The sequence below is a fragment of the Rodentibacter sp. genome (assembly GCF_057314195.1).
In genome coordinates, this window is sequence record NZ_DBHLAM010000026.1 from 6,394 (window position 1) to 47,882 (window position 41,489).

34 protein-coding genes, 2 tRNA genes and 1 pseudogene are annotated in these 41,489 nt (G+C 43.5%); 27 read left to right on the plus strand and 10 right to left on the minus strand.

Going from position 1 to position 41,489, the window contains the following annotated elements; all coding sequences use genetic code 11:
* Nucleotides 1-252: 252 nt before the first annotated feature.
* Nucleotides 253-897, minus strand: a complete 645-nt coding sequence (gene radC, locus ACO59Y_RS03955; RefSeq protein WP_373604307.1) for a RadC family protein — start codon at nucleotides 895-897, stop codon at nucleotides 253-255.
* 221 nt (nucleotides 898-1,118) lie between these two features.
* On the opposite strand from radC, the gene coaBC reads away from it, so the two are divergent.
* The 5 genes from coaBC to crp all read left to right on the plus strand — a co-directional run bounded on the left by coaBC (nucleotide 1,119) and on the right by crp (nucleotide 4,455).
* Nucleotides 1,119-2,321, plus strand: a complete 1,203-nt coding sequence (gene coaBC / locus ACO59Y_RS03960) for a bifunctional phosphopantothenoylcysteine decarboxylase/phosphopantothenate--cysteine ligase CoaBC (RefSeq protein WP_486130840.1) — start codon at nucleotides 1,119-1,121, stop codon at nucleotides 2,319-2,321.
* A 66-nt stretch (nucleotides 2,322-2,387) separates the two neighbouring features.
* Nucleotides 2,388-2,843: a dUTP diphosphatase gene (gene dut, locus ACO59Y_RS03965; RefSeq protein ID WP_486130842.1), complete on the plus strand. Its 456-nt coding sequence runs from the start codon at nucleotides 2,388-2,390 to the stop codon at nucleotides 2,841-2,843.
* A 3-nt stretch (nucleotides 2,844-2,846) separates the two neighbouring features.
* Nucleotides 2,847-3,503, plus strand: a complete 657-nt coding sequence (gene slmA / locus ACO59Y_RS03970; RefSeq protein ID WP_373603873.1) for a nucleoid occlusion factor SlmA — start codon at nucleotides 2,847-2,849, stop codon at nucleotides 3,501-3,503.
* Nucleotides 3,504-3,540: 37 nt separating this feature from the next.
* A complete protein-coding gene (locus ACO59Y_RS03975; RefSeq protein ID WP_373603874.1) occupies nucleotides 3,541-3,765 on the plus strand; it encodes a YheU family protein in 225 nt (74 codons plus the stop codon).
* 12 nt (nucleotides 3,766-3,777) lie between these two features.
* Nucleotides 3,778-4,455, plus strand: coding sequence for a cAMP-activated global transcriptional regulator CRP (gene crp / locus ACO59Y_RS03980; RefSeq protein ID WP_373603875.1), 678 nt, complete (start codon nucleotides 3,778-3,780; stop codon nucleotides 4,453-4,455).
* Between the two features lie 249 nt (nucleotides 4,456-4,704).
* On the opposite strand, the gene ACO59Y_RS03985 is transcribed toward crp, so the two are convergent.
* The 3 genes from ACO59Y_RS03985 to ACO59Y_RS03995 all read right to left on the minus strand — a co-directional run bounded on the left by ACO59Y_RS03985 (nucleotide 4,705) and on the right by ACO59Y_RS03995 (nucleotide 8,863).
* On the minus strand, nucleotides 4,705-5,838 hold the full coding sequence (locus ACO59Y_RS03985; protein ID WP_486130845.1) for an N-acetylneuraminate epimerase: 1,134 nt from the start codon (nucleotides 5,836-5,838) through the stop codon (nucleotides 4,705-4,707).
* A gap of 118 nt (nucleotides 5,839-5,956) precedes the next feature.
* Nucleotides 5,957-7,807 (minus strand): TRAP transporter large permease subunit, encoded by a 1,851-nt coding sequence (locus ACO59Y_RS03990; protein WP_486130847.1) that lies wholly within the window; start codon nucleotides 7,805-7,807, stop codon nucleotides 5,957-5,959.
* 69 nt (nucleotides 7,808-7,876) lie between these two features.
* A complete protein-coding gene (locus tag ACO59Y_RS03995; RefSeq protein ID WP_486130849.1) occupies nucleotides 7,877-8,863 on the minus strand; it encodes a sialic acid TRAP transporter substrate-binding protein SiaP in 987 nt (328 codons plus the stop codon).
* Nucleotides 8,864-9,166: 303 nt separating this feature from the next.
* On the opposite strand from ACO59Y_RS03995, the gene ACO59Y_RS04000 reads away from it, so the two are divergent.
* The 7 genes from ACO59Y_RS04000 (at nucleotide 9,167) to ACO59Y_RS04030 (ending at nucleotide 15,641) form a co-directional block, all read left to right on the plus strand.
* The gene (locus ACO59Y_RS04000; protein ID WP_486130851.1) at nucleotides 9,167-9,853 is read left to right on the plus strand and encodes an N-acetylmannosamine-6-phosphate 2-epimerase; all 687 of its coding nucleotides are present in this window, start codon (nucleotides 9,167-9,169) and stop codon (nucleotides 9,851-9,853) included.
* A gap of 32 nt (nucleotides 9,854-9,885) precedes the next feature.
* Entirely contained in the window at nucleotides 9,886-10,791 is a 906-nt protein-coding gene (locus ACO59Y_RS04005) for an N-acetylmannosamine kinase (RefSeq protein WP_486130853.1), read from the plus strand.
* Entirely contained in the window at nucleotides 10,784-11,650 is an 867-nt protein-coding gene (locus ACO59Y_RS04010; protein ID WP_373603881.1) for a MurR/RpiR family transcriptional regulator, read from the plus strand. Before ACO59Y_RS04005 ends, ACO59Y_RS04010 begins: the two co-directional genes overlap by 8 nt.
* A 9-nt stretch (nucleotides 11,651-11,659) precedes the next feature.
* The gene (nanA, locus tag ACO59Y_RS04015; RefSeq protein ID WP_373603882.1) at nucleotides 11,660-12,538 is read left to right on the plus strand and encodes an N-acetylneuraminate lyase; all 879 of its coding nucleotides are present in this window, start codon (nucleotides 11,660-11,662) and stop codon (nucleotides 12,536-12,538) included.
* 170 nt (nucleotides 12,539-12,708) lie between these two features.
* The gene (gene nagB, locus ACO59Y_RS04020) at nucleotides 12,709-13,515 is read left to right on the plus strand and encodes a glucosamine-6-phosphate deaminase (RefSeq protein WP_373603883.1); all 807 of its coding nucleotides are present in this window, start codon (nucleotides 12,709-12,711) and stop codon (nucleotides 13,513-13,515) included.
* Between the two features lie 57 nt (nucleotides 13,516-13,572).
* A complete protein-coding gene (nagA, locus tag ACO59Y_RS04025; RefSeq protein ID WP_486130856.1) occupies nucleotides 13,573-14,718 on the plus strand; it encodes an N-acetylglucosamine-6-phosphate deacetylase in 1,146 nt (381 codons plus the stop codon).
* Between the two features lie 167 nt (nucleotides 14,719-14,885).
* Complete coding sequence (locus tag ACO59Y_RS04030) at nucleotides 14,886-15,641, plus strand: class I SAM-dependent methyltransferase (protein WP_486130858.1); 756 nt, start codon at nucleotides 14,886-14,888, stop codon at nucleotides 15,639-15,641.
* Between the two features lie 115 nt (nucleotides 15,642-15,756).
* Here the strand turns inward: ACO59Y_RS04030 and ACO59Y_RS04035 are convergent, their stop codons facing one another.
* Together ACO59Y_RS04035 and rnhA are read right to left on the minus strand one after the other, a co-directional pair.
* A complete protein-coding gene (locus ACO59Y_RS04035; protein ID WP_486130860.1) occupies nucleotides 15,757-16,809 on the minus strand; it encodes a porin in 1,053 nt (350 codons plus the stop codon).
* A 287-nt stretch (nucleotides 16,810-17,096) separates the two neighbouring features.
* Nucleotides 17,097-17,561, minus strand: coding sequence for a ribonuclease HI (gene rnhA, locus ACO59Y_RS04040; protein ID WP_486130862.1), 465 nt, complete (start codon nucleotides 17,559-17,561; stop codon nucleotides 17,097-17,099).
* Between the two features lie 60 nt (nucleotides 17,562-17,621).
* On the opposite strand from rnhA, the gene dnaQ reads away from it, so the two are divergent.
* The 4 genes from dnaQ to der all read left to right on the plus strand — a co-directional run bounded on the left by dnaQ (nucleotide 17,622) and on the right by der (nucleotide 20,318).
* Nucleotides 17,622-18,392, plus strand: a complete 771-nt coding sequence (dnaQ, locus tag ACO59Y_RS04045; RefSeq protein ID WP_486130864.1) for a DNA polymerase III subunit epsilon — start codon at nucleotides 17,622-17,624, stop codon at nucleotides 18,390-18,392.
* Nucleotides 18,393-18,469: 77 nt separating this feature from the next.
* Nucleotides 18,470-18,546 (plus strand) — tRNA-Asp (locus tag ACO59Y_RS04050).
* Nucleotides 18,547-18,604: 58 nt separating this feature from the next.
* Nucleotides 18,605-18,681, plus strand: a tRNA-Asp gene (locus ACO59Y_RS04055).
* Nucleotides 18,682-18,806: 125 nt separating this feature from the next.
* Nucleotides 18,807-20,318, plus strand: a complete 1,512-nt coding sequence (gene der / locus ACO59Y_RS04060) for a ribosome biogenesis GTPase Der (protein ID WP_486130866.1) — start codon at nucleotides 18,807-18,809, stop codon at nucleotides 20,316-20,318.
* Between the two features lie 90 nt (nucleotides 20,319-20,408).
* On the opposite strand, the gene hda is transcribed toward der, so the two are convergent.
* The 3 genes from hda to upp form a co-directional block, all read right to left on the minus strand.
* Nucleotides 20,409-21,104 carry a DnaA inactivator Hda gene (gene hda, locus ACO59Y_RS04065; RefSeq protein ID WP_486130868.1) on the minus strand — a complete coding sequence of 232 codons (696 nt, stop codon included), beginning with the start codon at nucleotides 21,102-21,104 and terminating at the stop codon, nucleotides 20,409-20,411.
* A 70-nt stretch (nucleotides 21,105-21,174) separates the two neighbouring features.
* Nucleotides 21,175-22,431 carry a nucleobase:cation symporter-2 family protein gene (locus ACO59Y_RS04070; protein WP_486130870.1) on the minus strand — a complete coding sequence of 419 codons (1,257 nt, stop codon included), beginning with the start codon at nucleotides 22,429-22,431 and terminating at the stop codon, nucleotides 21,175-21,177.
* Between the two features lie 129 nt (nucleotides 22,432-22,560).
* Entirely contained in the window at nucleotides 22,561-23,187 is a 627-nt protein-coding gene (gene upp, locus ACO59Y_RS04075) for a uracil phosphoribosyltransferase (protein WP_486130872.1), read from the minus strand.
* Nucleotides 23,188-23,589: 402 nt separating this feature from the next.
* Between upp and ACO59Y_RS04080 the strand changes: the two are divergent.
* The 6 genes and pseudogenes from ACO59Y_RS04080 to ACO59Y_RS04105 form a co-directional block, all read left to right on the plus strand.
* Nucleotides 23,590-23,863 (plus strand): annotated as a pseudogene (locus tag ACO59Y_RS04080) (4-alpha-glucanotransferase); the annotation flags it as partial.
* A 33-nt stretch (nucleotides 23,864-23,896) separates the two neighbouring features.
* Nucleotides 23,897-26,089, plus strand: coding sequence for a 1,4-alpha-glucan branching protein GlgB (gene glgB / locus ACO59Y_RS04085; protein WP_486130874.1), 2,193 nt, complete (start codon nucleotides 23,897-23,899; stop codon nucleotides 26,087-26,089).
* Between the two features lie 234 nt (nucleotides 26,090-26,323).
* Nucleotides 26,324-28,318, plus strand: coding sequence for a glycogen debranching protein GlgX (glgX, locus tag ACO59Y_RS04090; protein WP_486130876.1), 1,995 nt, complete (start codon nucleotides 26,324-26,326; stop codon nucleotides 28,316-28,318).
* An 18-nt stretch (nucleotides 28,319-28,336) separates the two neighbouring features.
* Nucleotides 28,337-29,632, plus strand: a complete 1,296-nt coding sequence (gene glgC / locus ACO59Y_RS04095; RefSeq protein ID WP_486130878.1) for a glucose-1-phosphate adenylyltransferase — start codon at nucleotides 28,337-28,339, stop codon at nucleotides 29,630-29,632.
* A gap of 112 nt (nucleotides 29,633-29,744) precedes the next feature.
* On the plus strand, nucleotides 29,745-31,175 hold the full coding sequence (gene glgA, locus ACO59Y_RS04100; protein ID WP_486130880.1) for a glycogen synthase GlgA: 1,431 nt from the start codon (nucleotides 29,745-29,747) through the stop codon (nucleotides 31,173-31,175).
* A 266-nt stretch (nucleotides 31,176-31,441) separates the two neighbouring features.
* The gene (locus ACO59Y_RS04105; RefSeq protein ID WP_486130882.1) at nucleotides 31,442-33,904 is read left to right on the plus strand and encodes a glycogen/starch/alpha-glucan phosphorylase; all 2,463 of its coding nucleotides are present in this window, start codon (nucleotides 31,442-31,444) and stop codon (nucleotides 33,902-33,904) included.
* A 105-nt stretch (nucleotides 33,905-34,009) separates the two neighbouring features.
* Here the strand turns inward: ACO59Y_RS04105 and gap are convergent, their stop codons facing one another.
* A complete protein-coding gene (gene gap / locus ACO59Y_RS04110; protein ID WP_486130884.1) occupies nucleotides 34,010-35,029 on the minus strand; it encodes a type I glyceraldehyde-3-phosphate dehydrogenase in 1,020 nt (339 codons plus the stop codon).
* Nucleotides 35,030-35,279: 250 nt separating this feature from the next.
* Here gap and gmk point away from each other — a divergent pair, with 250 nt between their 5' ends.
* The 5 genes from gmk to murI all read left to right on the plus strand — a co-directional run bounded on the left by gmk (nucleotide 35,280) and on the right by murI (nucleotide 41,357).
* Nucleotides 35,280-35,906 (plus strand): guanylate kinase, encoded by a 627-nt coding sequence (gene gmk / locus ACO59Y_RS04115; protein WP_486130886.1) that lies wholly within the window; start codon nucleotides 35,280-35,282, stop codon nucleotides 35,904-35,906.
* Between the two features lie 61 nt (nucleotides 35,907-35,967).
* Nucleotides 35,968-36,234, plus strand: a complete 267-nt coding sequence (gene rpoZ / locus ACO59Y_RS04120) for a DNA-directed RNA polymerase subunit omega (protein WP_373603900.1) — start codon at nucleotides 35,968-35,970, stop codon at nucleotides 36,232-36,234.
* 96 nt (nucleotides 36,235-36,330) lie between these two features.
* Entirely contained in the window at nucleotides 36,331-38,442 is a 2,112-nt protein-coding gene (spoT, locus tag ACO59Y_RS04125) for a bifunctional GTP diphosphokinase/guanosine-3',5'-bis pyrophosphate 3'-pyrophosphohydrolase (protein WP_486130889.1), read from the plus strand.
* Nucleotides 38,439-40,520, plus strand: coding sequence for an ATP-dependent DNA helicase RecG (gene recG, locus ACO59Y_RS04130; protein ID WP_486130891.1), 2,082 nt, complete (start codon nucleotides 38,439-38,441; stop codon nucleotides 40,518-40,520). Before spoT ends, recG begins: the two co-directional genes overlap by 4 nt.
* Before the next feature lie 27 nt (nucleotides 40,521-40,547).
* Entirely contained in the window at nucleotides 40,548-41,357 is an 810-nt protein-coding gene (gene murI, locus ACO59Y_RS04135; protein ID WP_486130893.1) for a glutamate racemase, read from the plus strand.
* Nucleotides 41,358-41,489: the final 132 nt, after the last annotated feature.

Here is a 41,489-nt window from a genome sequence, read left to right on the forward strand (position 1 = left end):
AGCTGGACGCTTGCCTGTTACTTGACAAACTCTAGACATAATAATCTCCAATAACTAAATATAAGCTCGAGCTTACGGTTCGGACTGTTTAAACCGGGGTAAACCGGCCTGCTACCTCGTCAGGTCGCGCTAATCCGACCCGCTTACTATATTAAAGGCCGCAAATTATACTGACTTTATTTTTATTTCTCAAGTAGAAATGCGTTTTTCCGAAATGCGAATGATAAAAAAATATGCAGTTTGATGGTAACGTTATAGTAAATTGTGTTCCGCAAAAGAATAACAATCGCTTTTTCCGACAATTATGTGATCTAAAATCCTAATTTCCATTAAATCTGCGGCTTCAATAATTTTTCGTGTAATGGTTTGGTCGGCATAACTGGGTTCACAAACGCCAGAAGGATGATTATGCGCTAAGATCATTGCCGCCGCATTACAATAAAGCGCTTCTTTAATAATTTCGCGCGGATAAACCGTAGAAACATTAATTGTGCCTAGAAATAACCGTTCCTTTTTAATTAATCGATGCTGATTATCTAAAAATAACACCATAAATACTTCACGTTCTTCATGTTGTAATTCTGTGTGCAAATAGAGTTTGACAATTTCGGACTCTTGAAAAATTTGTGAAGCAAATATTTCTTGTTGAAGATAACGTTTTGTCATTTCAGTCGTGGCTTGCAGTTGAATAAATTGCGTAATGCCTAAACCTTTCATATCGCAAAAGGATTTCTGATTTGCTGAAAGTAAGGCGCGAAGCGAACCGAAATGTTTTAACACTTGTTCGGAAAGTTGCATAACGGGACAACCTTTTATACCGGTACGCAGGAAAATGGCTAAAAGTTCGCGATCTGAAAGGGCGGATGCGCCGAATTGCAATAATTTTTCGCGAGGCATTAATTCGTGAGATTGCATTTTTCCTTTTATTATTGTCGAGCTAAAAATATCGCGGATTTTGTTCGATGCCTTGTTTTAATGCGAATTAAAGCGACAAGATTTGCGAAACGGATCGCAAAAATAAAAGTTTTTATTTGAGTAAATTCAAGTAAAATAGGCTCCATTGTGGTTAACTACTAACAAACAATGGTTAAGCAGCGATAAATTATGACGGAGAGCAAATGAAACTAACTGGAAAACGTTTTGTTATTGGTATTACAGGCGGTATTGCAGCATATAAAACGATTGAATTAATTCGTTTATTACGTAAAGCAGGGGCCGAAGTGCGCGTAGTGTTAACGCCTGCCGCCGCAGAATTTGTCACTCCGCTGACGTTACAGGCGATTTCCGGTAATTTGGTATCTCAATCGTTGCTTGATCCGCACGCGGAATTTGCCATGGGGCATATCGAATTGGCAAAGTGGGCGAATGCGGTGCTGATCGCGCCTGCCAGCGCAGATTTTATTGCACGTTTTAGCGTGGGCATGGCGAACGATTTACTTTCAACAATTTGTTTAGCCACTTGTGCGCCGATTTTTCTTGCGCCGGCGATGAATCAGCAAATGTTTCATCAATCGATTACACAGCAAAATCTAACCGCATTGAAAGCCCGAGGGGTGCGACTTATCGGCCCGAATAGCGGTGTTCAAGCTTGCGGTGACATAGGCGCGGGGCGAATGTCCGAACCGACGGAAATTTTTACCGCACTTTCCGATTTCTTCGTGCAAAGCCAAGATTTACGCGATTTAAGTGTTGCGATTACGGCTGGTCCAACGCGTGAAGCGATTGATCCTGTGCGTTATATTTCCAATCATAGTTCGGGCAAAATGGGCTTTGCGCTGGCTACGGCTTTTGCCGAAAGAGGCGCGAATGTCACCTTAATTAGCGGGCCGGTGAATTTGTTGACACCGCAAAATGTAACTCGGGTGGATGTGACTTCTGCGCAAGAAATGTGCCAAGCCGCCCTTAAAAGCGCGGTCGAAAATCAGATTTTTATCGGTTGTGCAGCCGTCGCAGATTATCGCTTAGCAGAAGTATCCGCTCAGAAAATCAAAAAATCGGGCGAGGAACTTTCGTTAAAATTAATTAGAAATCCTGACATTATTGCGGAGGTGGCACATTTATCCGAAAATCGTCCGTTTACTGTCGGTTTTGCGGCCGAAACGCAAAATTTGACAGATTACGCACAAGACAAATTACAACGGAAAAATTTGGATATGATTTGTGCTAACGATGTATCAGGCGGGCAAGCGTTCAATACGGATGAAAATATGTTGCAGCTTTTTTGGAAAACTGGCGGTAAGACTCTTTCATTAAAATCAAAAACAGATTTAGCACGGGAGTTGGCGACTGAAATTGTCGCACGTTATCGGCAAATAAATTAAAACTTAATTATTTTGAAAGCGTTTTTTAGCCGCACTTTTTTAGCCGCACTTTGAAGGAGAATTAAAATGAAGAAAATCGATGTGAAAATTTTGGATAATCGTATTGGAGAGCAGTTTCCCTTGCCCAGTTATGCGACCGCCGGATCGGCCGGCTTGGATTTACGCGCATTGACGGATGAATACGTTGAAATTCAACCGGGCGAAACAAAGCTAATTCCGACCGGGTTATCCATTTATATTGCGGATCCGAATCTTGCTGCGGTAATTCTGCCACGTTCTGGTTTGGGACATAAACATGGCATTGTATTAGGTAATTTGGTTGGGCTCATTGATTCTGATTACCAAGGTCCGTTAATGGTCTCGATGTGGAATCGCGGAAGCGTCCCCTTCCGCATTGAAATTGGGGACCGCATTGCGCAGTTGGTTTTCTTGCCGATTGTACAAGCAGAATTTAATATTGTGCAGGATTTTGAACGAACCGAACGCGGAGAGGGTGGTTTTGGGCATTCGGGTAAACAATAACTTATGGTTGAAGAACAATTATCTTTAGATGGTGTAGAAACCGTTAAACTGGAAATGAAAATGCCGAAAATTGAAAAACGCACGGTAAAAGAACGGCAGCAGCAAGTACTAACGGTACTTACCCATATGCTTCATTCTGAACGCGGTATGGAGCGTATGACTACGGCGCGTTTGGCGCAAGAAGTGGGGGTGTCGGAAGCAGCGCTTTATCGCTATTTTCCCAGCAAAACAAAAATGTTTGAAGCTTTGATTGATAGCATTGAAAGTAATTTGCTCAGCCGAATCAATACATCGATTCGTAATGAAACCAATACGATGCATCGTGTACATGATATTTTACAAATGATCTTAGATTTCGCACGTAAAAATCCGGGATTAACACGAATTTTGACTGGGCATGCGTTGATGTTTGAAGCACCGCAGTTGCAGGTTCGGGTTGCGCAGTTTTTTGATCGCCTGGAAATGCAATTTGTAAATATTTTGCAAATGCGAAAATTGCGCGAAGGCAAAGGTTTTGATGTAGATGTGCGCATTATTGCCGCGCATTTGGTGACCCTTTGTGAAGGGCAGTTTATGCGTTATGTCCGAACTAATTTCCGTATGACCTCGAACCAATCTTTTGAGCAACAGTGGCGTTTTATTGAGCCGCTCTTTTCTTGAGTTGATTTGGGCTTAATTGACTTTCTTGGGGAAATATATGATTATTCCGTGGCAGAATTTAGACCCGACAACGCTTGATAATATAGCTGAAAGCATAGTATTACGCGAAGGGACGGATTACGGTACAGAGGAAATTTCGCTCTCCCGAAAGAAACAACAATTATTAACCAAGATCCGCAATGGAGATGCGGTGATAGTCTGGTCGGAATTGCACGAATCCATTGACATAAAAGATAAAATGGAATTTTTTAATAGGGATTGATAAGGAGTCAATATGTCAGATCGCATTGGTATTAATCTTGCGTTCGAACAGAGGGAAGAACAACCTCAACAAATTACGCGTGACCCTGTTTTAGATTGGTTTTTGACACATTGCCATTTGCATAAATACCCGGCTAAATCGACATTAATTCATGCCGGGGAAGAAGCGACGACGCTTTATTATATCATTAAGGGATCGGTAACGGTTTCGGCGAAAGATGACGAAGGCAAAGAGATGATTTTAACTTATCTTGGCGCTGGCGAATTTTTTGGTGAAGCCGGTTTGTTTGATGAGGGATCAAAACGCTCCGCTTGGGTAAAAACGAAAACACCTTGCGAGGTCGCAGAAATCTCCTACAGAAAATATCGCCAACTTATTCAAGTTAACCCTGAAATATTAATGTTTTTAACGGCACAACTCGCTCGCCGTTTACAAAATACTTCACGTCAAGTGAGTAATTTGGCATTTTTAGATGTGGCAGGTCGTATTGCGCAAACCTTGATTAACCTGGCAAAACAACCGGAAGCCATGACTCACCCGGATGGAATGCAAATTAAAATAACCCGTCAAGAAATCGGACAAATGGTCGGTTGTTCCCGTGAAACCGTTGGACGAATTATTAAGATGCTTGAAGATCAGAATTTGATTCACGCCCACGGCAAAACTATCGTGGTTTATGGTGTAAGATAGTATTTGAGAAATCGCTGTATAAAAGACGATGTTTGTCTAAGGATTGTTTGAGCTATTGAGTCTTCACTGATTATCTTTAATTGAGCTGTAACAAATCTAGGCATGAATTTGTTTTATAAAAATAGCACCGCATTGGAGCCCTTTCCAATGCGGTGCTATTTTATGAGGGTAATTTCCGTTTCGAACAAGCACGATATTATTTCGTAAAAAGCTTGCAAGTCTCCTTACTCATCAGTTTTTTGTCGTGAATTATTCAATAGTTAATTTTTTACCGTCATAACTCATAGTTTTCACTGATGTTAGTGCTTTTCCGCCATCAGTTTCACCGCCGATAAGCAAGATTTTATCTCCGTAAGAAACTGATACACCATAGCCAATATTCATTGGTAATTCTCCAATGATATTCCATTTACCCTTATTCAACGTGTAAACATCTTTATGCCAGGCTTTGCTTAAGCCTTTATGGGCGTGAAGCATACCTTCTTTAAATTGTTTTACGGAACCCGGGAAGTTTGCACCGCCGGTGACTAAGTAATGACCGTGGCTGTAACCTGCCATCGCCCCTGCTAAACCATCTTGGCTTTGACCTTTTGGTGCCGGTAAATCAGGTAAGTTTTTCCATTGAACGCCTTTCGCAGTGAATTTACCGGAATGGGTTTCTGCCGTACGCAAGCCCGGTTTGATTTCACCGTTCACGACAACTAAATCATCACCTTGAATGGTAAATGCCGCACCGGCACGACCGGAGAAGGGTATGCGACCTTCGTTGCGCCATTTATTGGTAGATGGTTCATAGCTTAACAATTCAGTGGTGAAGAAATAGTCTTCCGGACGTTGTTCAAAATAGGCTTTGGTGATTTCATCTTTTTTCGCTTTATCTTCCCCTGCTGCAACGGTGTCTTGGAAGAAACCATTGAAGATTGAAAGGTTGGAACCGCCTACGATGTACACTTTATCACCGTGAGAAGCGCCGCTGGAACCAACTAAACCGCGTGGCGAGCGGGTGGGTAATTTGTTCCAGGTATTATCGGCCGGGTTGTAGCTGTAGGCATCGTTGACGAATTGCAATTCGCCTTTTTCATTTTTTTGTAATCCGCCGAAGACATACAATTTGCCGTCAACAGCCGCTGCCACCGGTTGGTTACGGTCACCGCCCGGGAATGTGGCGATTTCTTTCCATTGCGCGTTCGGGGTTTTTAAATCTAACGCATAGAATTTATCGCCGCCTGTACCTAAGCCGACATAAACGGTATCGCCAATTAACGCACCGGCACCGCTTTTAATACCGACCGGTAAATCAGGATAAGCAGCAGCGTGTGCGGTTACTGCAAAAGTGGTTGCCACTAAGAAGAGGGTGGCGAATGTTGTTTTTTGAAATGTCATAATAAACCTCGTTTGGAGTGATTTGGGCTATTCGTCAACGGCAGAATAGGTCTTTTATGTGTAGGGTAAGAAAGTGCGGTTCAAATTTACTGCGTTTTGCAACCGCACTTTTAGTGTCCTAAGGTATTAACAAATTCGGAATGAATGTGATGATACTTGGGAAGATGGTGATTAACACCAAGGTCACGAAAATCGGGATTAAGAACGGCAATACACCTTTCGTTACGGTGGACACGGACATGTTACCCACACGTGCGACCACGAATAATGCCATACCCATTGGTGGGGTTAAGATGCCGATCATCATGTTCAAGGTTGTCATAACACCGAAGAACACAAGGTCGATACCGAATTGCATGGCGATTGGAATTAACATTGGCAAGACAAGGAATTGTAATGCTAAGGCGTCAATGAACATACCGAGGAACAATAACAAGGCATTGATCATGACTAACACCATTAACGGAGAATCCGCCACGGCAACGAAGATGTCAGCAATACGCATTGCCACTTGTTCACGGGCGATCATGTCACCGAAGAAGGTGACGGTCATAATCATTAAGGCAACAACACCGGTAATGGACATCGCTTCCACACAGCTGTTGAAGAGCATTTTCAAGGTTAATTCTTTATAGACGAATTTACCGATAATCACAGAATAGGTTGCTGCAACTACCGCAGATTCTGTCGGGCTGAATAAACCGGAGAAGATACCGCCGATAATCAAAATTGGGGTTAAAACTGCCCAGAATGCTCTTTTGAATGACGTGCAAAGTTCTTCACGGGTCGCTTTTGGTGTTCTTGGGTAACCGCGTTTTTTGGAGATGTAGTAGTTCATTGCCATGAGCGCGATGGTGACTAATACCCCCGGTACGAAGCCGGCAATAAAGAGTTTTGCAATGGATTCGTTCGCGATAACACCGTAAATGATCATGGCAATACTTGGCGGAACCAATGGACCGATGATACAAGAGGCTGCCGTAATACCGCCGCAGATGTCATCATCATAGCCTGCATCACGCATGGCTTTGATTTCCAATTGACCTAAACCACCCGCATCGGCAAGTGCAGAACCGGACATACCGGAGAATAACAAGCTTGCACCGATATTAACGTGCCCCATACCGCCGGTGTAGTGGCCCAGTAAGGCTTTGGCGAAGTTAAAGATACGTTCGGTGATACCGCCGGTGTTCATTAAAATCCCGGTAAGAATATAGAATGGCACAGCAAGGAGTGGGAAGCTATTCAAACTCATGGTGAGTTTTTCAGAGGCCGCATTGACCACGTTCCAACGGGTCATGGAGAAGTAGAGTAGGGTAGTGATAAATAATGACCAACCTACCGGTACGCCCAAGAACATGATGACTAACCAGAAGAGCAATGCCACATAGACTGCATTGGAGCCAAATTTGACATATTCGGTTACGCGTAGGGCTTTGTACCAGTCAGGGGCCAGGAATAAAATGCCTAATAAAACGACCGCACTTACGATAAAGAAGGTTGCCGGTAAATAACTTTTGTTTTGTTTGAAGTTGTCTGCTTGCGCTTGGAAGAAGCGAACGAGCATTAATACGGCAATAATGGGTAAGGAAGCATAAATCCATTTTTCAGAAATACCGCCTAACGCATCAATCGGGAAGCTGGCACCTAAATAGGTTTTGATACCAAAGTGGATAAAGAAAATCACCCCAAGGAAAATCACGATTTGTACGAATGTGTTGGTGATTTTTTTGACTGCCGGTGGCATTAAGTTAGTCAAGAAGTCGATATAAACGTGCTCTTGTTTTCTGACGGCAACGCTAATGCCGAGCATACCGACATAAACGAACAGCAATTTGGCAAGTTCTTCACTCCAAATGAGTGGAGAGTGGAAAGCTTGTCTGAACAGAATTTGCAAAACAAGAATGCAGAATATCACGAGGAATAATGCCCCACCGATCCATTCTTCGAGTTTATTAAAGATTTTCATATTCAACTCCGTTGAATAATAAAGGAGAGAAAAAGCGTGCCTGCCGAAACAGGCACACGAATAAGCGTATTATTTGCTGATAGCTTGAATTTGTTTGAGGGCTTCTTCGCCTTTTGCACCGGTTTGTTTTACAAAGTCAGCATAGAAAGGTTTCATGGCTTCTTTGAATGGCGCAAGATCCGGATGGGTCACGGTGACACCTTGTTTTTCAAAGAAAGTCACTAATTCTTTTTCACCGTCAACGAATAATTTGGTGTGGTATTCTGCAGCTTTTTGGGCGGCGTCTCTGACTACTTTTTGTAAATCTTCCGGTAAATCTGCGAAGGTTTCGTTACTTACCAAATAAAGTTGGTCATTTAAGATATGGTTGGTCATCGCCAAATATTTTTGCACTTCATAGAATTTTTGTGCTTGAACCGTGGCTAATGGGTTTTCTTGACCGTCAACAGAGTTAGTTTGTAGTGCTAAATACACTTCAGAGAATGCCATTGGTGTTGGGGAGGCACCTACGTATTTTGCATACGCCAAGTTGGTTGCAGCGTTTGGTACGCGTAATTTTAAGCCTTTCATGTCGGCAATGCTGTTGATTGCGCGGTTAGAGGTGGTTTGGCGTGTACCGTTATAGGCTTGGGATAATAATGTTAAACCTAAATCCTTGTTCATTTTTTGGATTAAATCTTTACCGAATGCGGTGCCGAATAAGGCTTTTTGTGCCACGCTGTAGTCGCTGATCACATAAGGCAGAGCAAACACAGCGGCTTCAGGATAGAACAATTGGAAACGCGCGGATTCTGCAAAAGTGAAATCCAACGCACCGTCTTTTAATTGTTTTAACATGGCGCGGTCGTCACCTAATTGGGAACTTGGGTAAAGAGAAATTTCAATTTTGCCGTTGGATTTTTCTTTCACTTCTTTGGCAAACATTTCGGCCGCTTTGTACTCGTTAGAAGAAGTACCCGCATTCATACCGAATTTTAAATCATAGTCTGCGGCGTTAGCGGCAGAGGAGATACCTAATGCGATTGCTGCGGTAAGGAAAAGCTTAGTGAATTTCATAGTATTGCTCCTATTGGTAACTATTTAGGTTGATAGTGTGATCATGAGAATGGGTTTTGGCAAAACTGCAGCCAAAATGATTTATTCGCACTCATTCTAAGAGTAAAAAAATATTTTTAAAATAGATTATGGAGTTTTATTTCAAAACTGAGACATTGATCACATTAAAGAAAATTTACTTCACAAAATATTTCAAAATGAAATTTTATTTCTATATAATGTGATTCGGTAACGTAATATTGCAATATGACGTGAGACTTTGGCTAGTATGACTAAAGCCCAAATACAAACGAGGAGTCTAATATGTCTAAATTATCACATGAACAGGTTTTTCAACGCATTCAACATGGCTTAATTGCTTCTTGCCAGCCGGTAGATGACGGCCCGATGGATAAGCCGGAAATCGTCGCTGCCATGGCACAAGCTTCCGTTATTGGCGGAGCGGCCGGCCTTCGTATTGAAGGCGTTGAAAATTTAAAGGCTGCTCGGCCAACCGTACAGGTACCGATTATTGGTATCGTAAAACGCGATTTGCCAGATAGCCCAATTCGGATCACTCCCTTCTTGCACGACATTGAAGCGCTTGCTAAAGCCGGCGCGGATATTATCGCGGTAGATGGAACTCATCGTCCGCGTCCGGTTGAGCTTGAAAGTGCAGTTAAGAAAATCCATGAATTAGGTTGTCTTGCGATGGCAGATTGCTCCAATTTAGAAGAAGGCTTACATTGTCAAAAATTGGGTTTTAATATTATCGGTAGCACGATGTCGGGCTATACCGGTGGCGTAGTGCCTAAAGAACCTGATTATCAACTGGTCAAAGATCTCAAGAAAGCCGGTTGCCGCGTTATGGCGGAAGGGCGTTACAACACGCCTGAACTTGCTAAAACTGCAATTGAAATTGGAGCTGATTTCGTGACTGTCGGTTCAGCGCTGACTCGTCTTGAACATCTCGTTAGTTGGTTTGCAGCGGCGGTGAAATCAGCGAAATAGTTCTTCATATTGAAACAAGAAAAGGATGACTTATGCGTTGTTTAGCTCTTGATATCGGCGGTACAAAAATTGCAGCGGCCATTGTCAAGGATGGCGAAATTATCCAACGCCAACAAATCGCTACGCCACAAGATAACGCTGCGCATGCATTGCATAATGCGCTTGCGCAACTGTTAGTGGATTATGCGGGGCAGTTTGATTATGTTGCAGTCGCATCTACCGGCATAATAAATCACGGTATTTTAACCGCTCTGAATCCTAAAAATTTAGGTGGCTTGGCGGAATTTCCGTTAAAAGAAAGCATTGCCCGTCATACCGATAAACCGATAGGCTTGCTGAATGATGTTCAGGCGGCTGCTTATGCAGAATATCAGCTGCAAGATCAAAGTAAATTAACAAATTTTGCGTTTATAACCGTTTCAACAGGTGTTGGCGGAGGATTGATTGTGAACCGCCAACTTTTGACCGAACCCAATGGTATTGCTGGTCATATTGGACATACACTTGCCGATCCGAACGGCCCTGAATGCGGTTGTGGTCGGCGTGGTTGTGTAGAAGCAGTGGCGGCCGGGCGGGCGATTGAGGCTGAAGCCTCGACTTGGGATGTTCCCTGTTCACCCAAAGAAGTATTTGAACGCTTTAGAAAAAATGACCAGAAAGCAATCGCCCTTATAGAGCGTTCTGCGCGTGCGATTGCTAATTTAATCGCGGATTTAAAAATTAGTTTGGATATGCAAAAAGTCGTGGTCGGCGGTAGTATTGGCCTGGCTGAAGGATATTTGCCCTTGATTCGCCGTTTTCTTGATGAAATGCCGGAAATTTATCGTTGCGAAATTGAATCGGCTCGATTTGAGCAAGATGCCGGATTGGTTGGTGCCGCCTATTGGGTGAAAGATATTTTATTAGCTCGAGTTGGTTGGGAGGCGAGATATGGCTAGAAACGGCAATGTATTGAATACGATTAGCTCTTTGTATCAGAGCTTAACCAAAACCGAGAAAAAAATTGCCGACACGATCTTAATGTCACCTGATCTTGTCGTACAGTGCCCTCTTTCAGAAATTGCCGAGCATTTGGATGTAGGAGAGGCAACGTTTGTACGTTTTTGCCGTTCCGTGGGATTTAAGGGGTTTAGTGATTTTAAACTGGAACTTTCCATTGAACTTGCCACGAAAGACAATCGCAATAATCCGCTATTGGAAACGGATATTACTCATAATGACAGTTCTTTTCATATCGCGCAAAAATTGCAGAGTTCGATTTCTAATGTCGTTAATGAAACGATTAATTTATTGGACTTCAAACAATTAGAAGGTGTTGTTGCTGCGATTCGACAGGCTAATCGCATTTTTTTATGCGGAGCGGGATCTTCCGGTATTACAGCGGAAGAAGCGAAAAATAAATTGATGCGTATTGGCTTTCAAGTGGATGCTACGGGCAATAATCATTTTATGTATATGCAAGCGGCATTGTTGAAGCCTAATGATGTTGCTATTGGCCTTAGCCATTCGGGTTATTCGCAAGAAACGGCTCATACATTAAAAATAGCCAAGCAAAATGGCGCAACAACCGTTGCAATTACCCATAGTTTACGTTCACCGGTGACCGAATCGGCAGATTATGTGTTGGTGAACGGCAACAAACAAGGAAAATTACAAGGGGATTCCATTGGTACCAAAATCGCCCAGCTTTTTGTATTAGATTTAATTTACGCTTTACTGGTGCAAGGCGAACAGGAACGAGCGGTAGAAACGAAGCAAAAAACGCTCAATGTCATTCTAGAACAACGTATAAAATAGGAGAAAATTATGCGTAATTTAAAAGGTATTTTCAGTGCATTATTAGTGTCATTTAACGAAGACGGTTCGATCAATGAAAAAGGATTGCGCCAAATTATTCGTTATAACATCGACAAAATGAAAGTGGACGGCTTATATGTAGGCGGCTCCACCGGTGAGAACTTTATGCTTTCTACCGCAGAGAAGAAAGAAATCTTCCGTATTGCCAAAGATGAAGCCAAAGATGCCGTAGCGCTTATCGCTCAAGTGGGCAGTGTAAACTTAAAAGAGGCGGTAGAACTCGGTAAATACGCCACTGAACTAGGCTATGACAGCCTTTCTGCGGTCACGCCGTTCTACTACAAGTTTACCTTCCCAGAAATTAAGCATTACTACAATACCATCATTGACGAGACCGGTAACAATATGATTGTGTATTCGATTCCGTTTCTTACCGGGGTAAATATGGGGATCGAGCAATTCGGCGAATTGTATAAAAATCCAAAAGTGCTTGGCGTGAAATTCACCGCAGGTGATTTCTATTTGTTGGAACGCTTGAAAAAAGCTTATCCGAACCACTTAATCTGGGCGGGTTTCGATGAAATGATGCTACCGGCCGCTTCTTTAGGCGTGGACGGCGCGATTGGTTCAACCTTCAACGTCAACGGTGTACGCGCTCGTCAAATTTTCGAATTGGCAAAAGCCGGTAAAATCAAAGAAGCGCTTGAAATTCAACACGTGACAAATGATTTAATCGAAGGCATTTTGGCAAACGGCTTATATTTAACTATCAAAGAATTGTTAAAACTTGACGGTGTAGAAGCCGGTTATTGTCGCGAACCGATGACGGCCAAAGCAACGCCGGAACAACTTGCCAAAGCAAAAGAATTAAAAGCAAAATTTTTATAGATTAATGGAAAATTGACTGAAGTATTTCTTCTGTTTATGCGGAAGCAACAGGGGCAAAGGTGCAACGGAGTGTCAAATTAGCACCGCATTGGAGCCCCTTCTTTCCGCTTTCCGCACATTCTTTATAACGGAAAATATATGGCATCGGTCAAAATAAAAGGAGCTTAACTATGCGTCTTATCCCTCTAACTACAGAGCAACAAGTCAGTCGTTGGGCGGCGCGTCATATCGTCGATCGTATCAATCATTTTAAACCGACGGCGGAACGCCCGTTTGTATTAGGTTTGCCGACAGGCGGAACGCCGCTTAAAACTTACCGGGAACTTATCAAACTTTATCAAGCCGGCGAGGTGAGTTTTAAATATGTTGTTACCTTTAACATGGACGAATATGTCGGTTTACCGGAAGATCATCCGGAAAGTTATCACAGCTTTATGTATAACAATTTCTTCAATCATGTGGATATTCAACCGCAAAACATTCATATTTTAAACGGCAATACCGCCGATCATGACGAAGAATGTCGTCAATATGAAGAAAAAATCAGATCTTACGGCAAAATTAATTTGTTTATGGGCGGCGTCGGCGTTGATGGTCATATCGCTTTTAATGAGCCCGCTTCTTCGTTGAGTTCTCGCACGCGGATTAAAACATTAACGCAAGATACTTTGATTGCCAATTCTCGTTTCTTTGATAACGATGTTAATAAAGTACCGAAATATGCTTTGAGCATTGGCGTGGCAACCTTGTTAGATGCGGAAGAAGTGATGATTCTCGCCACCGGTCATCAAAAAGCCCTCGCGGTACAAGCAGCGGTTGAAGGTTCTGTAAACCACTTATGGACGGTGACCGCATTGCAGCTGCATCGACACTTTATTTTGGTGTGCGATGAAGCGGCACAACAAGAGCTAAAAGTGAAAACGGTAAAATATTTTAATGAATTGGAACAACACGCGATCCATAGCGTGCTCTCATAATCTCACAACACCGCACGAAAGTGCGGTTATTTTTTAACAGATTTTTAGGAAGGGAATATGAAATACGCATTAACGAACTGTGTCATTTACACAAAATATGATGTGCTGCGCGATTACGCGGTAGTGATTAACGGCGAAATCATTGATGCCGTAATTCCGCAAAATGAACTGAATTCAGATATTAAAACCATTGATTTACAAGGTAATAATTTAACCGCGGGCTTTATTGATCTACAACTTAATGGCTGTGGCGGCGTGATGTTTAACGATCAAACCAGTGTGGAAACTTTAGAAATTATGCAAGCCACCAATTTAAAATCGGGCTGCACCAGTTTTCTCCCGACGTTTATTACAGCGCCCGATGAAAATATCAAAAGTGCGGTCAAGATTATGCGTGATTATTTAAATAAGCATAAAAATCAAGCACTTGGCTTACATATTGAAGGCCCGTTTATTAGCGTAGAGAAGAAAGGAGTACACCGTCCGGAATATATACGTGAAATTACATCGGAAATGAAAGATTTTCTTTGTGAAAATGCTGATGTGATTACGAAAATTACTATTGCAGCTGAAAATCCGACCATTAATTACACACCTGACTTTGTGAAAAGCGGTATTATCGTTTCTGTCGGGCATTCCAATGCAACCTATGAAGTAGCGAAAGAGGCATTCCGCAAGGGCGCAAGTTTTGCTACGCACTTGCACAACGCGATGTCGCCAATCAGTTCCGGTCGTACTATGGGGGTAGTAGGTGCGGTGCTGGATTCCGATGTCTATACGGGAATTATCGTAGATGGCGTACATGTGAATTTCGGTAATGTGCGTATTGATAAAAAGATCAAAGGCGACAAACTTTGTATCGTCACTGACTCTTTAGCCGCCGCCGGTGCCGGCCCTGAATTGGAGCGTTTTACTTTCGTGGGGAAAACTATTTATGTGAAAAACGGACGCTGTTATGACGCTAACGGCACCATCGCCGGAGCCTCGATTACGATGATGGAATCCGTTAGAAATGCAGTGGAATATGTCGAAATTCCGCTTGCTGAAGCCCTCCGAATGAGTAATCTTTATCCGGCTCGCGCTATCGGTGTGGATAACCGTTTAGGTTCCGTGGAAAAAGGCAAAGTGGCGAATCTTGCGGTATTTACGGCAAATTATGAAGTGATTGGCAGCGTGTTAAATGGGGAATGGAAGCCAAATTAGGCTTTCAATGCGGTGCTAAAATTGGATCACAATTTTGCAAAGCACTTAAGGTTTGTTTTGTCTTCTTAATCCGGCTTTAGAGCCGGATTATTTTTTGGCGTTCTACTTTAATAAGAATAATTTTTATCTATAATATAAAAACCAAGTTTATTAGTAGGAGAACAGTAATGGCAAAGGATGAAGTAGGACACAATTTTTTAGCCCGTTTGGGTAAAACCCGTTTACGTCCGGGGGGTAAAAAAGCAACGGATTGGTTAATTGCAAATGGTGATTTCAATCAAAACAAAAAAGTTCTGGAAGTCGCCTGCAATATGGGTACGACCGCAATTGGGCTTGCAAAACGGTTTGGTTGCCATATTGAAGGCGTGGATTTGGACGAAAATGCCTTGGAAAAAGCCAAAGCCAACATTGCGGCAAACGGCTTGCAAGATAAAATTCATGTGCAGCGTGCCAATGCAATGAAATTACCTTTTGCAGATGAAACTTTTGATATCGTGATTAACGAAGCAATGCTGACAATGCTACCGGTGGAAGCGAAAAAGAAAGCGATTACAGAATACTTCCGCGTATTAAAACCGGGTGGTTTTTTGCTTACGCACGATGTGATGTTGGTTGGTGACGACCATCAGGTGATTCTTGAAAATATGCGCAAAGCGATTAACGTGACGGTGACGCCATTAACGAAAGAGGGCTGGAAAGCGCTTTTTCAAGCGAGCGGTTTTCGCAACGTGGATACGTTTTCGGGCGAAATGACCTTGCTTTCACCAAAAGGCATGATTTACGACGAAGGCGTTTTAGGCACGTTGAAAATCATCAAAAATGCAATGAAAGCGGAAAACCGAGAGCAATTTATACGTATGTTCAAAACCTTTAATGATCCTGAACATAAATTGCATTTTATTGCGGTTTGCAGCCAAAAATAAATGCATCGATAATATTGACCTTCAATGAACTTTGTTTTGAGCACCGCATTGAAGGTATGAAAAAGGCGAATCTTTCGATTCGCCTTTTATCATTAGTTTTTATCTGGTTTACCAATTACCAGAATACACGCATACCTACACCGATAGCTTTATCATCTTTTTTACCGTTATAAGTGTAGTGCGCACCAGTGTATTCTTTAGTACGTAAGTATTTGCCTTCTAAGAATACAACAACTTGTTTATGAAGTTTGTAGTCTGCGCCAAGTAAGAAACCGTGAGTTTTTTGTTTTTTCACTTCATCAGTTTTTACACGTTCATAAAGATAGTTACCATAAACTTTAGATTTTGCTAGGACTTGGTATTCGAAACCTGGTGAAACATAGAATTTATCTGTTTTGTCGTTACCTTCTTTCTCATGTGCGTAACCAAAATCACCAAGTAATTTGAAATCACCGAATTTGTAGCTTAAAGATGCTAAGTAACCGTCTTTACGATGAGATGCGTTTGAGCCGGTTTCATAATTTGTATGACCATATGCGAAACGAACATCGTAGTCATTTTGTGCGTAGAGTGCACCTACACCAAACGCGCCTTTGATACCAACTCTAAGCGGTCTACCTTTCTCATCATGTTTTTGACCAAAATTGTAGTTTGCGCTTACTTGTAAACCTTCAACACCTTTATAGTCATAACGTACTACGCCGGTACCTGAAGTCGGGATGTACTTACCTTTTGGTACGATACCGTATTCGTAATCGTTAGATTGACTTAAATCATCAGCGATAGTAAGTTGACGACCGAAAGTGATATCACCGGTTGCTTTACTACCTAAACCGACATAAGCACGTTTGGTGTAAATGCTACCAAATTCATCGCGAGATTCAGTATCATCAAAACGGAACTCTAAACGACCTAATGCATAGAAATCGTTATCTAGGTTATGTTTAACGTTTAAACCGAAACGTGAACCTGCGTTACGTAATGCAGAATTTGTTGTTTTTGTGGAAACCCCGGCTGCGTTAGTTTTTTTAACGCTACCTTTTTCCATAATCACACGAAGAGAACCGTTTAATTCAACTTTAGTTCCTTCATTTTCATAAACGACTGCTGCGTTTGCTGCTGATGCGGCAAATGCACCTACGATTAATGCTGCTAGTGTTTTTTTCATAATTGTTATTCCTTATTGGTGTATTAACGACCAAGATTGAACTTTTTCTTACTGAAAATGTCAACCGCCTAAATGGACGGTCCGAATCATTACAAAAAGCTATTTTTATGTCAACGGAAAACGCTTACAATTTTTCAAATATCAGATCAAGATCACATTTTTTATGCAGTAAAACCTAAAAAGATACGTTGATGTTGAAAAAATTCTCCAAAAAAGCAAGAGTCGCTAAAGTAACAGCGCTCTTACCATTAAGAAAAACTTCAGTCATCATATTTAATTTTCTATATTTAATTTTCTATGTAACCCACATCTTCTAAAGTCGGATTTTCTGCCCCTTTTTTGGCCAATTCGTCGCAAATCTCATTTTCACGATGCCCGGCATGGCCTTTTACCCATTCCCAATGAATTTGGTGACGCGAAATCTCAGCGTCCAATGCGGTCCACAAGTCTTGGTTTTTGACAGGTTTGCCTTGGCTTGATTTCCAATTATTTTTTTTCCAATTAAAAATCCATTGTGTAATGCCGTTTTTCATATACTGGCTGTCGCTATAAAGGGTAATGTGACAAGGTTCTTTCAAACTTTTTAACGCTTCGATGACAGCGCGTAATTCCATTCGGTTGTTGGTGGTTTTGAAGTAACCTTTGGAAAGGTGCTTTTCGTGTTGTTTATAACGAAGTACGACACCGATGCCGCCTGCTCCCGGGTTACCTAAGCAAGAGCCGTCGGTAAAAATTTCAATCTGTTTTTGCATAACAAAATGGTTGTTGTGTAAAATGGCGCACATTTTAATGGAAAGGCATAGGTTGAACAAATGATAAATCCGACTCGCCAGATTGTGCTTGATACGGAAACCACGGGGATGAACCAGCTCGGTGCCCATTACGAAGGGCACGGTATTATTGAAATCGGTGCGGTAGAATTGGTTAATCGTCGTTACACCGGCAATAATTTTCATATTTATATTAATCCGAATCGCCCGGTGGATCCGGAGGCGATCAAAGTTCACGGTATTACCGATGAAATGCTTGCGGATAAACCGGAATTTAAAGCCGTCGCACAGGAATTTTTAGATTATATTAAAGGCGCCGAATTGTTAATTCATAACGCGCCCTTTGATGTGGGCTTTATGGATTATGAATTTCGTAAAATTGGCTTGGATGTGAAAACCACAGATGTTTGCGTGGTGACAGATACCTTGCAAATGGCGCGCCAAATGTATCCCGGTAAACGCAATAATTTGGATGCATTATGCGATCGTTTGGGCATTGATAACAGCAAGCGTACCTTGCACGGCGCGTTGCTGGATGCGGAAATTTTGGCAGACGTTTATCTTTCCATGACCGGCGGACAAACCAGTTTGTTTGCAGAAGAAGATGAGGACGTACCTGTGATTATCGTTGCAACGGAAGAAAATAAAATCGAACCGGAGCCGAATGCAGTCGTTTTTTCCGATAATTTAAATGTGTTACGACCTAATGAAGGCGAGATTCAGGCACATTTGGAATTATTAAAAATGATTAATAAAAAAAGTGGCGGAAAATGCGTGTGGGATTTACGAATGAATGATGAGCCCGTGCATTAAATAAACATCCGAAGTTGAAATCGAAAAAAAAGATTGACGAGATAACGGGCGGTCATTATGATACGCAGCACTTAAACGGAGTGGTAGTTCAGCTGGTTAGAATACCTGCCTGTCACGCAGGGGGTCGCGGGTTCGAGTCCCGTCCATTCCGCCAATTTTTGTTTACTCCTTAATCTTGAGTTCGTTAAGTCGAACATCAACATAAAATCTGCGGAGTGGTAGTTCAGCTGGTTAGAATACCTGCCTGTCACGCAGGGGGGCGCGGGTTCGAGTCCCGTCCATTCCGCCAATCCTTTAAATGTAAAATCGCACCTAAGAGGTGCTTTTTTTATGTCCGGTGTCAAATCATTTTTTACCAACCCGCTAACTTCCGCTATAATGGCGCCCATTTTTTTTGCAAGATAGAGATTTTTTATGACAACTCCCGTTGTAGCTCTTGTGGGGCGCCCGAATGTGGGAAAATCTACCTTATTTAATCGTCTCACCCGCACGCGTGATGCTTTGGTAGCCGATTTTCCCGGCTTAACGCGCGATCGTAAATACGGTCATGCGCACATCGCCGGACACGAATTTATCGTAATTGATACTGGCGGTATTGACGGCACGGAGGAAGGCGTAGAAGAAAAAATGGCCGAGCAGTCTTTGCTCGCCATTGAAGAGGCGGATGTCGTACTTTTCCTGGTGGATGCTCGCGCCGGCTTAACCGCGGCAGATATCGGCATCGCGAATTATTTGCGTCAACGCCAAAATAAAACCACTGTGTTGGTAGCAAATAAAACCGACGGCATTGATGCAGATTCCCATTGTGCCGAGTTTTATCAATTAGGATTAGGTGAAATCGAACAAATCGCCGCCTCTCAAGGTCGCGGCGTCACACAGTTAATGGAACAAGTTCTGGCACCGTTCGCCGAACGCTTGGAAAGCGCGGACGAAATCGAGCCGACTTCCGAAGACGCGCAAGACGAATGGGAACAAGCGCTTGATTTTGACTTCGCCGAGAGCACCGCATTGATTGACGAAGCATTGGAAGATGAAGCGGAAGAGCAAGATAAAAATATCAAAATTGCCATCGTAGGGCGCCCGAATGTGGGTAAATCCACCTTAACCAACCGGATTCTCGGCGAAGATCGCGTGGTTGTGTACGATTTGCCGGGCACTACACGTGACAGTATTTACATTCCGATGGAACGCGACGGACAAGCATATACCTTAATCGATACTGCCGGCGTACGTAAACGCGGTAAAGTGCATCTTGCGGTGGAAAAATTCTCCGTCATCAAAACCTTACAAGCGATTCAAGACGCCAATGTCGTATTATTGGTGATTGACGCGCGCGAAAATATTTCTGATCAAGATTTATCTTTACTCGGCTTTATTTTGAATGCCGGACGTTCTCTGATCATCGTCGTGAACAAATGGGATGGGCTCGATCAAGACGTGAAAGAGCGGGTGAAGTCCGAACTTGATCGGCGCCTGGATTTTATTGATTTTGCCCGTGTACATTTTATTTCGGCCTTGCACGGTAGCGGCGTCGGCAATCTGTTTGATTCCGTTAAAGAGGCTTACGCTTGTGCCACGCAAAAAATGACCACTTCAATGTTAACGCGCATTTTGCAAATGGCGACGGATGAACATCAACCACCAATGGTAGCCGGTCGTCGCATTAAACTGAAATATGCGCATCCGGGCGGTTACAATCCGCCGATTATTGTGGTGCATGGTAATCAAATGGAGAAATTGCCGGATTCTTACAAACGTTATTTATCCAACTATTATCGTAAAAGTCTGAAAATTATCGGCTCGCCGATTCGTTTGTTGTTCCAAGAAGGCTCGAATCCGTTTGCCGGACGCAAAAATAAACTTACGCCGAGTCAATTGCGTAAGCGTAAGCGGTTAATGAAGTTTATTAAGAAGTCAAAAAGATAGGTGAAAATGCGGTCGAGTCGGGCCGCATTTTTTATCGCTGTGAACCTTCAAAACAGCACCGCATTGGCGGGCTTTCAATGCGGTGCTATTTTACAACCCCAGCGTTTCTTTGACGAAAGGGATGGTTAGATTGCGTTGCGCTTGCAAGGAAGCTTTGTCAAGTTTTGCTAAAGTTTGCAACAAAGTATGCATATCGCGATCCAGCCGTTTTAGCAAAAATTGCGCCGTTTCCGCTGGTAACTCAATACCGCGCCGACGCGCATTCTCTTGCAGCACCTCAAGTTTTTGTGTGTCCGTTAGGGGCGTAAGTTGATAAATTTCGCCCCATTTTAAGCGCGACGCCAAGTCCGGCAATTGCACCTTCAGAGCAGAAGGCGAAACTGTGGCGCTGATCAATAAAAGTGTTCGCCCGCCGGCTTTGATGCGATTGAATAAATCAAATAATGCCATTTCCCATTCCGCTTCACCAATGACGGCTTGCAAATCGTCCAAACACACCAATTCTTGTTGCTCTAAATTTTCTAGTACGGCCGGGGAAAAATAGTGCGATTTATTTAATGGCACATAAATCGCTGCGCGTTGTTCGTTTAAATATTGGTTGCACAGTGCGCACAACAAATGGCTTTTACCGCAGCCAGGCGCGCCCCAAATATAAAAAAATTGCTGTTGAATTTGTTGCCAATTTTGGTGTAGCGAATTCAGCAACAACAGATTGTTGTTGGCGTAAAAATTCTCGAATGTGTGCTCATCGATTTGATGAATGGGCAAGGACAATTGCTGATTCAAAGTGATAACGTTTTTGTTTAGGAAAAAGAAAAGGGCTAAATTAGCAGAATTTAGCCCTAATTTTTGTGGGTCATTCTACTTCATTTTTGGCTTTTGGCAAAATTAAGTTCAGCACGATGGCGACGATGGCACATAGGCTGATACCTTTTAAGGACACCACATCACCAACGTTTACAAACATATTGCCGATGCCGAATGTCATCACCACGGAAATGATGCAGAGATTGCGCGGCTCGGTGACATCCACTTTGCCTTTAATCAGCGTGCTCATGCCCACCACGGCGATAGAACCGAAGACTAACATCATAATGCCGCCCATCACGATCGTCGGAATGGTGGAAAGGAAGGCGCCCACTTTGCCACAGAAGGAAATCGCAATCGCCCACACGGCCGCCCAAGTCATAATGTTCGGATTGAAGTTGCGTGTCAGCATGACCGCGCCGGTCACTTCGGCGTAAGTGGTATTTGGCGGGCCACCGACTAGAGAGGCTGCAGCGGTCGCGACGCCGTCGCCCAGCAAGGTGCGATGTAGGCCCGGTTTTTTCAGGAAGTCTTTGCCGGTAACCGAGCTAATCGCCATAATGCCACCCACGTGTTCCACCGCCGGCGCGATGGCGATCGGTAACATATAAAGTATCGCTTCAAGATTAAATTCCGGTTTGGTGAGTTTCGGCAGTTCGAACCAAGGGGCGTCAATCACCGGTTGGAAATTGATTAAGCCTAAGAACAAGCAAAGAATATAGCCCGCGCTGATACCAAACATAATCGGGATAAGTTTCATCAAACCTTTAGCGAATACGGCGACGGCCAGTGTAACGGTTAAAGTAACCATTGAGACCAGCACCGCATTGTTATAGTCGTAAGCGCTATCTTTACCCAGTGCCATATTCACCGCTACCGGTGCTAAACCCATACCGATAATGATAATCACCGGGCCGACCACAACCGGCGGGAAAATACGCTCAAGGGCTTGGCTACCGCGGATTTTTACTAATGCGGAAAGCGCGAAGTAAACAAGACCGGCACAGGCTAAACCACCCATGGTGGTTGGAATGCCCCAGGTTTGCACGCCGTATTGAATGGGCGCAATAAAAGCGAAGGAAGAAGCGAGAAAAATCGGCACTTGTTTGCCTGTGCAAAGTTGGAACAGCAAAGTGCCGATACCGGCGGTGAGTAGTGCGGTGTTGGAATCAAGGCCGGTGATTAACGGCACCAGTACCAGTGCACCGAAAGCCACGAAGAGCATTTGTAAACCCACGAAAGATTGTTTGGCAATGCTTTGTGTTTCTTCCGGTTGCGCCGGTGCGGTTTGGTTTTGTTGGTTCATTTTAGTTTCAACTCTCAGTTTGAATTAACTTGAAAAGGGCGGTTTGTTTCGATGATGTTTTTTAGCATGTCAGTTTTCCGCCCGAAAAAAGACGGCTCGCAAGCCGTCTCGTTGTATCAGGAACAAAAGTTATTTTGTTCCGAAAATTTTATCGCCCGCATCGCCCAAGCCCGGGATGATGTAGCCGTGCTCGTTTAAGTGATCATCAATCGAAGCGCAATAAAGTTCGATATCCGGATGTGCTGCTTCTAGTGCTTTTATTCCTTCCGGTGCGGCGACAAGCACCAATACTTTGATGTGTTTGCAGCCTTTGGCTTTTAATAGATCAAGCGTAGCGATCATCGAACCGCCGGTGGCTAACATGGGATCAACCACGATGGCAAGACGTTCGTCCAAATCGCTGGCGAGTTTTTGAAAGTAAGGTACCGGCTCAAGGGTTTCTTCGTTACGATAAATCCCAACGACGCTGATGCGCGCACTTGGAACGTGTTCCAATACGCCGTCCATCATACCGAGGCCGGCGCGTAAAATCGGCACGACGGTAACTTTCTTGCCTTTAATGCGGTCGATTTCGACGGGGCCGTTCCAACCGTCAATGGTCACTTTTTCGGTTTCCAAATCAGCGGTAGCTTCATAGGTTAATAAACTGCCGATTTCTGTTGCCAATTCGCGAAATTTTTTGGTATCGATTTCAGCCTCACGCATTACACCCAATTTATGCTTTACCAACGGGTGTTTGACTTCAACAAGTTTCATAATTTGCCTCTTAACTGCTTGGGAATAGATAAATGTGCCGATTAAAAATAAAATCGCGGAATTCTAAATCGGAAAATCGAAAAATACCAGCGGTTTATATATAAAAAATGGCATATAAAACCTTATTTTTTCTGTATAGAAAGAGGTTGAGCTTGGTTTTTTATCGCGGAATTAAATCGAATATCCGAATTGTTAATTAAACTTTGACAGAGATCACTAATTAGAGTTAAAGACGTTGTGTTTCTTTTCCGCGCAACTAGAATGAAATCATTAGAATTGCTTCAATAAAAGCGCAAAAAACAGCCAAAAATTCAATTTCCTATTCAACGTGAAACGGTGCAGACACAAATTCAATTTTTGCGTGGTTCTGACACGGTAAATTACGGTGATATCGGTGAGGAGCTTGGCACACAGGATGCGTTCTCGTTGAACCGTTGTTGGCACTGTCGTGAGTTGGAATCATTCGAACGGCTCGCTATTTGGTCAATGCGGTGCTGAAACAGAAGTACGATCAACAGGTGATGGATAACAGGCCTTATTGAATAGCCTTCATTGTAATAATTATCTTGCGCCGGATTATGAAGGCGACGTCCTTGCTCCGAATTGGCGCAAAAAACTCGCACAATCTTTAGAATTTATTTTTAGCAACGAATCATTACAAACCTTCTTTGCGTGAATCAACTCATCGCGCAAAGCGTAAGGAGATGCCATGACACATGCAACGACACAAGCGATTATCGATAGTTTTTTTGATGCTACCAACGGCGATCCTTTCGCTACACTAGGTATGCATGAAACCGAACTCGGCATTGAGGTTCGCGCACTTTTGCCGGATGCGGATCATGTAAGCGTTATTGCGTTTGAGTCCGGTGAGCGCGTAGCGGAATTAGATCGCTTGGATGAACGTGGTTTTTTTTCCGGCGTGATCCCAAATTGCCGTGAGTTTTTTGCCTATCAATTACAGGTTTCATGGGGGCTCGAAGGACAAATAGTGGAAGATCCGTACCGTTTTCATCCGATGCTTGATGATCTTGAGCAATGGCTGCTTTCCGAAGGTTCAATGCTTCGTCCTTATGAAGTGCTCGGCGCACATTTTATGGAATGCGACGGTGTAAGCGGAGTGAATTTTCGTTTATGGGCACCGAATGCGCGACGGGTTTCCATCGTAGGCGATTTTAATTATTGGGACGGTCGGCGCCACCCGATGCGGTTTCACGCAAAAAGCGGCGTGTGGGAATTGTTTCTACCGAAAGCCAGTTTGGGGCAGCTTTATAAATTTGAACTTATTGATTGCCACGGCAACCTTCGCTTGAAAGCCGATCCTTATGCTTTCAGTTCGCAGCTTCGCCCGGATACCGCTTCGCAAATCAGCGCTTTGCCAAATGTGGTGGAAATGACGGAACAACGTCGTGAAGCGAACCAAGCGAATCGGCCGATTTCCATTTATGAAGTGCATTTAGGTTCATGGCGCCGCAATTTAGAAAATAATTTCTGGCTTGATTACGATCAAATCGCTGACGAACTCATACCTTACGTGAAGGATATGGGATTTACGCATATTGAATTTTTACCGCTTTCTGAGTTCCCGTATGACGGTTCTTGGGGTTATCAACCGCTCGGACTGTATTCACCGACCAGTCGTTTCGGTTCGCCGGAAGGCTTTCGTCGTTTAGTCCAACGGGCCCATGATGCGGGGATTAACGTTATTTTAGATTGGGTGCCGGGCCATTTTCCAAGCGACACTCACGGACTTGTCGCCTTTGATGGCACCGCGTTGTATGAGCACGCCGATCCGAAAGAAGGTTACCATCAAGATTGGAACACGCTGATTTACAATTACGGCCGCCATGAAGTGAAAAATTTCCTTTCCAGTAATGCGCTGTATTGGTTGGAACGTTTCGGGGTGGACGGCATTCGCGTGGATGCGGTGGCGTCAATGCTCTACCGTGATTACAGTCGTGCGGAAGGTGAGTGGATTCCAAATCAATACGGCGGACGCGAAAATTTGGAAGCCATCGAATTTTTAAAACATACCAACTGGAAAATTCACAGCGAAATGGCGGGGGCAATTTCTATCGCGGAAGAATCGACTTCTTTTGCGGGCGTCACCCATCCGAGCGAACAAGGCGGGCTCGGTTTCAATTTCAAATGGAATATGGGATGGATGAACGACACCCTTTCCTATATGAAACTCGATCCGATTTATCGCCAATATCACCATAATAAAATGACTTTCGGCATGGTCTATCAATACAGCGAAAACTTCGTATTGCCGCTTTCTCACGACGAAGTGGTACACGGCAAATGCTCATTACTCGGCAAAATGCCGGGCGATGCGTGGCAAAAATTCGCTAACTTGCGGGCTTATTACGGCTATATGTGGGGCTACCCGGGTAAAAAATTACTGTTTATGGGCAATGAATTTGCACAAGGGCGCGAATGGAATCACGAAGAAAGTTTGGATTGGTTTTTGTTAGACGAAAACATCGGTGGTGGTTGGCACAAAGGCGTGTTGAAATTGGTGAAAGACTTGAACCGTATTTACCAACAAAATCGCCCGCTTTTCGAACTTGATAATTCGCCGGAAGGCTTTGATTGGCTTGTGGTGAACGATGCTGCGAATTCTGTCTTCGCTTTTGAGCGCAGAAGCTGCGATGGCGAACGTATTATCGTAATCAGTAACTTCACGCCTGTCCCGCGCCACAAGTACCGCATTGGTGTGAATATCGCCGGTAGCTATGAAGAAATTTTGAATACCGATTCGATGTATTACCAAGGATCCAATATCGGTAATTTCGGTGAAGTACGAACTGAAGATATGGAAAGCCATGGGCGCAAACATTCCATTTCCGTTTCCATTCCGCCGTTGGCGACGGTCTATTTAAAATTGAAAACGGAATAAATCGTTCTATTTCTCTGCGAAAGATTGAATTTTTATTCCTTTGTAAACAGCAAAAACCGCCACAAAACGGTTACGGGAAGAATTGCAAAGCGATCATGAGATCGCCGATTAGCACCGCATTGAAGCCCCGTGTGGCAAGGGTTCAATGCGGTGCTCAAATCACACTTCGCCTTCAATGCCGCTTTCTGAGAACAGAGAGAAAATTAAAGTGCGAAGCAATATGGCGAGATAACGATGTTCAACATTTACGATAACGGCACGGCATTTCCACCGGGCTATTCAAAAATAGTTAAAAACGGCGAACAAATCGCTAATTTTGCATTGTTTTCTGCGGCGGCGAGCCGTGTTGAACTTTGCTTATTTAGCGGCGAAAAGGAAATCCGTTTTCCGATGATTCGTACGGAAAATGTGTGGCATTTGGCGCTAACCGGCGTGGAAATCGGCACGGAATACGGTTTTCGTGTTTACGGTGAATATGCCAATCCGCAGAAATTGATGCTCGATCCTTATGCAAAAGCGGTAACTCATAAGCCTGATTTAACGACGGAGGAAAGTCGTTCTTGGTTTTTAATGAACGATAATCGTGACAATGCCCACCTTGCACCAAAAGCGGTCGTAATTTCGGAAGATTTCGATTGGTCCGGCGACAGCGCACCGAATACGCCGTGGGCGCAAACTATCCTGTATGAACTGCATGTGAAGGGATTTAGTCAGCTCAACGACAACATTCCGGCGGCGCTACGCGGTACTTATGCAGGGTTAGCTCATCCGGTGAATCTGGCTTATTTGCAAGCGCTTGGCGTGACGGCCGTTGAATTATTACCGGTCAATTTTTTTGTGGATGAGCCGCACTTACAAGAAAAAAATTTGCAAAATTATTGGGGATATAATCCGCTTGCCATGTTCGCCGTAGAGCCGAAATATGCCTCAAGCGAAAATCCGCTTGTTGAATTTAAAGCGATGGTAAAAGCTTTACACGGTGCGGGTATTGAAGTCATTTTGGATGTGGTATTTAACCATTCCGCCGAATCGGAGCAAGGTTATCCGACTTTTTGTCAACGCGGAATTGACGATCAAACATACTATTGGCGCAATGATAGTGGGCATTACATTAACTGGACGGGTTGCGGCAATATGCTCAATCTCTCTTCCGGAGTGGGGCGTAAATGGGTGGTAGATTGCTTGCGTTATTGGGCGGAACAATGCCGCGTGGACGGTTTCCGTTTTGATTTGGCCTCGGTGCTTGGACGCGATAAGCCCGATTTTAATGCACAAGCGCAGCTTTTTAGCGATATTCGGAACGAGCCGGGTTTGCAGCGCGTGAAACTGATTGCCGAGCCTTGGGATATCGGGCATTACGGTTATCAGGTGGGTAATTTCCCAAGTTATTTTGCTGAGTGGAATGATCGTTTTCGTGATGATCTTTGTCGTTTTTGGTTATGGAAAAGTGGCGACGTAGGCGCGTTTGCCGAGCGTTTTGCCGGTTCCGCTGATTTGTTTAAGAAAAACGATCGTTTACCGCACTCGACGCTTAATTTTATTACCGCTCATGATGGCTTTGTTATGCGTGATTTGGTCAGTTATAACGAAAAACATAATGAGGCTAATGGTGAAGAAAACCGTGACGGGAGAAATGAAAATTACAGCTACAACCACGGGGTAGAAGGTTCAACGGAAAATTTGTCTAGAAGCGAAAGAAATACAATAGAAAATGACCGTTTATTCGCCCAATGCGGTTTGTTGATGAGTTTATTGCTTGCTAATGGCACGCCTATGTTGCTGGCCGGCGATGAATTCGGTAATACGCAATATGGTAACAACAACGCGTATTGCCAAGACAACGAAATTACTTGGTTGAAATGGGCAGATTTTAATACGGAATTATTTGAATTAACGAAGCAAACGATTGCAGCACGTAAACAGATACAAAGTTTGCAAAACGATGCTTGGTGGTCAAATGAAAATGTCGCTTGGTTTAATCTGCATGGGGAACCGATGCAATTAGCCGATTGGCAAAACCTTGGAGTCAAGGCGTTACAAATTTTATTGGACGCAAAATGGCTTCTTTTAGTTAATGCGAAAGCAGAATCTCAGACTTTCATATTGCCTAGTTGTGCTGTCAGCCAATGGAAAGCCTTGGTAAGGACAACAAACTTAACGTTCATTTCGTCACAGAAAGTGGCGGTTAGCGGTATGGCATTTTGTTTGTTGAATAAAACGGATTGTTGATACAAACGGAGATTTATAATGAAAAGTCCAGACAAATACTCTCTTGTAAAAGATACCTTGGTGCTTATTTTAGCCGGCGGCCGTGGCTCACGACTTCATGAATTAACCGATAAGCGTGCCAAACCGGCCCTTTATTTTGGGGGGAATCGCCGTATTATCGATTTTGCTCTTTCAAATTGTATTAACTCCGGTTTAAACCGTATCGGCGTGGTTACGCAATATGCCGCTCATTCGTTGCTCCGTCATTTGCAAACCGGTTGGTCATTTTTACCGCAAGAACGCGGTGAATTTGTGGATATGCTCCCTGCGCGTCAACAAATTGATGATTCCACTTGGTATCGGGGAACTGCCGATGCGGTGTACCAAAATATGGCAATTATTCGCGATCATTATCGTCCTAAATACATTTTGATTTTGGCCGGCGACCATATTTACAAACAAGATTATAGCGTGATGCTGATGGATCACGTATCCAGCGGTGCTAAATGCACGGTAGGCTGTATTGAAGTGCCGCGTTCCGAAGCCAGCGAGTTCGGTGTGATGGCGGTAAATGAAAATTTAAAAGTAAAAGCCTTTGTTGAAAAACCGAAAGATCCACCGGCAATGGTGGGGAAACCCGATATTTCTTTGGCCTCTATGGGCATTTATGTGTTTGATGCGGATTATTTATATGATTTGCTTGAACGTGAAGTGAACAAGCCAAATAGCAGCCATGATTTCGGCAAGGATATTTTGCCGAAATGTTTGCAAGAAGAGACACTTTATGCGCATCCGTTTAGCCGCTCTTGCATGGGGCGTAATACGGAAGGTGAAATTTATTGGCGTGACGTCGGTACACTTGATAGTTTCTGGCAATCCAATCTCGACCTCGTCTCGGAAAAACCGCAGCTTGATATTTATGATCAAGACTGGCCGATTCGCGGTAATCCGGTACAAGCGTATCCGTCTAAATTTTTTTATAAAGACGCCAGTATTCGTCCGGTAGATAATTCCTTAATCGGCGGTGGTTGTGTGATCACCGATGCGTCGATTAGTTATTCCGTGTTATTTGACCGTATTAAAATTAATGAAGGTTCCCGTATTGATCATTGCGTTGTACTTCCTGAAGTGGAAATCGGCAAAAACTGTATTTTGAAAAACTGCATTATCGATCGTCACTGTGAAATTCCGGACGGTACACAAATCGGCGTTAATCCGGAAGAAGATAAAAAGCATTTCCGTATCAGTTCCACCGGTAAAGTCATTTTGGTGACTCGTCCAATGTTGCAAAAGTTAGCGGGCGAAGAGGTTGTTTCGGAAGCGCATTTGGATTGATAAAGAAAAAGTGCGGTTAATTTCAGAAATCCTTGGAAGCTGACCGTACTTTTTTGTTCTTCTTTAAAGAAAACCTATTCTTCAAGGGTTATTCATAATCATAGGAAATTTTATGAAAGTTTTACACGTTTGTTCGGAGCTTTATCCTTTATTGAAAACAGGTGGACTTGCCGACGTTATTGGTGCCTTACCCTTTGCGCAAAAAATGATAGGAATGGACGTGCGAATTTTATTGCCTGCCTATCCGGCAATTTTTCGTGGTATACCCGAAACCCATGTCGTAGCAGAATTTGATAACTTTGCCGGTCATGTTGTTTTACAGTATGGTGAATATAACGGCTTGGGCGTTTATTTAATAGACGCGCCGCATTTGTATGCGCGCGAGGGGAATCCTTATCACGATGCGGACTACAACGATTACGGCGATAATTATAAACGCTTTGCGCTACTCGGTTGGATCGGAGCGGAATTGGCTACAGGGTTGGATTCTTGGTGGCGTGCGGAAATTGTTCATGGTCACGATTGGCATGCGGGACTCGCTGCCGCTTATTTGGTTAACAAAGGTAAACCGGCCAAATCCGTTTTCACCATTCATAATTTAGCTTATCAAGGACAGTTTGCGCGTCGTCACTTAGATGAAATCGGATTGCCGGAAAGTATGTTTGATATGAACGGATTAGAATTGTTTGGTCAAATTTCTTATTTGAAAGCCGGCTTGTATTATTCCGATGCGGTAACGGCGGTTAGCCCGACTTACGCACAAGAAATTACGACGGAAGAATTCGCGTATGGTTTGCAAGGATTGTTAGGAAGCTTGCGTGAGCAAGGCAAATTAGTCGGCATTTTAAATGGTGTGGACGAACAAATTTGGCATCCAAGCTGCGACGGTTATCTTCAATATCATTACAAACAAAAAACTATGACGGGCAAGAAGAAAAATAAAGCCGAATTACAGGCTTATTTCAATTTGCCGCCAAAAGAAGAGGCGCTGCTGTTTGTGATGGTTACACGTTTAACCGAGCAAAAAGGGATCGATTTATTAATTGAAAGCGCAGACGAGATTGTGGCGCAAGGTGGGCAGCTTGCGTTACTTGGCTCAGGAGCACCGCATTGGGAGGCTGCCGTGCGTGCTCTGGCAGAAGCGTATCCTGAGAATGTTGCGGTAAAAATCGGTTACGACGAGGCGCTTTCTCATTTAATGGTTGCCGGCGGCGATGTGATTTTGGTACCAAGTCGTTTTGAGCCTTGCGGCTTAACTCAGCTCTACGGTTTACAATACGGCACGTTACCCTTAGTGCGAAAAACCGGCGGATTAGCCGATACTGTGGTGAATAGTACCACCGATAGCATTAAGGAACGTACGGCAACCGGTTTTGTATTTCAGCAGGCGAGCGCAACGGATTTAAGGCAAGCCATTCGACAGGCTTTCTCTTTGTGGCAGAAACCGAAAATCTGGTCAATGGTACGCGCTAATGCGATGAGCCAAGATTTCAGTTGGCGCAATGCCGCGCAACATTATCAGGCGTTATATCGTCGTTTATAATTTGTTGCTTGCACCGCTTGAAAATTTTTTTATCAAGCGGTGCAAATTTAATTGTTTTTTGGCGAATAAAGTCTAAAATTTAGGCGTTTTTTATTGTGGGGCTAACGCTTTATTATTAATAATACGGATGTTAGAAAGCTGGACATTTCCTATATTCTAAAAAATTTGGGGCTTGTGTTGAGCGCCGTTCAATAGGCAAATGGAAGCCTATATCGTTTAGTTATCCCTTTCTCATTTCTTCACTTCTCTCACTGAGGTTCATAACCATGATAATGGATAATTTTGATTCTCCATTCCTATACCATCGTCCTGAAATCAATGTTGAAGCATTGAAAAAATCGATTGTCTATAAACTTATCTTTTCTATCGGTCGCTCTCCGCGTGAAGCGAGTACACGTGACTGGTTGAATGCTACCTTATACGCTGTTCGCGATCTCGTAACGGAAGGTTGGATTTCTACGGCAAGCCAAGCACGCGCAGACGACGTTCGTCGCGTTTATTACCTTTCAATGGAATTTTTAATTGGACGTACCCTTTCTAACGCGTTGATTGCAGAAGGGGTTTATGACATTGCTAAAGAAGCGTTGCAAGAAATGAATGTCGATTTGGAAGATATCATTGCCAAAGAAGTGGATCCTGGTTTGGGTAACGGTGGTTTAGGGCGTCTTGCGGCCTGTTTTATGGATTCCATCGCAACGCTTTGTTTACCGGGAATGGGCTACGGTATCCGTTATGAATACGGAATGTTCCGTCAAAAAATTGAAAACGGCGAACAAGTCGAACGCCCGGATGACTGGTTGGAAAAAGGCGCACCTTGGGAATTTATGCGTCCGTCTAAGCGTTTTAGAGTGGCATTCGGTGGTGGCATTCATTTTGAAGGTAAAAAATGTATATGGGAGCCGCAAGAAAAAGTAACGGCGCTTGCGTACGATCAAATGATTCCTGGCTATGAAAACAATTCAGCAGCAACCTTGCGTTTATGGTCTGCCCATGCGGAAGAAACCTTTAATCTTGCCGAATTTAACCGCGGCGAGCATTTGGCTGCAATGGAAGCACGTTCCGCCAATAAGAACCTTTCACGCGTGCTTTATCCGGACGATTCTACTTGGAATGGCCGTGAATTGCGCTTGCGCCAAGAGTACTTTCTTGTTTCGGCATCGCTTCAAGACATTATTCGTCGTCACAAACGTACCCACGAGAATTTAGAAAACTTGGCGGACAAAGTGGCAATTCACTTGAACGATACGCATCCGGCTCTAGCGATTCCCGAACTGATGCGCGTATTGATTGATGAGGAAGGTTTCGAATGGCAAAAAGCGTGGGATATGACTCGCCGTATTTTCTCCTACACTTGCCACACATTGATGTCGGAAGCATTGGAAACTTGGCCAGTGGAAATGATGGCGAAGGTGTTACCACGCCATTTGCAAATGATTTTCGACATTAACGATCGTTTCTTGGAATATGTGCGTACTCATATCACGACAGATAACGATTTTATTCGCCGCGTATCGCTTATTGAAGAAGGCCATCAACGCAAAGTGCGTATGGGCTGGTTGTCGGTGGTGGGTTCCCATAAAATCAACGGTGTGGCGGCAATCCACTCTGATTTAATGGTCACCTCTACTTTTGCCGACTTTGCGCGTATTTACCCGGAACGCTTTACCAATGTGACGAACGGCATTACTCCGCGTCGTTGGTTAGCGGTGGCGAATCCGGCATTGGCAGCTTTGTTCGATAAATATATTGGTAACGAATGGCGTTGCGATTTAAGCCAAATTAAAAAATTGGCAACCGTAGCGCACGATAAAACTTTTAAAGAAGCGATCGCTGATATTAAACACGCTAATAAAATTAAACTTGCCGACTATGTGAAACGTGAACTTGGCATTGAGCTTGACCCCAATGCGGTGTTCGACGTGCAGGTGAAACGTATCCATGAATATAAACGGCAGATATTAAATGTATTGCACATTGTGGCACGCTACAATGCGATGCTTGCCGACCCTGAAAAAGATTGGCAACCGCGAGTATTTATTCTTGCCGGGAAAGCAGCTTCTGCCTACTACGCGGCGAAACAAACCATTCACTTGATTAATGATGTTGCTAACGTAATTAACAATGATGAACGTTTACGTGGTCGATTAAAGGTAGTATTTATTCCGAATTACAGCGTGAGTTTGGCACAGTTAATTATTCCGGCTGCAGATATTTCCGAACAAATTTCTTTGGCCGGTACGGAAGCCTCCGGTACCAGTAATATGAAATTTGCTCTTAACGGCGCATTAACCCTTGGCACGCTCGATGGTGCAAATGTAGAAATTTTGGAAAACGTGGGTGAAGAGCATATTTTCATTTTCGGTAACACGGTGGAACAAGTAGAAGAGTTACGTCGTGGCGGTTATCGTCCGTTCGAATATTACCAACACGATGCGGAACTCCGTGCCGTGGTTGATCAGATTATTTCCGGCGTATTCTCTCCGGAAGAACCGCAGCGTTATTTACAATTGCTGCAGGGTTTACAATATCATGATTACTACCAGGCGTTTGCGGATTTTCGCAGCTATGTCGATGCGCAAAAATTGGTGGACGAGAAATACAAACAGCGTGATCAATGGATCGAAAGTACGATTCAAAATATTATCAATATGGGATTTTTCTCGTCGGATCGGACGATTTTGGAATATGCAAAGAATATTTGGAAAGTCGAGCCGATTAAACTCAACTGATAAAAATCCCCAAAAGGGGATTTTTTGTTTTTTTTGAATGCCGGTATAAAATTTATGCAGTAAAAAACCGCTCCGAAGAGCGGTTAGTTTTTTTAAAGGTTTTGATTAACCTTTGTAGTTGTAAATATGTGCAACTAAGTCTAATACTTTGTTTGAATAACCGGTTTCGTTATCGTACCAAGATACTAATTTAACGAAGGAATCAGTTAATGCGATACCTGCATCCGCATCAAATACGGAAGTTAAGGTACAACCGTTGAAATCGGTGGAAACTACTGCATCTTCGGTGTAGCCTAAAACGCCTTTTAATTCGCCGTTGAAGGTTTTACCTTCCGCTGCATCTTTAATTGCTTGCTTGATTTGTTCGTAAGTTGCAGGTTTTTCGAGGTTAACGGTTAAGTCAACAACAGATACGTTTGGTGTTGGAACACGGAAGGCCATGCCGGTTAATTTACCGTTTAATGCCGGTAATACTTTACCTACAGCTTTTGCTGCACCAGTTGAAGACGGAATGATGTTTTGAGATGCACCACGGCCGCCTCGCCAGTCTTTCGCGGACGGGCCGTCTACGGTTTTTTGAGTTGCCGTAGTGGCGTGAACAGTGGTCATTAAACCGTCTTTAATACCGAAAGTTTCGTGAACAACACGCGCTAAAGGAGCCAAACAGTTTGTCGTACAAGAGGCATTGGAAACAATGTCTTGACCGGCGTATGCGCCGAAGTTTACGCCGCGTACGAACATCGGTGTTGCGTCTTTAGATGGGCCGGTTAATACCACTTTTTTCGCGCCCGCAGTAATGTGTTTACGTGCGGTTTCATCAGTTAAGAATAAACCGGTTGCTTCAACAGCAATATCTACGCCAATTGAACCCCAGTTTAAGTTTGCCGGATCGCGTTCTGAGGTTACGCGGATAGTTTTACCGTTAACAACTAAGTTCCCGTCTTTTACTTCAACGGTTCCGTCGAAACGGCCGTGAGTTGAGTCGTATTTCAACATATAAGCCATATATTCGACATCGATTAAGTCGTTGATACCTACCACTTCGATATCATCGCGTTGTTGAGCTGCGCGGAATACGATACGACCAATACGACCAAAACCATTAATACCAATTTTAATAGCCATAAGATTTTCACCTTTTTTAGTTAAGTTAAACAAAGCATTATGTTCGGGAAATTCATCTATTATCCCGTAAAATACCGCAGCAGATTGTAGCATGGACGTTAGGATAAAACTAGAAATGCGACTTATTTTTGTGATCTAAGTCAAAATCGTTCCGGGTTTTAAAACCTAGCTAAAATTACCCGCACTTTTAATGCTTTTTTCTTAAATAATCGGCATAATAGTCGGTAAATTTTAACGAAAGGTTTAAACAGTGTCTCAAGGCAATTTATATATTCTTTCAGCTCCGAGCGGTGCTGGTAAATCCTCTTTGATTTCCGCCTTATTGGAACGTGATTCCTCCACTCCAAAAATGGTGTCGATATCTCATACCACTCGGGCGCCGCGACCGGGCGAAATTCATGGCGTGCATTATTATTTTGTGTCAAAAGCGGAATTCGAATCTTTAATTGAACAAGATTTGTTTTTAGAATATGCCACGGTTTTCGGCGGTAATTATTACGGTACTTCGTTGCCGGCGATTGAGGAGAATCTAGCGAAAGGTATCGATGTATTTTTAGATATCGATTGGCAGGGGGCGCAACAGATTCGTGAAAAAGTACCTTCTGTAAAAAGTATTTTCATTTTACCCCCGTCTTTGCCGGAACTGGAACGCCGTTTGATTGGTCGTGGGCAAGATAAGGAAGACGTGATTGCTGAACGCATGGCAAAAGCAAAAAATGAAATTTCGCATTATGACGAATATGATTACGTCATTGTGAACGATAATTTCGAGCAGGCGTTAGGCGATTTACAAAGCATTTTGCGTACGGAACGTTTAACTAAAACTTATCAACAAACAGCGAATGCGGTGCTATTAAATCAATTACTGGATAAGTAGTATTAGATTTAGTATCATGGGCCGCTTTGTAGAAAACACTTTAAAAATCGGAGAATAGAATATGGCACGCGTCACAGTGCAAGATGCAGTAGAAAAAATTGGTAACCGTTTTGATTTAATTTTAACGGCTGCACGTCGAGCAAGACAATTACAGTTACATCAACGCGAGCCGTTAGTGCCGGAAGATAATGATAAGCCGACCGTAATCGCATTGCGTGAAATTGAAAAAGGCTTAATTACGAACGATATTATGGATGTGCAAGAGCATCAAGAAATCGTCGCGATTCAACACGCGGAAGAAGCGGCGGTGGCATTGATTACAGAATAAAATAATGACGTTAATTACCGAATAATCAAATAAAAGTGCGGTTGATTTCAACCGCATTTCTTTTCTATCCATTCAACTGAAAAAGTCAGGTGTCCTTTGGAACTGTTTGCAGATTTAGATCGAATCATTCAAGGGTATTTGCCCGCAGATAAAATTGAATTAGTCAAACGCGCATTTGTTATCGCACGCGATGCGCACGAAGGGCAATTTCGCTCAAGTGGCGAACCTTATATTACTCACCCCGTTGCGGTGGCGTCGATTATCGCAGAAATGCATCTGGATCACGAAGCCGTGATGGCGGCCTTGTTGCATGATGTCATTGAAGACACGCCTTACACCGAACAACAGCTGAAACAAGAATTCGGCGCCAGCGTTGCCGAAATTGTGGACGGCGTGTCGAAGCTTGATAAATTAAAATTCCGCACTCGCCAAGAGGCGCAAGTAGAAAATTTTCGTAAAATGATTTTGGCGATGACGCGCGATATTCGAGTCGTATTGATTAAATTAGCCGACCGTACTCATAATATGCGTACACTCGGCGCATTACGCCCGGACAAGCGCCGTCGTATTGCTAAAGAAACGCTGGAAATTTATTGTCCATTGGCGCATCGCTTGGGTATTGAACATATTAAGAACGAATTGGAAGATCTTTCCTTTGAAGCCATGTATCCGCACCGCTATGAAGTGTTGAAAAAGTTAGTGGATACGGCGCGTAGCAATCGTCAAGAATTAATCGAACGCATTTCAAACGAAATTAAAGCGCGCTTGGAAAACGCCGGAATTTTCGCTCGTGTATGGGGGCGAGAAAAACATCTTTACAAGATTTACCAAAAAATGTGTGCGAAAGATCAGGAATTTCACTCCATTATGGATATTTACGCGTTCCGCATTATTGTGAAAAATGCGGACGATTGTTATCGCGTATTAGGACAAATGCATAATCTTTATAAACCGCGTCCGGGTCGTGTAAAAGATTACATTGCGGTGCCGAAAGCTAACGGTTATCAATCTTTGCAAACATCGATGATTGGTCCGCACGGCGTGCCGGTGGAAGTGCACATTCGCACAGAAGAGATGGAACAAGTGGCAGAAATGGGCGTAACCGCCCATTGGGTGTACAAAGAAAGCGGCAAAAATGACAGTACAACTGCGCAAATTCGCGCGCAACGTTGGTTACAAAATCTGGTGGAAATTCAACAAAGTGTCGGCAATTCCTTTGAATTTATCGAAAACGTCAAATCCGAATTTTTCCCGAAAGAAATTTTTGTGTTTACTCCAAAAGGCCGAATCGTTGAATTGCCGAAAGGAGCGACCGCCGTGGATTTTGCTTATGCCGTGCATTCTGACGTGGGGAATAGTTGCGTGGGCGTAACTGTTGAGCACAAACCTTATCCTTTATTCAAAGCGTTAGAGTCGGGCCAAACCGTTAATATTATTACGGATCCGAATGCGCATCCGAAAGCCGCGTGGTTAAATTTTGCAGTTACGGCGCGCGCAAAAACTCGCATTCGCCATTATTTGAAACAACGCTGTAAAGATGATGCGGTGCGACTCGGGGAACGCGAATTGAGCACCGCATTGGAACCGCACGCCTTGGGCGATCTTGCAATGGAGCGAATTCAAAAGGTATTAGACAAACTGAAATTATCTTCGCCGGATGAATTATTACGTGAAATTGGTTTGGGCAATCAACAGGCTGCAGCCATCGCGCATCAATTAATCGGCGAACCGATGAAAGCCAATGGAAATGACCAAGCAACGCCACTTTCAAATACGCTTATTGTTGCGCCGACATTAACGGCAAACGCGCAGTTCGCGCAATGTTGCCATCCGATTCCCGGCGATCCGATAATGGGACAAAGCATGGCAAATCATGGTTTGCTGATTCATCATCAACACTGCGGCAATCTCAAACAAAATCGACACTTGATGCAAGCCAAATGGGAAAACGTGCAAAGTGCGGTCAATTTTGATGCCGAATTGCAAATCGAAATCCTAAATGAACAAAACGCCTTACCGAGTTTAATGACTGCGATTACCGCAAGCGAAAGCGGAATCCAAAATATTTGGACAGAAGAACTTGAGAGCAATTTGCTATTGGTAATTTTGCAAATTAGTGTAAAAGACACCAAACATCTAGCGAATGTTGTTCATCGCATTAAAGGTATCACCGGTGTGGTGAACGTAAAACGTAATATTAACGAATGAATGCACGGCTTCTCAATGCGGTGCCGTTGACAACACTCACCGGTGTGGGCGCAGCGATTTCCGATAAACTTGGTAAACTCGGCATTCATAACTTGCAAGACTTGTTGTTCCATTTGCCGATTCGCTATGAAGATCGTACTCGCATCACGCCGATAGCACAGCTCCGCCCGGAGCAATATTCCACTATTGAAGGCATGGTGCAAACCTGTGAAGTAACTTTCGGTCGCCGCCCCATTTTGTCCGTTGGTTTATCCGATGGCACCTCAAAAATTATGTTGCGTTTTTTCAATTTTAACGCGGGCATGCGCAACAGTTTTCAAATTGGCGAACGCGTGAAAGCGTTTGGCGAAGTAAAGCGCGGCCGCTTTATGGCGGAAATTCACCATCCCGAATATCAAATCGTCCGCGATAATGCACCGCTTGAGTTGGAAGAAACGCTGACACCGATTTATTCGACCACCGAAGGACTCAAACAAAATTTATTACGAAAATTAATGGATCAAGCGTTGGCGCTGCTTGACAACGTGCAGATTGCGGAAATTTTGCCTCATGAATTAAATCCGCATCAGTTCAGTTTAAAAGAAGCGCTTCGTTTACTACATCGTCCACCGCCAGACATTTCGCTTGAAATATTAGAACAAGGCAAGCATCCCGCTCAACAAAGACTGATTTTTGAAGAATTGCTCGCACATAATCTCGCCATGCAAAAAGTTCGATTAGGAATGCAGCAGTTTTTAGCTTTACCTTTGCGTGATCAAACGGATTTAAAACAACGATTTTTAGCCGGCTTATCTTTCCGTCCTACTGAGGCGCAAACGCGCGTGGTCGGCGATATAGAACAAGATCTAGCGAAAAATTTCCCAATGATGCGTCTGGTGCAAGGCGATGTGGGATCCGGCAAAACGTTAGTCGCTGCGTTAGCTGCCTTGACTGCGATTGATAATGGTAAACAAGTGGCGTTAATGGCACCGACAGAAATTTTAGCCGAGCAGCATGCCGATAATTTCCGCCGTTGGTTTGAACCTTTGGGTATCAATGTGGGTTGGCTTGCCGGAAAAGTAAAAGGCAAGGCGCGCCGGGCAGAGCTTGAAAAGATCAAGAGTGGTGCGATGCAAATAGTAGTCGGCACGCATGCGCTTTTCCAAGAGGGCGTGGAGTTCGCTGAGCTTGCCTTAGTTATCATTGACGAACAGCACCGCTTTGGTGTTCACCAACGCTTGATGCTACGCGAAAAAGGAGAAAAAGCAGGATTTTATCCGCATCAACTGATTATGACTGCAACGCCGATTCCGCGAACTTTAGCAATGACGGTGTATGCGGATTTGGATACATCAATTATTGATGAATTACCGCCGGGTCGCTCGCCAATTACTACGGTCGTTATTTCGGAAGACCGTCGTGCCGAAATCGTGGAGCGAGTGAAAGAAGCCTGTGTGAAGGAAAGGCGACAAGCCTATTGGGTATGTACGCTGATTGATGAATCGGAAGTATTGGAGGCGCAAGCCGCTGAAGCTATTTGCGAAGATTTAACGAAAGCTTTGCCGATGTTGAAAATTGGCTTAGTCCATGGGCGCATGAAAGCGCAAGAAAAACAGGTTGTGATGGGACAGTTTAAGCATGCCGAACTGGATGTTTTAGTTGCCACAACAGTCATTGAAGTCGGGGTGGATGTGCCGAATGCGAGTTTAATGATTATTGAAAATGCCGAACGGTTGGGATTATCACAACTTCATCAATTACGCGGACGCGTGGGGCGTGGAAGCACCGCATCTTTCTGTGTTCTGATGTATAAATCGCCGCTTGGAAAAATTTCTCAAAAACGCTTGCAAGTATTGCGCGATAGCCAAGATGGCTTTGTGATTTCGGAGAAAGATTTGGAAATTCGCGGGCCGGGTGAGGTGCTTGGTACAAAGCAAACTGGTGTGGCGGAATTTAAGGTAGCGAATTTAATGCGCGATCGCAAAATGATTCCAATGGTGCAGCATTACGCAAAAATGCTAATTCAGAAATATCCCGATATGGCGGATTGTTTGATTCAACGTTGGCTGAATAATAAGGAAATTTACTCGAACGCTTAAGCGTGCGATCGGTTTTGGAAAAGTTTTATGGTGATAAAAAAACAACCTACGGTACTTTTTTTTGATTCTGGTATGGGTGGATTAAGCGTTTACAAAGAAGCTAAAAAATTGTCACCCGATTGTCATTATTTGTATTGCTTTGACAATGCGGGTTTTCCTTACTCCGAGAAGTCAGAAGAGGAAATTATTGCGCGTACGTTAAATGTCTGTCAGAGCATTAATGAGAAATTTCCGCTTGATGCTATCGTAATTGCCTGTAATACCGCCAGTACCGTCGTATTGTCGCCTCTGCGCGAAAGATTTTCTATTCCGGTAGTCGGTACGGTGCCGGCTATTAAGCCGGCTGCGCAAAGATCACAAACAAAACATATTGGATTATTAGCGACTAAAGGTACCGTAAAACGGGAATATGTAAACAATTTAATTGAGCGTTTCGCACCGCATTGCAAGGTTGAAAAATTAGGCTCGACAATATTGGTGGAAATCGCCGAACAGAAAATTCAAGGACAATCGGTCGATCTTATCGCTTTGAGTAACGAGCTTAAGCCTTGGAAAAATATGGCGGATTTAGATACGATTTGTTTAGGTTGTACGCATTTTCCACTGATTAAAGATGAAATTCAAATTTGCTTGCCGCAAGTGAAAAATTTTATGGATCCTGGCTACGCGATTGCAAAACGTTTAAAACATTTGCTTGAGGACGCTGAAATAAATTCAGAAAAAAGACTGCCGCAAGTTAATCAAGTTTTTAGCACAAAAGAACTGGAAAATCCGGAGAAATTAAAATCAGCGTTATTATTGTGGGGATTTAAGGAATTAAACTTGTTGAATGAGTAAATATTTTATCGTTTTGGTGTTTTTGTAGGCAAAAAGTAAGTTTTTTTCAATTTTTTGTAAAAAGTGCTTGCGCGAGATTTGAAAATTCCTATAATACGCGGCACACAACGACGCATGGTTGTGAAATAGTCA

Excerpts from the sequence above, each read along its gene's own strand:
- dnaQ (WP_486130864.1), top strand. The coding sequence starts at position 17,622 with ATGATAAATCCGACTCGCCAGATTGTGCTTGATACGGAAACCACGGGG.
- ACO59Y_RS04070 (WP_486130870.1), bottom strand. The coding sequence starts at position 22,431 with ATGAACCAACAAAACCAAACCGCACCGGCGCAACCGGAAGAAACACAA.
- ACO59Y_RS03975 (WP_373603874.1), top strand. The coding sequence starts at position 3,541 with ATGATTATTCCGTGGCAGAATTTAGACCCGACAACGCTTGATAATATA.
- recG (WP_486130891.1), top strand. The coding sequence starts at position 38,439 with ATGAATGCACGGCTTCTCAATGCGGTGCCGTTGACAACACTCACCGGT.
- radC (WP_373604307.1), bottom strand. The coding sequence starts at position 897 with ATGCCTCGCGAAAAATTATTGCAATTCGGCGCATCCGCCCTTTCAGAT.
- der (WP_486130866.1), top strand. The coding sequence starts at position 18,807 with ATGACAACTCCCGTTGTAGCTCTTGTGGGGCGCCCGAATGTGGGAAAA.
- ACO59Y_RS04030 (WP_486130858.1), top strand. The coding sequence starts at position 14,886 with ATGGCAAAGGATGAAGTAGGACACAATTTTTTAGCCCGTTTGGGTAAA.
- ACO59Y_RS03990 (WP_486130847.1), bottom strand. The coding sequence starts at position 7,807 with ATGAAAATCTTTAATAAACTCGAAGAATGGATCGGTGGGGCATTATTC.
- nagB (WP_373603883.1), top strand. The coding sequence starts at position 12,709 with ATGCGTCTTATCCCTCTAACTACAGAGCAACAAGTCAGTCGTTGGGCG.
- nanA (WP_373603882.1), top strand. The coding sequence starts at position 11,660 with ATGCGTAATTTAAAAGGTATTTTCAGTGCATTATTAGTGTCATTTAAC.
- rpoZ (WP_373603900.1), top strand. The coding sequence starts at position 35,968 with ATGGCACGCGTCACAGTGCAAGATGCAGTAGAAAAAATTGGTAACCGT.
- ACO59Y_RS04000 (WP_486130851.1), top strand. The coding sequence starts at position 9,167 with ATGTCTAAATTATCACATGAACAGGTTTTTCAACGCATTCAACATGGC.
- slmA (WP_373603873.1), top strand. The coding sequence starts at position 2,847 with ATGGTTGAAGAACAATTATCTTTAGATGGTGTAGAAACCGTTAAACTG.
- glgC (WP_486130878.1), top strand. The coding sequence starts at position 28,337 with ATGAAAAGTCCAGACAAATACTCTCTTGTAAAAGATACCTTGGTGCTT.
- ACO59Y_RS04010 (WP_373603881.1), top strand. The coding sequence starts at position 10,784 with ATGGCTAGAAACGGCAATGTATTGAATACGATTAGCTCTTTGTATCAG.
- gap (WP_486130884.1), bottom strand. The coding sequence starts at position 35,029 with ATGGCTATTAAAATTGGTATTAATGGTTTTGGTCGTATTGGTCGTATC.
- ACO59Y_RS03995 (WP_486130849.1), bottom strand. The coding sequence starts at position 8,863 with ATGAAATTCACTAAGCTTTTCCTTACCGCAGCAATCGCATTAGGTATC.
- glgB (WP_486130874.1), top strand. The coding sequence starts at position 23,897 with ATGACACATGCAACGACACAAGCGATTATCGATAGTTTTTTTGATGCT.
- glgX (WP_486130876.1), top strand. The coding sequence starts at position 26,324 with ATGTTCAACATTTACGATAACGGCACGGCATTTCCACCGGGCTATTCA.
- coaBC (WP_486130840.1), top strand. The coding sequence starts at position 1,119 with ATGAAACTAACTGGAAAACGTTTTGTTATTGGTATTACAGGCGGTATT.
- ACO59Y_RS04035 (WP_486130860.1), bottom strand. The coding sequence starts at position 16,809 with ATGAAAAAAACACTAGCAGCATTAATCGTAGGTGCATTTGCCGCATCA.
- glgA (WP_486130880.1), top strand. The coding sequence starts at position 29,745 with ATGAAAGTTTTACACGTTTGTTCGGAGCTTTATCCTTTATTGAAAACA.
- rnhA (WP_486130862.1), bottom strand. The coding sequence starts at position 17,561 with ATGCAAAAACAGATTGAAATTTTTACCGACGGCTCTTGCTTAGGTAAC.
- nagA (WP_486130856.1), top strand. The coding sequence starts at position 13,573 with ATGAAATACGCATTAACGAACTGTGTCATTTACACAAAATATGATGTG.
- upp (WP_486130872.1), bottom strand. The coding sequence starts at position 23,187 with ATGAAACTTGTTGAAGTCAAACACCCGTTGGTAAAGCATAAATTGGGT.
- ACO59Y_RS03985 (WP_486130845.1), bottom strand. The coding sequence starts at position 5,838 with ATGACATTTCAAAAAACAACATTCGCCACCCTCTTCTTAGTGGCAACC.
- ACO59Y_RS04005 (WP_486130853.1), top strand. The coding sequence starts at position 9,886 with ATGCGTTGTTTAGCTCTTGATATCGGCGGTACAAAAATTGCAGCGGCC.
- murI (WP_486130893.1), top strand. The coding sequence starts at position 40,548 with ATGGTGATAAAAAAACAACCTACGGTACTTTTTTTTGATTCTGGTATG.
- dut (WP_486130842.1), top strand. The coding sequence starts at position 2,388 with ATGAAGAAAATCGATGTGAAAATTTTGGATAATCGTATTGGAGAGCAG.
- ACO59Y_RS04105 (WP_486130882.1), top strand. The coding sequence starts at position 31,442 with ATGATAATGGATAATTTTGATTCTCCATTCCTATACCATCGTCCTGAA.
- crp (WP_373603875.1), top strand. The coding sequence starts at position 3,778 with ATGTCAGATCGCATTGGTATTAATCTTGCGTTCGAACAGAGGGAAGAA.